The sequence below is a fragment of the Micromonospora sp. CP22 genome (genome assembly GCF_009712475.1).
Lineage (GTDB): Bacteria > Actinomycetota > Actinomycetes > Mycobacteriales > Micromonosporaceae > Micromonospora.
In genome coordinates this window covers 113418-171088 of the sequence record NZ_VCJO01000003.1, presented here as the reverse complement: position 1 = coordinate 171088, position 57671 = coordinate 113418, and the positions used below count along the sequence as shown (strand labels likewise).

The following is a 57671-nucleotide window of genomic DNA, read 5'->3' as shown; positions in this document are numbered from 1 at the left end:
AGCCATGTTGACAGTCGCCGAGGCGCGGCCCTTCCCGTACACCTTCGAACCGGCCACCACCGCGCTGCTCGTGATCGACATGCAGCGCGACTTCCTGGAGCCCGGCGGCTTCGGTGAGAGCCTGGGCAACGACGTCGGCCGACTGCGGCGGACCATCGCGCCGTTGACCACGCTGCTGGCCGCCGTCCGTGCCGCCGGAATGACCGTGGTGCACACCCGAGAGGGGCACCTGCCGGACCTCTCCGACTGTCCACCGGCCAAGCTCAGCCGGGGCCGGCCGAGCAAGCGGATCGGCGACCCCGGGCCCAAGGGCCGGATCCTCATCCGGGGCGAGTACGGCCACGACATCGTCGACGAGCTGTCGCCGCTGCCCGGCGAACCGGTAGTCGACAAGCCGGGCAAGGGCGCCTTCCACGCCACCGGGCTGGACGCCCTGCTCGCCGAGCGGAACATCCAGCGCCTCCTGGTCACCGGGGTCACCACCGAGGTGTGCGTGCACACCACGGTCCGGGAGGCCAACGACCGTGGGTACGAGTGCCTCGTGCTCGCCGACTGTGTCGGGTCCTACTTCCCCGAGTTCCACCGGGTCGGGCTCGACATGATCGCCGCCCAGGGCGGCATCTTCGGGTGGGTCGCCGACTCGACGGACGTGCTCGCCGTGCTGCCCACCACCCCCGTGTTGCAACCCTCCTCCTGACCGGGAGCAGCCATGGTCCCCACCAGACCCTCCGTCGTGCCGCTGCCGCACTGGGTACGCGGCGACACCAACGCGTTCTTCGGTTTCGGCGTCAACGTCCTGGTCAACGTGCTCACCCTGACCGGGCTCTGTCTCTTCGTGGTGAACCTGCCCGAGCGGGAGGTGTTCGGCACGATCCTGCCGGCCCTCGGCATCGCCCTGGTCGCGGGGAACATCTACTACACCCACCTGGCCCGTCGGCTGGCCCGGCGGGAGAACCGCGCCGACGTGACCGCCCTGCCGTACGGGCCGAGCGTGCCGCACATGTTCATCGTCATCTTCGTCATCATGCTGCCCATCTACCTCAGCACCGGTGACGCGGTACGCGCCTGGGAAGCGGGTCTGGCCTGGGCATTCATCATCGGTGTGATCGTGCTGATCGGCGCGTTCGTCGGCCCGTACATCCGCCGCCACACGCCGCGCGCCGCGCTGCTCGGCACCCTCGCCGGCATCTCCATCACCTTCATCTCGATGAACCCGGCCGGTCAGATGTGGCGGCTGGCCTGGATCGCCCTGCCGGTGCTGGCGTTGCTGCTGATCGGCCTGCTGACCGACGTGAAACTGCCGTTCAACTTCCCGATCGGGCTGGCCGCACTGCTGCTCGGCACGGCGATCGGTTGGCTCGGCGGCGCGATGTCGGTGCCGGACGTCACCGCGGCGGCCCGGGACATCGCGTTCGCCTTCCCCACCTTCCAACTCGACCTGCTGGCGCGCGGCCTCTCCGACATGGCCCCGCTGCTGGCGACCGCGATCCCGCTGGGCGTCTACAACTTCACCGAGGCGATGACCAACGTGGAGAGCGCGGCCACCGCCGGAGACAACTACAACCTGCGCAGCGTGCTGCTCGCCGACGGGGCCGGGGCGGTCATCGGCTCCGCCCTCGGTTCACCGTTCCCGCCTGCGGTCTACGTCGGCCACCCGGGCTGGAAGGCCGCCGGTGGGCGTACCGGGTACTCGATGGCGACCGGGATCGTCATCGCGCTGCTCTGCTTCCTCGGAATGTTCTCCCTGCTGGGTGCGATCTTCCCGACCGCCGCGATCGTGCCGATCCTGCTCTACATCGGACTGCTGATCGGCGCCCAGGCGTTCCAGGCGACGCCCCGGGCGCACGCCGCGGCGGTGGTGGCGGCCCTGATACCCAACATCGCGGCGTGGGCTACCGGGCAGATGAACAACGCCCTGGCCGCCGCCGGCACCAGCGCCGCCGAGGTGGGCGAGGAGGCTCTGGCCGGTGCCGGGGTGGTCTACGACGGCCTGCGGATTCTCGGTGAGGGGGCGATCCTCGCCGGTCTGGTGCTCGGCGCGATCGTCGCGTTCATCATCGACAAACGCTTCGTCCACGCCGCCGTCTTCGCCGCCTCGGGCGCGGTGCTCGCCTTCATCGGCCTGATCCACGGCGAGGAGGTGCGGTGGAACGCCAACGGTCAGGTGGCGCTCGGTTACCTCTTCGTGGCGGTGATCTGCGCGATCTTCGTGTTCGGTGGGCACCCACCCCGGGTGCCCGACCCGGAGGAGGCCGAACTGGACCGCCTGCACGGTGGCGACGCCCCGACCCCTCCGGCCGCCACGCCCCCGGCCTCGGCCACCACGCACTTCCCGGCCTCGGCCGACGGTGAGTCGGCCGCCGACGACAAGCGCGAGCCAGTGGTGAACAGCTGAGCCGGATTCGTCCGGCCGGGCGGCGGTGTGCGGTAGGCACCACCGACGCCGCCGCCCGGCCGGGTGCCACCCGCCGTCCCGCCCGTCGAGAGAGGACCCGCCGCATGGAGATCGACCGGACGGACGTGGTCGCCGAGGTCACGGCGGCCTTCGTCGGCTACGAGCAGGCGCTCGTCGCCGGTGATGTCGACCGGATCTGCGGATACTTCTGGGACTCCAAGGCCACCGTGCGCTTCGGCCTCGCCGACCACCAGTACGGGCTCGACGAGCAGCGCGCGTGGCGGGCCGCCCAGCCGCCCCTGCCGTCCGGTCGCCGGCTGGTCGACACGGTGGTCACCGCCTTCGGCACGGACCTCGCGGTCGTCACGACCCGGTTCGGGTACGCCGACGGCGTGGCCACCGGTCGGCAGACCCAGACCTGGGTACGCCTACCGGAAGGCTGGCGCATCGTCACCGCCCACGTCTCCGAACCGCTTTCTTCCGACGCCGGATGACGATGCGTCCGACCCGTCGACGACGGTGTGTCCGCCCCGGCCGGTGACCATCGTCCGACCGGGTCGACGACCGTCGTCAGACGCGGTCGCGCACGTCCCAGAGCCACACGTCGTCGACGCGTTGCGGTGCCCCGAGCAGCGCGGTCAGCAGTTCCCGCAGCACCTGCTCGCGGGGATGCGCGCCGAGCACCACCACCGACGCCCGCCAGAAGCGCAGGTCCTCGACAGCCTGCCGGCGGTTCTCGTCGCTCAGCTCGGGCAGCTCGCCCGCGTCCATCGTCCGGTAGATGAGGGTGCTGGTGGGGCGGTTCGGAGCGCCGAACACGCCTTCGCCGTCCGCGTTGGGGCCGATGAAGTAGCCGGCCGGGATCGGGAACTCGTGCCCGGTCAGCGCGCTCCACCGCAGCGTGGACAGGCCGTGCACGTTGCTGGGGATGGGCACCGGTACCAGCGTGCGGCCGTGGGGCACGTACGGTCGCCAGCCACCGGAGGTGATGAAGGTCGGCGGCGGGTCGACCGGCTCGGCCGGCAGCGGGCGGGGCAGCAGCGGCAGCACCGCGAGGGTGATCGCGGCGTACCCGACGAGGTGCTGCCAGCGGGGGCGGCGGGCGGCGGGGGCCGTGCCCTCCGGGGCGCGGGGAGCCGGCACCGGCGCGCGGCGGCCACCGCCCACCGCGTCCCAGGCCAACGCCAGCAGCACACCGATCGCGGCGGTGGTCACCAGGGTCAGCCGGGTCGGCATCATCATCTCGACCAGCGGCAGGTCCTCCGGGATGTACGACCACGGACCGGCGATGCCGGTCAGTTCGCCGTTGAACCGGATCTCCGGACCGAGCGCGGCGACCGAGAAGAGCACCACCAGCACGGCCAGGATCCGGGCCACCAGCGAGCGGCGTACCAGCAGGACCAGGGCCACCACCGACAGCAGCACCAGCGGCCAGCCGAACCAGGTGTTCTGCTCGGTCATGCCGATGGTCGCCTCCACCGCCTCGTCACCGGCGATGGTGTCGCGGGGGAAGGTGACGAAGGCGGCGATGTCCTCGCCCCAACTGTGGAACACGCCGCCCTGGAGCCCCCGGTAGGACTGCGGGCCGTTGAACTGGAACCAGATCGGGTACGCGGTCAGCAGCAGCGCCAGCGCTCCGCCGACGCCGAGGCCCGCCGCGAACGTCCCGGCCCGCGCTCGGGCGAGGCGGGGACGCATCGCCGCGTACGCGATCACGACGACCAGGCAGGCCATCGCGGTGAGCAGCAGCATCTCCTCGTTGATGAAGATCTGGTACGCCACCAGCAGCCCGAGTATCAGCCCGTTGCGCCGCCACCGACCCGGCTCGGCCAGCCGGAACACCCGCACCACGATCAGTGGCAGCAGGAAGTTGGAGACGAAGTTGGGCTGGCCGTTGGCATGGTGCACGATGCCGGGGGCGAAACCGAGGAACCCGCCGCCGACGAAGGCCGCCGCCCGGGAGCGCACCAGGTGCCGCGACAGCATCCAGTAGGAGGTGCCGGCGGTGGCGGCCAACGCCCCACCCAGATAGAGCGCGTAGACCACCTGAGGGCCGAGCAGCATGGTCAGCGGCGCCAGCGGCAGGGTCACCCCGAGTAGCGAGGTGTTGGCCATCATGTTCACCCCGTCAGGGGCGTTCTGCCGGGTGGTGAAAAGCGGGTTATCCAGGTGCTGCACCGAGTACGCGCCGTGCGCGAAGAGCCACTCGAACCAGCTGTGGTCGGTGGGCAGGTGGGAGGAGACCCGGTTGTTCACGTCCGCCCAGTAGTTGAGGCAGACGATGACGCCGAGCAACACGTAGGCTCCGATGGCCAGCGCGTCGGCGCGCGTCGGCCGTCGCCGAGGTCGTGTTGTCGTTGATCGCGTCTCGACGGTCTCGGAGACGGAGTTCAGCGAGGGGTTCACCACCGGCACAGCCACGACGGGCCATCGTACAGGCGGAACCTCGCCCGCCCGCCGCGCGTCTGGTGTGTGTCAGGGGAGGATGACGGTGACCGTGATCGACCTCGGTGAGCTGACCGAGCTGACCGATCCGCCAGCACGACAGCGACGTTCCCGGCCGGGTGGCCGCCGGATGGCGGCCGTGGTGGTGGCACTGATCACGCTGATCGCGGTGGCGGGGGCCGCGCCGTCCGGGCGGATCCACGCGATCGTGCCGGTCGGCCTGGGCAGTGACCTGTTCATCGTCGGTGATCAGATTCTGACTCTCTCGCCGCGTCCGGGGTTCACCGACGGCAGCCAGGATCTGCTCGCCTATCCGCGTCCCGTCCGGGCCACCGCCGTGCCGCAGCGCCTGACGCCGCTGTGGCGGATGCCGATACCACCGCAGCACCGGGTCTACTGGGCGGATGCCGTCCCCGGCGACGGAATCGTGATCGCCATGGCGCAGCAGGAATCCCGCGTCAGCGCGACCCTGCGCCTCGACGCGCGTACCGGTCAGGAGCGCTGGCGGGTGCCCGGTATGGCGATGCTGGACCTGACCGACCGGGCGCTGCTGCGCACGTTCAGCGACAGCACTCCGAACGTCCTCCGGATGATCGACCTGGACACCGCCCGTGAACTGTGGTCGATGCCGTTGTCCGCGGCCAGCGTCGACTACCGGCAGCGGGACGACGGAGGGCTCGACGTCATCGTGGTGGCCACCATCGACGGTGAGGTCCAGGTGATCGACCCGGACACCGGGGCGGTACGGCACCGGCTCCCCGCACCGGACGACCAGCGCAGCGGCTACCAGCAGGCGTGGTTGAGCGGCGACCTGGTGACCCTGGTACGAAACTCCCGCACCCTCGTGGCGCTCACCGTCGACGGTCTGGTCGAGCGCTGGCGGGCGACCGTGCCGACGGCGGCCTACGTCACCGGCTGCGGGCCGATGCTTTGCGCCGGACTGGCCGGCGGTGGGCTGCAGGTCGTCGATCCCGCCACCGGGGCGATGCGGTGGCGCAACGAGGAACTCCTCGACCTCGTGCTGGTCGACGACCGGAATGCTCTCGCGATGTTCCGCGACACCAACGAGATGGCCACCGTCACCCTGTCCTCCGGCGCGGTGCTGATCCGGCACGGCCCGTGGCGGATGGTCGCCCGCTACGAGTACGCCCCGGATGTGCTCGCGGTGCGGACGGTGCCCGAGGTGGGCGCGGTGCTGGCCCAGATCGACCCGACCGGCGCACCGGCGCGGCGGATCGATGTCCTGCCGGGGGCCAGCGGTGACTGCCAGAGCCGGTCCGGCCTCGTCGCCTGCCGCCTGTTCGACGGCAACTTCGGCATCTGGCGACTGCCCCACTGACCCGGCCCGTCACGGTCGGCTTGGCCGGCGACGTTACGTTGTCGGTGGTCGGTGCGTGGAAAGGGGCGGGCATGCGGGTACTGGTGGTCGAGGACGAGCGCAACCTCGCCGACGCGATAGCGCGTGGCCTGCGCAAACGCGGCATGGCGGTGGATGTCGCGTACGACGGCGACAGCGGTCACGAGATGGCTTTCGTGACCCGTTACGACGTGGTGGTGCTCGACCGTGACCTGCCCGGCATGCACGGCGACCAGATCTGCGCGGAACTGGCCGCCTCCGGCGAGCTGACCCGGGTGCTGATGCTGACCGCCAGCGGCACCGTCGCCGACCGGGTCGAGGGTTTGCAGCTCGGTGCCGACGACTACCTGCCCAAGCCGTTCGCCTTCGACGAACTGGTCGCCCGGGTGCAGGCGCTGGGTCGACGCGCCACCCCGGCGGCCCCACCGGTGCTGGAGGTCGCCGACCTGGTGGTCGACCCGGCACGCCGTACGGCCACCCGGGGCGGAGTGCCGGTGGAGCTGACCAACAAGGAGTTCGGGGTGCTCTGCGAGCTGCTCAAGGCGCGGGGCGCGGTGGTCTCCAGCGAGGAACTCCTGGAACGGGTCTGGGACGCCAACACCGACCCCTTCACCACCATCGTCCGGGTCACGGTGATGACGCTGCGACGTAAGCTCGGCGACCCGCCGTTGATCGAGACCGTGGTCGGTGCCGGCTACCGGACGGCCGAGGTGGGGGCGTGAGCGTCCCGCCGCGTCGACGGCTGCCCAGGCTACGGTTGCGCCCCACGCTGCGGCTGCGGCTGACCCTGCTCAACGGCGTGTTGCTGGTCGGTGCCGGTGCGATCCTGGTCCTGCTGGCCTGGCTGCTGGTGCGTGACGCGCTGCGCCCCGTCGACGAGCTGCTGCCCGGCACCACCGTGGTACTCGCCGACGGCAGCACAATGGAAGCCGTCGCCTGGCAACAGCGGCTCGTCGACACGGCCTCCACGGAACTGCTGGCCAAGGGGCTGGCCGCGCTGCTGGCCATCGGTGTGGTCGGGGTGGTCGGGGCGTACGCGGTCGCCGGGCGCGCGCTGCGCCCGCTGCACCAGGTCACCGCCACCGCGCGTCGCCTCGGCGAGACCACGCTGGACCAGCGGATCGGCTACTCCGGGGCGGACGACGAGGTGGCCGAGTTGGCCGACACGTTCGACGCGATGCTGGACCGGATCGCCGCCGCGTTCGAGGCGCAGAAGCGGTTCGTGGCCAACGCCTCGCACGAACTGCGTACGCCGCTGGCGGTGATGCGTACCGAGATCGACGTGACGCTCAGCGACGACGAGGCCGACACGGCCGAGTACCGCCGGATGGCGACCGTGGTCCGCGACGCCTCCGAGCGTGCCAACGGGCTGGTCGACGCGTTGCTGGTGCTGGCGCGCAGTGAGGCGCAGACCGGTCGGCGGCTCGGCCGGCGCAGCGAGTGTGACCTGGCCGCGGGCACCGTCAACGCGCTCTCCGCCGTACGCCGGGAGGTGGAGCGGATCAAACTGACGGTCCAGACATCCTTGGAACCGGCACCGGTGGTCGGTGATCCCGGGCTGCTGGACCGGCTCGCCGGCAACCTCATCGAGAACGCGGTCCGCTACAACCACCTGCACGGGCGGCTCTGGGTGCGGACCGGGTCGGACGGGCAGCGGTCCTGGCTGGTGGTCGGCAACACCGGCTTCGACGTGGACCCGGCTGACGTGCCGGGGCTGTTCGAGCCCTTCCGGCGGGGCGGCCGGGAGCGTACCGGCGCACGAGGCTCGGGCCTCGGCCTGTCGATCGTCCGCGCGGTCTGCGACGCCCACGGCGGCACAGTGACCGCCGTCGCGCAGACCGGCGGCGGCCTGGAGGTGACGGTCAGCCTGCCGGCTGCGGACGTCGCGCCGACGGTGGAGCTCGCCCGCTGACGTGGAAACGACATCGCGGTGGTCACCCTCGCCGGATGACCACCGCGATCCTGTTCGTCGACCTGCTCAGCCGGGCAGGCTGGCCGCGCCGCGCGGCAGGAACCGCTGGCCGGTGACCCGCTCGCTGGTGCCGGTCCGGTCCAGGTACGGCGTGACGCCACCCAGGTGGAACGGCCAACCCGCGCCGAGGATCATGCACAGGTCGATGTCCTGCGCCTCGGCGACGACGCCCTCGTCCAGCATCAGCCGGATCTCCTGCGCCAGCGCGTCCAGCGCGTTCTGCCGTACCTGCTCCTCGGTGAGCGGCTGGTCGCCGACCACCAGCAGCTTCGCCACCTCGGCGTTGATCTCGTCGTCGACGACGATCGGCTGGCCGGAGTCGGCGATCCGCTTCAGGTTCTCGCTGACGCCGAACCGGTCCGGGAACGCGGCGTGCAGGGTGCCGCCCACGTGGTACGCCACGGCCGGCCCGACCAACTGGAGCAGGGCGAGGGGGCGCATCGGCAGACCCAGCGGATCCAGCGCGCGGTTCGCCACCTCCAGTTCGGTGCCGGCGTCGACGGCCGCGAAGACCGCGCCCAGGAAGCGGGTGAGTAGCCGGTTCACCACGAACGCCGGGGCGTCCTTCACCAGCACACTCGACTTCTTGAGCTGCTTGCCGACCGCGAACGCGGTGGCCAGGGTGGCGTCGTCGGTCCGCTCGCCCCGGACGATCTCCAGTAGCGGCAGCACCGCGACCGGGTTGAAGAAGTGGAAGCCGACCACCCGCTCCGGGTGCTCCAGCTCCGCCGCCATCGCCGTGATCGACAGCGAGGACGTGTTGGTGGCGAGGATCGCCTCCGGCTTGACGATCTTCTCCAGCTCGGCCCAGACCTGCTTCTTGACGTTCAGGTCCTCGAAGACCGCCTCGATGACGAAGTCGGCGTCGGCGAAGGCGGACTTGTCGACCGAGCCGGACACCAGGCCGTACAGCTTCGCGGCGGTGCCCTTGTCCATCCGGCCCTTGCTGACCGACTTCTCGATCTGGGCGTGCACGTAGCCCACGCCCTTGTCGACCCGCGCCTGGTCCAGGTCGGTCAGGACGACCGGCACCTGAAGGCGGCGGGCGAACAGCAGCGCCAACTGGCTGGCCATCAGACCGGCGCCCACGATGCCGACCTTGGTCACCGGCCGGGCCAGGCCCTTGTCCGGCGCGCCGGCCGGCCGCTTGGCCCGCCGCTGCACCAGGTCGAAGGCGTACAGGCCGCTACGCAGCTCCTCGGAGAAGACCAGGTCGGCCAGGGCCTCGTCCTCCGCGGCGGTGCCGGTGGCGAAGTCGGCGTCCTTCGCCGTCTCCAGCAGGTCCAGCGCCTTGTACGCGGCCGGCACCGCACCGTGCAGCCGCTGGTCGAGCGTCTGCCGGGCGAAGTAGAGCACGCCCGCCCACATGTCCTTGTCGACCTCGGGCCGGGTCACCGTGACCTCGCCCCGGACCACACCGGCGGCCCACTCCAGGGAGCGTTCCAGGAAGTCGGCCGGTTCCAGCAGCACATCCGCGATGCCCAGCTCGGCGGCCTGCTTCGGCTTGAGCATCTTGTTCTGCATCAGCGGGTTCTGGATGATCACCTGGGTGGCGGCCGGGATGCCGATCAGGTTCGGCAGCAGCTGGGTGCCGCCCCAGCCCGGGATCAGACCGAGGGAGACCTCCGGCAGTGCCAGGGCTGCCGCGCCGCCGGAGAGCGTCCGGTAGTGGCAGTGCAGGGCCAGCTCCAGGCCGCCGCCCATCGCCGCGCCGTTGACGAAGGCGAAGGTCGGAATCTCGCTGTCCTTGAGCCGGGCGAAGACCCGGTGGCCCAGCCGGCCGATCTCCAGGGCCTGCTCCCGGTCGGCCAGCAGCGGCAGGCCGGTGATGTCCGCGCCGACACAGAAGATGTACGGCTTTCCGGTGACCGCGATGAACGCCGGGTTGGCCGCGAGCGCTGCGCTGATCGCCTCGTCCAGGCTGGTCAGGCCCGCCGGGCCGAAGGTGTTCGGCTTGGTGTGGTCGAAGCCGTTGTCCAGGGTGATCAACGCGGCCGGGCGGTCCAGCCCCGGCACGTTCACCTGCCGCAGCAGTGCCTTGGTGACGACCTCGTTCGGTGCGGCGAGCGCGCTCACTTGTCTCCCTCCCAGTGGGGGTTCTCCCAGATGACCGTGCCGCCCATACCGATGCCGATGCACATGGCGGTGATGCCGTAGCGGACCTCCGGCCGCTCGGCGAACTGCCGGGCGAGCTGGGTCATCAGCCGTACGCCGGAGGAGGCGAGCGGGTGACCGATGGCGATCGCGCCGCCCCACGGGTTGACCCGAGGGTCGTCGTCGGCGATGCCGAAGTGGTCGAGGAAGGCCAGCACCTGCACGGCGAACGCCTCGTTCAGCTCGAACAGGCCGATGTCGTCGATGGTCAGGCCGGCGATGCGCAGCGCCTTCTCCGTCGACGGGATCGGGCCGACGCCCATCACCTCGGGCTCGACCCCGACGAAGCCGTACGACACCAGCCGCATCGCGACCGGCAGGCCCAGCTCGCGGGCGGTGGCCTCGTCGGCGAGCAGGCTGGCGGTGGCGCCATCGTTGAGACCGGCCGCGTTGCCCGCGGTGACCTTGCCGTGCGGGCGGAACGGGGTCTTCAGGGTGGCGAGCTTCTCCATCGAGGTGTCCCGAGGGGCCTCGTCCACCGTGGCCAGGCCCCAGCCGTTCTCCTCGTCGCGGATGGCGACCGGGACCAGGTCCTCCTGGAACTTGCCGTTGGCGTACGCCTTCGCGGTCTTCTGCTGGGAGGCGAGGGCGAACGCGTCGGTGCGCTGCTTGGTGATGTGCGGGACCCGGTCGTGCAGGTTCTCCGCAGTGGCTCCCATGACCAGCGCGGACGGGTCGACCAGCTTCTCCGCGACGATGCGCGGGTTCGGGTCGACGCCCTCGCCCATCGGGTGTCGGCCCATGTGCTCGACGCCACCGGCGATCGCGATGTCGTACGCGCCCATGGCGATGCCGCCGGCCACGGTGGTCACGGCGGTCATGGCTCCGGCGCACATCCGGTCGATGGCGAAACCGGGCACCGTCTTGGGCAGCCCGGCCAGCAGCGCGGCGGTGCGACCGATCGTCAGACCCTGGTCGCCGATCTGGGTGGTGGCCGCGATGGCGACCTCCTCGACCCGCTCCGGCGGCAGTTGAGGGTTACGGCGCAGTAGTTCGCGGATGCAGCGGATCACCAGGTCGTCGGCGCGGGTGTTGGCGTACATGCCACCCGCCTTGCCGAAGGGGGTGCGGACACCGTCGACGAAGACGACATCCCGGACTTCACGGGGCACGATTGAGCCTCCTATTCGACCGCGATCCGGTCGTCGCGCCGCCCAGGCGGCAGGCGGGACCGGACGAAGGTCGCCAGCACTGGCGTTTACCCGATGCTACTCGTCAGTAATAACCCGTGCCGCACCTCCCCCTGTAACCCACCCCACACCCCGCCCGGCGCACCGCCGTGTTGATCAAGAAGTTTTGGTCGCCGACACGCCGTGTCGGCGACCAAAACTTCTTGATCAACGGGTCAAGCCGGGTCAGGTGGTGGGGGAGAGGGCGGTGGGGAGGTGGGGGAGGAGGAGGGCGATCTGCCATTCGCGGGCGTGGTGGTCGCGCAGGGCGTCGGCGACGGTGGCTTCGGTGATCTCCTCGGGGGGCTGCCAGGCGATCCGGCGGATGATGTCGGGGGAGATGAGATTTTCCGGCGGCAGGTTGTGCTCGCTGGCCACCCGCAACACCACCTCGCGGCAGCGGGCCAGGCGGGCGGCGGCGGCCGGATCCCGCTCCGCCCAGCGGTGCGGCGGAGGCGGGCCGTCCACGGTCGGGGCCGCCGGCAGCGCGTCGTCCGGCAACTGCCGGGCTTCGTCGAGCGCCGCCAACCAGGTACGGGCCAACCGCCGCACCGAACGACCGCCGAAGCCGGGCAACGTGAGCAGTGTCTTCTCGTCCTTCGGGTCCAGCTCGGCCGCCGCGACGATGGCCGAGTCGGGCAGCACCCGCCCCGGCGCGGTGTCCCGCCGGGCGGCGATCTGGTCCCGCGCGTACCACAGGGCACGGACCCGGGCCTGCGCCCGCGCGCCACGGACGCGGTGGATTCCGGACGTCCGCCGCCACGGTTCGGCGCGTACCCGGGGCGGTCGGGCCCCGTTCAGCACGAGCGCGGCGAACTCCTGCGCCGCCCACTCGGACTTGCCCTGCCGGGCCAGCTCAGCGTCGAGGGCGTCGCGCAGGTCCGTCAGCAACTCGACGTCCAGCGCGGCGTAGGTCAGCCAGGACTCGGGCAGCGGCCGGCTCGACCAGTCCGCCGCGGAGTGGTGCTTCTCCAGGCTGAACCCGAGCAGCTGCTCGGTGAGCGCCGCGAGCCCCACCCGCTCGAAACCGGCCAGCCGCGCCGCCAGCTCGGTGTCGAACAACCGGCGTGGACGCAGCCCCAGCTCCGCAAGGCAGGGCAGATCCTGGTTCGCCGCGTGCAGCACCCACTCCGCGTCGGCGATCACGGCGTCCAGGGCGCTCAGGTCAGGTAGCGGCAGGGGGTCGATCAACGCTGTGCCGGCACCGGCACGGCGCAACTGTACGAGGTAGGCCCGCTGGCTGTAGCGGTAGCCGGAGGCACGTTCGGCGTCCAGGGCCACCGGGCCGGTTCCGCCCGCGAACCGTGCCACGACCTCGGCGAACTGCTCCGGGTCGGCGACTGGCTCGGGGGTGCCCTCACGGGGCTCGGTCAGCGGCACGGACTGGCTGCCAACAGGCTCGGTCCCCGCGTCCGAGGGCTCCGACCGCGCCGATGGCGGGTGCTGCGTGTCGTTTCCCGTACGGCTTGCGGCGGCCCGACGGCGCAGGGGTGGTTCGTCGGTCACCTGACAACCCTAGTGCGCGAGTGGATCGAGTGCCGCGCACCCGCCCCGCCGCGTGTCGGCATACGTCGGACGGGCTCAGCCGGTGGCGGCGGAGCGGCGCTCCGGCAGCGCGGTGACCCCCGGCGGCGGCAGGCCGGCGGTGGAGGCGAGCAGGGTGCACCAGGCGTTCAGATGTGGGGCCAGGTCGACACAGGTCGGCGTCCACGAGGCGCGGATCTCCACGTCGCCGGCCGCGGGTGGCCCGGCCAGCTCACCGAATCGGGTCGACATCGTCTGTGTGATCGTCCCGCCGATGGCCCGGTATCCCGCGTCCTGGGCGTCGAGGGCGTCGGTGAGCCAGGTCCACCCCACCCCGGGCAGCAGTGGGTCGGCGGCGAGGTCGACCTCCAACTCGGCGGTCACGTAGGTGACCAGCCGCAGGGTGCCCTGCCACGCCTCGTGTCCGGCCGGATCGTGCAGCAGGATCAGCCGCCCGGTGGCCACCTCGTCGCCGTCGCGCAGCACCGTCGCCGAGAGCGCGAACGCGTAGGGGGCGAGCCGCTGCGGGGCCCCAACCTCCTCCAGAACGATCTCCGGCCGAGGCGTCGCCGACCGGAGACCCGCGACCGCGCGAGCGAACGTGTCAGGCAGCGCGATCGGGGGGGCCATGTCCGCAGCCTATGCCGCCGCCCGGGTCGCGACCGCGAGGCGCGCCGACGATCGACTCGCCGATGATCGCCACGGGTCGTCCACCCGACCGTACGGGTTCGACCGGGCCTCGGCGTTATCTTGCCATGGTGTTAATAAGGGGCCCCTGCTCTACCGGAGGCGTTAACAAGGGGCCCTTCCTTTCCAGAGGTCGGGCGCGTGGCACGATTGCCGCGATGACCACCGACACCACGGGCACCGCCGCCCGAGACGACGAACCCCGCCCTGGCGGGCCCGCCGATTCGCCCTTCGTGCGGGCGTGTCGCCGTCGGCCCGTACCGCACACGCCGGTCTGGTTCATGCGCCAGGCGGGCCGGTCGCTGCCGGAGTACCGGGAGATCCGGGCCAACGTGGCGATGCTGGAGTCGTGCCGCCGACCCGACCTGGTCACCGAGATCACCCTTCAGCCGGTACGCCGGCACGGGGTGGACGCCGCGATCCTCTTCAGCGACATCGTGGTGCCGGTGGCCGCCGCCGGGATCGACCTGGACATCGTGCCCGGCACCGGCCCGGTGGTGGCCGAGCCGGTGCGTACCGCCGCCGACATCGACCGGATCCGGCCGATCGGCCGCGACGACGTCGACTATGTCGACGAGGCGGTTCGGATGCTGGTCAAGGAGCTGGGCGACACCCCGCTGATCGGTTTCGCCGGAGCCCCGTTCACGCTTGCCAGCTACCTGGTGGAGGGCGGCCCGTCGCGCACCCACGCCAAGACCAAGGCGTTGATGTACGGCGAGCCCGAGCTGTGGCACGCGCTCGCCGGCCGACTGGCCGAGATGACCCTGGCGTTCCTGCGGGTGCAGATCGAGGCCGGTGTCTCGGCGGTGCAGTTGTTCGACTCGTGGGCCGGTGCGCTGTCCGAGGCCGACTACCGCCGGTTCGTGCTGCCCCACTCGACAGTGGTGCTCGCCGGGCTCGCCGACGCCGGTGTGCCGCGCATCCACTTCGGGGTGGGCACCGCCGAACTGCTCGGCGCGATGGGCGAGGCCGGCGCCGACGTGGTCGGCGTCGACTGGCGTACGCCGCTGGACGTCGCGACCCGCCGGATCGGGCCGGACCGGGCCGTGCAGGGCAACCTCGACCCGGCTCTGCTGCTGGCCCCCTGGCACGTGGTGGAGGCGGAGGTGCACCGGATCCTGGAGCAGGGCCGCGCCGCGCCGGGGCACGTGTTCAACCTCGGCCACGGTGTGCTGCCGGAGACCGACCCGGAGGTGCTGACCCGGGTCGTCGCCCTGGTGCACGAGCTGTCCGCCGGGCCGGTCGGGCGGGACTGACCACGATGGCGACGCGGCGGCGGGTGGCGGTGGTCGGCGGCGGCATCGCCGGGCTGGCCGCTGCGGTCCGACTACGCGACCACGGCCCCGACCTCGACATCACCGTCTACGAGCAGTCCGGGACGCTCGGCGGCAAGCTGCGTACCGGCGAGCTGGCCGGGGGACCGGTCGAGTTCGGGGCCGAGGCGTTCCTGATGCGTGACCCGGCCGGTGGGGAGTCCGCCGCGCTGGCCCTGGTCCGTCGGCTCGGCCTGGCGGGGCGGATCGTGCACCCGAGCGTCGGGCAGGCGGCGCTGGCCCTGGCCGGTGGGCTGCGCCCGATCCCCGGCGGCACGCTGGTCGGCGTACCCGGTGATCTGGAGAAGGTGGCGGCGGTGGCCCGGCCGACCCCGGACGCCGACCGCGACGGCGGCGGGCCCCTGCTCGGTCCCGACCAGGACGTCTCGGTGGGCGCACTGGTCCGCGCGAGGTTCGGCGACGACGTGGTCGAACGGCTGGTCGACCCGATGCTCGGCGGGGTGTACGCGGGCCGCGCCGACGACCTGTCGCTGGTGGCCACCATGCCCGCGCTGGCCCGCGCCGCCCGGGTGGAGCACACGCTGCTCGCCGCCGTGCGCCGGGCGCTGGCCGCCACGCCGCGCGCCCCCGGCGAGCCGGTCTTCGGCACCCTCGACGGCGGACTGAGCACCCTGGTCGACGCGGCGGTGGCCGCCAGCGGCGCGACGATCCGCCGCCACGCGGCGGTACGCGAACTCACCCCGACCGGCCCCGGATGGCGGTTGACCGTCGGTCCGACCCGCGACCCCGAACACGTCGACGTGGACGCGGTGGTGTTGGCGGTACCGGCCCGACCGGCCGCGCGTCTGCTCGCCGACGTGGCCGCCGACGCGGCGACGCTGATCGGCGAGCTGGACTACGCCAGCGTCGCCCTGGTCACCCTCGCGCTGCCCGAACCGGCCCTGCCGGAACTCTCCGGTCTCCTGGTGCCCTCCACCGAGGGCCTGCTGGTCAAGGCGTCCACCTTCTTCACCACCAAGTGGGGGCACCTGCGCCGGCCGGACGGGCTGGCGCTGGTGCGCGCCTCGGTGGGTCGCTACGGCGACGAGGAGCAACTCCAGCGCTCCGACGAGGATCTCGCCGCCATCGTGCACCGGGAACTGTCGGCGGTGCTGGGCACACCGTTGCCGACACCGGTCGCCGGGCACGTGCAGCGCTGGGGCGGGGCGTTGCCGCAGTACGCCCCCGGTCACCTCGACCGGGTCGCCGCCGCCCGGTCGGCGCTGCGGGCGGCACATCCGACGCTGCGGCTGGCCGGTGCCGGCTACGACGGGATCGGCATCCCGATCTGCGTCCGCTCCGGCGAGACGGCGGCCGAGGAGATCATCACCGCATTGGAAGGATCCGCGACATGACCGACCAGAGCAACGCGGCCCGGCTGCGCGAGCTGAACTCCACCATCCGCTACACCATGTGGTCGGTGTTCCGGGCCAGCGCGCCGCTGCCGTCGCTGCGCGACAACGTCAGCGGCGAGGTGGAGTCGCTGATCGAGGAACTGGCCGGCAAGGACGTGGTGGTGCGCGGCACCTACGACGTGTCCGGACTACGCGCTGACGCGGACCTGATGATCTGGTGGCACTCCTCGTCCAGCGACGCCCTTCAGGACGCGTACCTGCGGTTGCGGCGAACCGCCCTGGGTCGGGCGATGTCCCCGGTCTGGTCGCAGATGGCACTGCACCGACCGGCCGAGTTCAACAAGAGCCACATCCCGGCGTTCCTGGCCGGTGAGGAGGCCCGCGCCTACCTCTGCGTCTACCCGTTCGTCCGCTCCTACGACTGGTACCTGCTGCCCGACGCCGAGCGGCGGGAACTGCTGGCCGAGCACGGCCAGATGGCGCGCAGCTACCCGGACGTGCGGGCCAACACGGTCGCCTCCTTCGCACTCGGCGACTACGAGTGGATGCTCGCCTTCGAGGCCGACGAGCTGCACCGCATCGTCGACCTGATGCGTGACCTGCGTGCCTCCCGGGCCCGGCTGCACGTACGCGAAGAGGTCCCCTTCTACACCGGCCGTCGGCGCGCGATCGCCGACATCGTCTCCGCCCTCCCCTGAGCTGTGTGCAAGGAAGGGCACCTTGTTAACGCCTGGCGTGGTAAAGGGGGCCCTTCCTAACACGCGGGGCGCCTGTGGCTGGACCGGGCGGGGCCGCGCCTGAGGGAGAAGAGCGCGGCCCCGGCCGGGGTCAGGTGGTCGCGGTGCAGGTCACCGTCGGCGTGCTGGTGCTGTTGCCGGAGGCGAGGAAGCCGAAGCTGGTGCTGCCGCCGGCACCGAGGTTGCCGTTGTAGCTGACGTTGGTCGCGGTCACCGTGGAGCCGCTGGAGCTGACTGTGGCGTTCCAGGCTTGGCTGACCTGTTGGCCGTCGGCGTACGTCAAGGTCACCCGCCAACCGCTGATGGCCGCGTTGCCGGCGGTCACCTGGACCTCACCCTGGAATCCGCCGGACCAGCTGTTGGTGACCTGGTACGTCGCCGAGCAGGCACCCGTCACCGGCGGGTTGGAGGGCGGCGGCGTGCTGGGCGGGGGAGTGCTCGGCGGGGGAGTGCTCGGCGGCGGCGTCGTGGGCGGCGGCGTGGTGGGCGGCGGGTTGGATCCGCCGAACTGCACGTCGCTGCAGATGTAGTACGACTGGTCGAAGTGGCTGGCCTGCCAGACCGTGAAGATGACGTGCCGACCGGTGCGGCCGGGCGCGTTCACCGGAATCTGGATCGACACCCCGTCGACCTCACGTTGCCACTGCGACGCCGGGGTGTTGCCGATCTGGCCGACAAGTTCCAGGTCGGACCAGGCCAGTGGCTTGGTGAGCGTGTCCACGCCCTGCCGGGTGGCGTACACCCGGATGTAGTCGGCACCGTGGCTGGCCTGGTCGAAGAACTTCAACTGGAAGCTGTTGGCGACCGGGGTGGTCCGCCAGGCACCTACCGCGTCGAGGGCGTTGTAGCGACCGCCCTCGGCCCGCCCGCCCGAGCAGAGCTGGCCGTCCGGCACGGCGGCCTGGTGATTGCCGCCCACACCCTCGCGGAGTTGGCCGTTCCAGTTCCACATGGCGCTCGGGTCGGCCTGCCAGGCCTGCCAACACATCGGGTCCTCGGTGGCCATCCGCGGGTTCATGTGGTCGCCACCCCAGCGCTCCCAGCAGCCGTAGGCGCGCGACGCGGGGTTGACCACGGAGCCGTGCGCGGAGGCGGGGTTGGCCAGCGCGGTGGTGAGCAGCAAGAGGGCGACGGCCACGATGGCCAGCGGCCAGGCAGCACGTGGTGATCTGAGTACGTTCGGCATGGAGCTCCCCAAGGGAATTGTCAGTTCGCGACTGCGCCCGGACGCTCGGGAGTTGCCTCTCCCGTGGCCGATCTGCGTTGCCCTTGTGGTGTGGCTCCGAGGGGAGCGTGCCACGAAGTATCGGCGTACGTCAACGCGGGAAGCGTTCTCCGCAGCGGGGTTCGGCACCGCCAGACCGGTGCTGGCCACCCCGCCGGGCTGCCGGGTGCCGATGCCCGGCCTTTCGGCTGCCGCTCACCGTGCCGGGCGGGGCCGCGCCCGAGGAAGTGTGGCGCGGCCCCGGCCGGGGTCAGGTGGTCGCCGTGCAGGTCAGCGTCGGTGTGCTGTTGGTGCCGCTGGTCGAGGCCAGGAAACCGAAGGTGGTGCTGGCGGCGGCACCGAGACTGCCGTTGTGCCCGACGTTCTGAGCGGTCACCGTCGAGCCGCTGGTGGTGACGGTGGCGTTCCAGGACTGGTTGATCTGCTGCCCGTTGGCGTACGTCCACCGCACCGTCCAGCCTCGGATGGGGGCGCTGCCGGCCGTCACCTGGACCTCACCCTGGAATCCGCCGGACCAGCTGTTGGTGACCCGGTACGTCGCCGAGCAGGCGCCCGTCACCGGCGGGTCGGAGGGCGGCGGCGTGCTGGGCGGCGGCGTGGTGGGCGAGGGCGTGCTCGGCGGCGGCGTGGTGGTGGGGGGCGGGTTGGATCCGCCGAACTGCACGTCGCTACAGATGTAGTACGACTGGTCGGAGTGGCTGGCCTGCCAGATCGTGTAGATGACGTGCCGTCCGGTGCGCCCGGGAGCGTTGACCGGGATCTCGATGGACACTCCGCCGGGCTCCTGCTGCCACTGGGAGGCCGGCGTGTTGCCGATCTGCCCGACCAGTTCCAGGTGCGACCAGGCCAGGGGCGTGGTCAGCGCGTCGTAGCCCTGCCGGGTGGCGTACACCCGGATGTAGTCGGCACCGTGACTGGCCTGGTCGTAGAACTTCAGCCGGAAGCTGTTGGCGACCGAGGTGGTCCGCCACGCGCCCGGGGTGTCCATCGCCCGGTAGCGCCCGTTCTCGGTGCGCCCGCCGGAGCAGAGCTGACCGTCGGGGATGGCGGCCTGGTGGTTGCCGGCCACCCCCTCGCGGTAGAGGCCGTTCCAGTTCCACATGGCGTTGGTGTCGGTCTGCCACGCCTGCCAGCACATCGGGTCCTCGGTGGCCATCCGAGGGTTCTGGAAGTCGTTTCCCCAGCGTTGCCAGCAGCCGTAGTTGCGGGAGATGGGGTTGGCCACCGAGCCGTGCGCGGAGGCGGGTCGTACCAGTGCCGTGCTGAGTAGTAGTGCGGCGACGGCCGCGACGGCCAGCAGCCACAGTGCCCGCGATGATCTGAGCGAGTTGGACATGGGGACTCCAGGGGAAGTCGTCGGTTCTCGACATCGCCCGGACGCTTGGGGAGTTGCCCTCTCCCGTGCCGTCAGCGTGCCCGTGCTGACCAGACCGGAAGGATGGCACGTCAGATCGGCGTACGTCAATGAGGAAAGCGATTTCCAGCGCGGATGCGAGGAGTCGTCGAAACGCTTCCACCATTGGTTTCAGGCCGCTCGGACGGTCCGGCGCATCGGGGTGTGCGGGATGCCGTCTTCGACGTACTCCGGCCCGCTGACCGTGAAGCCGTGCCGGGCGTAGAACTCCACCAGGTGCGACTGCGCGTCCAGTACGCACGGCTGGTCGCCGATCTCCGCCAGGGCCGCCGTCATCAGCCGTCCCGCATGCCCGGCCCCCCGGGCGTCCGGTGCCACCACCACCCGCCCGATCCTGGCGACCCCGCCGGGGTCGGCCAGAATTCGCAGGTACGCCACCGGGGCGCCGTGCTGCGCCAGCCACAGATGCCGGGTGCCGGGTTCGACGTCGCGCCCGTCGATCTCCGGGTACGCACACTCCTGCTCGACCACGAAGACGTCGACCCGCAGGCGTACCAGGTCGTGGAAGGTTCGGGTGTCCAACTCGTCGAAGCTGGCGATCCGGAGCAGGGGCGTGGCGGGCATGCCGACAGGCTAGTGCGGTGGCTCGGGGATCTTGCCGCTGCCTACCGGTGCTGCGCGGGTGTGCGGGTGGTGCGTGGTAGTGGTGGCGGGGCGGTCAGGCGGGGCGTGCGCCGACGGCGTCGCGGATCTCGGCACCGTGCTCGGCTTCCACCGAGCGGGCGCAGTGGCCGCAGCAGAAGAACCGACCGGAGACCTCGACCCCGTGGCCCGAGATCTTGATGCCGCAGTGCTCGCAGATCGGTGCCAGCTTGTGGATCGCGCACTCGAAGCTGTCGAAGGTGTGCACGTCGCCGCTGACCGTCCGTACCTCGAACGCCAGCCAGTAGTCGTTGCCGCAGACCTCGCAGGTAGCCACGCCCCGTACCTCCATCGGTAGACCTTTTGTCCCATCTTGCGGCACTGCGCCGGGCGGTCCTTGTTTTATTGATAGTGGTCTTTACTGTTAACAAGGTTTAAATTATGTTGGTGGCACCTCACCAGGCATCACGCCGACAAGGAGTTGCCGCCATGCGCCGAAGACTCACCCTTCCGCTCGTCGCGACGGGCGCCATGGTCTCCACCCTGGCCGTCGCCACCCCCGCCCAGGCCCACGGCTACGTCTCAGCACCCCCGAGCCGCCAGGCGCTCTGCGCCCAGAACCGGGTGCCCGACTGCGGGCAGATCAGGTGGGAACCGCAGAGCGTCGAAGGCCCCAAGGGGTTGCGCAACTGCCACGCCAACATCTCGCACTTCGCCGTCCTCAACGACGACAACCGGGGCTGGCCGGCCACCTCGGTCGGCACCACCGTGACGTTCACCTGGGTCAACACGGCCATGCACGCCACCCGCGACTGGGAGTACTTCATCGGCAACACCCGCGTCGCGGTCTTCTCCGGCGGCGGACGCCAGCCCGGCCCGACCGTCTCGCACACCGTCAACCTCTCCGGCTACCCAGGTCGGCAGAAGCTGCTGGCGGTGTGGAACATCGCCGACACCGCCAACGCCTTCTACTCCTGCGTCGACCTCCAGGTCGGTGGTGGCGGCGGCAACCCGACGCCGAGTCCGAGCCCGAGCCCGACCACCAACCCGCCGTCGCCGACCCCGACGGTCGCGCCGACGACCAACCCGCCCACCGGCGGCACCTGGACAGCCGGTCGCGCGTACGCCGTCGGCGACCAGGTCACCTACGGCGGTCGCACCTACGTCTGCCGGCAGGCGCACACCGCCCTCGCCGGATGGGAACCGCCGAACGTACCGGCACTGTGGAGCCAGATCTGACCGACGGGAGATGCGGCCGACTCCGGTCGCATCTCCCGCCCGCCGTACCGCCCGCCGGGCCCGCCGTGCGACGTGCTCGACGTGCCGCGCTGCGGGTGTTGCCACCCCACCTGCTCGCGGTGCTGCTCGCCGTCACCGGGTGCGGCGCGCCCGCACCCACCGAGGCGCCCGGCTCGGCGGCCGTGACCCGAGCCGCGACGCCGGGCGAGCTGACCGGCATCGACCTGCTGTTTCTGTCGATGATGGCCGGGCACACCGAGCAGACCCTCCAGATCGTCCGGCTCGTGCGGGACCGGCTGACCGACCCCGAGCTGCGGACCCTGGTCGCCGCCGTCGAGGTGACCGAGGCCGACGAACTGGCCACCGTACGCGGCTGGCTGGCTCAGGCCGGGCGCAGTGCCCGCGCCGACGACCACGCCGGGCACGGCACCGACCCTGAACAGGTGGCGCGACTGCGCGACGCCCCGACCGCCGAGGTCGACCGAGTGTTGATCGACGTGCTCAGCAGCCACCAGCAGGCAGCGGCCGACCTGGCCCGCGCACACCTGGCGGCGGGTAGCGACGCACGGGTGCTCGACCTGGCCCGGCGCGTCGAGCAGTCGCGTACCGCCCAGGTCGCGCTGATGGGCGAGCGGCCCGCAGCCGGTTGACCAGCCGACGCCGCGACCGCCCGACGTCGATAGTCGGGCGGACGCGCGGTCGGTGTCGGTAGTCGGGTGACGCGCGGTCGGCAACGGGCGGGTCAGGCCTCGCTCAGGTTAAGCCTCGCTCGGTTCAGGCCCCGCTCGGGTCCAGGCGGATGGAGAGCGAGTTCACGCAGTGCCGGGTGTTCTTCGGGGTGAAGCCCTCACCACGGAAGACGTGCCCGAGGTGGCTGTCGCAGCGAGCGCAACGGATCTCGGTGCGACGCATGCCGAGCGAGTTGTCCTCGATCTCCTTGATCGCGCCGGGGATCGCGTCGTCGAAGCTGGGCCAGCCACAGTGCGAGTCGAACTTGGTGTCACTCGGGTACAACTCGACACCGCAGGCCCGACACCGGTACATACCCGGCGTCTTGGTGTCGACGTACTCACCGGTCCACGCGGGTTCGGTGCCGTGCTCGCGCAGCACCCGGAACTCGTCGGGGCTGAGCCGGACCCGCCACTCGTCCTCGGTGCGGGGCAGTTCGCTGTCGGGAAGAGTCACCGCTCAACGGTACGCCGAAGGTCGTACCCGTCGCATATGGTCGCGCAATGGGTGGCACGAAGGCTGCGGCCGAGCAGATCGAGGTGGCCGGGCGCACCGTACGACTGTCCAGCCCCGATCGGGTGATCTTCCCGGAGCGTGGCTTCACCAAGGCCGACGTCTTCCACTACTACCTCAGCGTGGGCGACGGCATCATGCGGGCGCTGGGTGACCGGCCGACGACCCTGCAACGCTTCCCCGACGGCATCGAGGGGGAGATGTTCTTCCAGAAGCGGGTGCCGACCCGGGGCGTGCCGCCCTGGGTGCGTACCGTCGAGATCAGTTTCCCCAGCGGGCGCAAGGCCGCGGAGCTCTGCCCGGCGGACCTGGCCCACGTGGCCTGGGCAGCACAGATGGGCACGGTGGTGTTCCACCCGTGGCCCGTGCGCGCCACCGACGTCGACCAGCCCGACGAGCTGCGGGTCGACCTCGACCCGCAGCCCGGCACCGACTTCGCCCACGCCGCGACGGCCGCCGCCGAGCTGCGCGCGATCCTCGACGAGCTGGGCGTGCCGGGCTGGCCGAAGACCTCCGGCGGTCGAGGTGTGCACGTCTACCTGCGCATCCAACCGCGCTGGACGTTCGTCGAGGTACGCCGGGCCACCATCGCGCTGGCCCGTGAACTGGCCCGCCGCCGACCCGACCTGGTTACCACCGCCTGGTGGAAGGAGGAACGCGGCGAACGGGTCTTCGTGGACTACAACCAGATGGCCCGCGACCGCACCATCGCCTGCGCGTACTCGCTGCGCGCCAACGCCCGGGCGACCGTCTCCACCCCGGTCACCTGGGACGAGCTTCCCGACGTCGACCCGGACGACTTCGACCTGTGTACCGTGCCGGAACGGCTGGCCCAGCGCGGCGATCCGCACGCCGGCATCGACGACGCCGCGTGGGACATCACACCGCTGCTGGAGTGGGCCGAGCGGGACGCCGCAGCCGGCGAGGGCGACCTGCCCTACCCACCCGACCATCCGAAGATGCCGGGCGAACCGAAGCGGGTCCAACCCTCCAAGGACCGCGACCGCCCCCGCTGACCATCACCGGCGCGTCTCGCCCGCCTCCACCACGGTCTTGGCAGTCAGCAGGTCCGCGCCGGTGATCTTCCGGTACTCCGCGATCGCCTTGATCTTGTTACCGCGGGCAAGCTCCTCCCGGACGGCCGGGGGTAGCGGGTCGGTGTCGGCGACGCCGAGGTGATCCATCACCAGGGTCAGCCGCCGCTCCAGCTCGGTCAGCCGGTACGCGGTGCGGGCCACCTCGCGGCGGCTCGGCGCCTGCGCGAGCAGCAGGCCGATGACCAGGGCGAGGAGTGTGGCCAGAAGGATGTCCATGCCGATGATCGAACCAGCCCCGCGCTACGGCGGGCAACGCGCCGATCGAGCGTCAGCTCGGGGTGCCACCCTTCACACCGTTCACGAAGCAGCGCCACTGGGAGGTGTCGAACCGCAGCACCGGCCCGTCGGCGTCCTTGCTGTCCCGCACCCCCACGACCCGGGCAAGGTTGTCCGCCACCTCCACGCAGTTGCCTTGGTCGCTGCTGCGGCTGGCCTTCCGCCAGATCGCACCGGTCAGATCAGTCATGCTGCCTCTCCTTGACTTGCCGCATCAGCGTCTGGGACGCCTCGACGCTCAACGCCTCGGCACTGATGTGCTTCCAGAGTTCGGCATACGCGCGGACCTCTTCCAGCCGGTCAAGGTATAGCGCGCCGGTGAGTCCCTCGCAGTACACGGTGGTCGGCTCGGCTGACCGAGCACCCTGGGTGGGAAAGTCCAGGATGACGAAGCTTCCGGCCACGGCAGCACGAGTCAGCTTGCTTTCAAGCGGGGAGATCCTGATCGACACGTTGGGTCTCTCGCTGGCCGCAAGCAGTCGGTCAATCTGCTCAGCCATGCCGGGCACGCTCCTGTGCAGAACGCCCTCGTCCAGGATTGCATCAAGGGTGGGCGCGGCCGGACGTTGCCTGGCGAGAACGCGTTGGCGTTCCAACCGCAGCTCAACGATCTTCGCGACCTCCTCGTCCGTGATGCCCGGCCGAGATCGCGCGACTGCCGCCGTGTACTCGGGAGTCTGTAGGAGTCCAGGAACCAGGCCGTGCTCGTAGGTGCGGATGTGGCTCGCGGCCGATTCGAGCCCGACGTACAGCTGAAACCACCGAGGGATCACCTCGCCGTAGGCGTGGTACCAGCCCTTGCCCTTGGACTCCTTCGCGAGGCTGATCAGGACCTCCGACGTCTCCGGCGAGGCACCGTACAGCCGGCACATCTGTTCGACGTCCAGTGCGCGGATCGGGGTCTGGCCGGACTCGATCCGGTACATCTTCGCCCGTGACCATTCAAGATCTGAGGCGGCGGCTTCCAAGCCGATGCCGGCCTGTTCGCGGGCTTGGCGGAGCAGACGTCCCAGTTCTCGACGAGGCACCGTAGAGCCGACTAGCCCGGTACCTACCGCGCCGGTCGACCTGCGTGCGAACGCCCCGACGGGGGTCCAGCCACGACAGCGGCCGTTGACGAGGGTCGGGCAGCAGCTCTTTAGCCACGCGGTGCGGCGGTGTAACCAGCGGAGCTACCAGTGAGCGGGGGGCAGGGGATCGGGTCCGTCGAGGTGGCGGACCTGCCCGAGATCGAGGTCGACAGCAAGCCGGAACTGCTGGTGCTCGTGGCGGAGAACGACATCCCGATCGGCTGGGCGATCGTCCTGCCCGAGGGTGACTTCTGGCTGATCCGGGTCCGCCCGGTCCTTGACCCACGGGTCGAGTCTGGCGACGCTGACGACCTTCTGGGCCTGCGTCATCAACTGCGACGTGGGGCGACCCAGGCTGGCAGGGCGTCCGTCCGCCGGTGTCAGAGACTGAGCTTCATGCCCTCGTGGCTGGCGACGAAGCCGAGCCCGAGATAGAAGCGGTGCGCGTCGTGGCGGGCCTTGTCGGTGGTGAGCTGCACCAGACCGCAGCCGTGCTGCCGCGCCTGGTCGATCGCCCACGTCATCATCTGCCGGCCCAGACCCCGTCCGCGCTGGTCCGAGCGGACCCGGACCGATTCGATCAACTGCCGCTCGGTGCCGTGCCGGCCGAGCCCCGGAATGTAGGTGAGCTGCATGCAGCCGAGCAGCTCACCCCCCGCCTCGGCGACCACGAGCTGGTTACGCGGGTCGGCGGTGATCTCCGCGAACGCCTTCTCGTACCTGGCGTCGACCTCGCCGACGTCACGGGTACGCCCCAGCATGTCGTCGGCGAGCAGGTCGAGGATGGCCGGCAGGTCGGCCCGAACCGCGTCACGGAAGATCACGTCGCCCATCCCGCGAGCGTCCCACAACGGCGTGCCCCGATGCGCGGCAGAGCACCGTCAACTGTCGCTGTGACGGGTGACGCTTTCGATCACGGATACGGAGGTGCCAGCGGGTCCGCACTCGGCGGGGATGGGTGGCAGGTGCCTGGGCGGGTCGTCCTCGGTGAGTGGAGTCTCGAACAATCCGCCGCCGCCGTTGACCCGGTCGCCCACGACGATCTCCCCGACCCCAGGCACGCGTACGCCCACCCGGCCGCTCGGTAGCACCGTGGTGCCCGGCGGCCAGACCACCACTGTGGCGGTCCCTGCGTCGCTCCGCAGCACGAGACAGCCGCCGTCACCCAAGGCCACCTGACCGTGCACCATCGCGAGGAAGGCGTACGTGGCACCGGCGACCAGGGTCCGGTAACCGTCACCTGTCAGCACCCGGCCCCTCTCGACCGTCGGGGCGGGCGTCTGCGGTTCCGACGTCTGCGGTTCAAACGTCTGCGGAGCCGGCGTCTGCGGAGAACGCCCTGACGAGGTCCCGGTGGCCTGTTCGACGCTGGTAGGCGTGCGAGGGGCACCGGCGCAGCCAGTCAGCACCAGCAGCAGCCCGGTAGCGAGGACAACGATCCGCAGCATGAGTCCATTAGATCTGCTATGCCCTCATTCGTCCCCGACGACATGCTGATCAGCAAGGACATCGACCGCGATCCTCGGGCCTGGGAAGAACGTGCGCGGAGAGTATCGATCCGGATTCTCTCTGGTGTCGGGCTTCATCTATCTGTACGGTGTGGCGCAAGCTTGATCACTGTTGCTTCACGGGGGTGTGTGGGCTTGTCGCCTCGTCCTGCCTGGATTCGCTCCACTGTGGCCTTCGTGGTGCTGGCCGGCGCCTTCGTCATCACATCTCCGGCTACTCGCGCCAACGCCGAGTTCACCGACCCTTGTCGGGACGGTGTGCGATCCGGGGCGGCTTCGGAACACGCCGCACGGGCGCTCGCCGAAAAGTGTGACGCCACTGTGGAAGTGCTCGACGCGGCCTCGGAGACTACGAAGGTTTTCGCGCAGCCGTCCGGTGACTTCAGCTTCGAGTCGTGGGCCGAGCCTCAGTGGGCCAGGCGGAACGGCAACTGGACGAAGATCGACACCACCCTGACGGTGGGGCAGGACGGTCTGGTGCGACCGGTCGCCTCGACCGCCGACGTGGTCTTCTCCCCCGGTGGTAAGGGGGCCTTCGCCACTATGACCGGCAGCGGTGCCAGCTTCTCGCTCGGCTGGGCGGACCCGCTCCCGCAGGGTGTGATCGCCGGAGACACCATCACGTACCCGAACGTGTACCCGGACGTCGACCTGGTGGTGCGCGCCGAGCGCAGCGGCTTCTCCCACCTGCTCGTGGTCAAGACCGCGGCGGCGGCGGCCAATCCGTTGGTCCGCGAGACCCGTTACGTCGTGGGTGGCTCAGCGAAGGTGTCCGCGGTGGGCGGGGGAGTCACCGTGTCTGGCCCGGAAGGCTTGCTGGCTGCGGCCCCGCCGGCCGAGGCATGGGACTCCACGCTTGAACACACCGAGATCGGTGGCAGGCGGGCCGGCTTCCTGGCCGAGGGCACGTCGGCTCATCGGAGCCCGAATCGGTCGACCGTTCGCGGCCCGGGGGACTCGGCGAAGACCGCGCCGGTCGACGTACGGATCAGCGATGGACTGCTGAGCGTCTCCGTCGCCCCCGAGTTGTTGGACACCGGCAACTTCCCGATCTTCATCGACCCGACCTACGACAAGAAGTGGGCCAGCTGGGCTCCGGTGAACGACTCCAGGCCGAGCACCCAGTGGACCTCCGGCACCTCATGGCCACGAGAGGTCGCCCGGGTGGGCTCGAACTACGAGGACCACGGCGACATCTGGCGATCGCACTTCTACTTCGACACGTCAGCACTGGCCGGCAAGCGGTTGACCGGCACCGTCAGCTTGGATGCCTATGTCGTGCACACCGGCGACTGTAACGGCGAGTCGATCTCCGTCTGGCAGACGAACTCACTAGCCGCCAACACGCCTACCTGGAACGGCATGAAGGACAAATGGCTGCACGGTGCGGCATTGCAAACCAAGGTGGGCAAGGCGAACGGTGGGTGCAGCCCGTCACAGTCCCCGAACTGGATGAACTTCAACGGAGCGCAGGTCGGCCACCACGTCCAACGCCACGCCGACGAGGGTCATACCTCGATCACGTTCGGGCTACGGATGGAGACCGAGAGCGGAGGGCGGTGGGCCAAGTTCGACCCGGCCAACGTCAAGCTGAAGACCGACTACCAGCACAAGCCGCACTCGCCGGTGGCGATGCGCAGCACGCCCGGCGGCAACTGCGTCACCTCGTCGCCCGGGCCTTGGATCACCAACCGCACGCCCACGCTGTTCGGCAAGGCCAGTGACGGCGACGGCACCGTAAAGATTCGGTTTGACCTTAACGGCCCAACCACTCCCGCCGATCACACGTCGGGCTGGACCAACTCCGGCAAGGAGCGCTCCTGGCCTGCGCCCACGTTGGCCGAGGGCAACTACAACTGGCGGGTCCGGGGCACCGACGGCGTGGACGACACGGACTGGACCGGCAGGTGCTACTTCCGGTTGGACCACACCCCGCCCACCTCGCCGGCGGTCACCCGCACCTCCGGCACCCCGGTCGAAGGTCAGCCGGTCACACTCTCCTTCACGTCGTCGGACGCACGATCGGGCATGAAACAGTTCGCGTACGGCATCGGGGTCGACGCCCAGCAGAACTTCAAGGCATCGTCGGGTACGACGACGATCACCTTCACGCCGGAAACCGGACGCACGGTCGTGTACGTGTGGGCCCAGGACAACGCCGGCAACTACTCGGCACGCACGGCGTACAACTTCTTCACCGGTCGCATCACCGAAGCGCAACCGCACGGCGCATGGCGGTTCGACGGTGACGCCCGCGACGACTCCGGCGAGGGTCACGACCTGACGGCCGCAGGTGGAGTGGGCTATGGCCCGGACCGAAAGGGGAATTCCAGCGCCGCCATGACTTTCGATGGCGCGGGCTGCGCGGAGACGACACCGGTGATCCGCACCGACGCCGAGTACACCGTGGCTGGCTGGGTGAATCTAAACGACAAGTCGACCAACCGTGCCCTGGTCACCCAGGCTGGCTCTGTCCGGCCCTCCTTCTACCTGCAGTACCACGCCGCCAGCGATCGTTGGGAACTGGCGATGACCAGTGGAGATGTCGATGCACCGAGCTGGGCCTACATCCAGGCCGGGGCTTCTCCGCCGCAGAACGCCTGGCAGCACATCGCCGCTACGGTGGACCCCGTTGCGCGGGTGATGCGGTTGTACGTCGGAGGCCAACTCGCCGCTGAAGGACATATTCCGTTCGTTCCCTGGAACGCGCAGAGCAAGTTCACGGTTGGTTGTGCGGCGGGCACCACTGATCAGTGGCATCAGATGCGTGGTTCGATCGACCATCTCGGGGTCTGGCAAGGTCTACTTTCCGAGGCCGAAATTGCTCTCGCCGCTACTGAATTGCCCGCTGGCGAGGTCGGCACCTGGCAACTCCGCGGTAGCGGAATCGAGGCCACAGGCCGATCCTCGGCCCTACTGCTGCCCGAGATCGAATCCTGGGTGGATGACCAGTTCGGGCGGATCGAGTCGGCGGTCGAGCTGGGTGACACCCAGTGCGCTAAGACCGAGCAATCGGTGCTGCGCACTGACGAATCGTTCACGGTCGCGGCATGGGCCAAGTTGGCCACTGTCGGCACTGCCAGCCAAACCGTGATAGGGCAGGACGGCAACCGCGTCAGTGGCTGGTATTTGGGTACCCGACATGTCAACGGTGTCCCGTACTGGACGCTGATGATGAAAGATTCCGATGACGAACACTCGACGTCGCGGTGGACGGCCTCGCCGACCCCTATGACTGCGGACGTCGGTAAGTGGACGCACTTGGCGGGCAGCTATGACGCATCCGCACAACGGATGAGCTTGTACATCAACGGATCGCTGGTGCACTCGATCACCCGTCCTGTCACGCCCTGGAAGGCTGATGGGGCGATGACGGTCGGCTGTGCGTTGCACACTGGCGTTCATACCGACTACACCGCAGGCGCAGCGATCTCGGAAGTTCGGGCTTGGCGGGGGGTGCTGGGCGCAGCCGAGGTCGCCGGGGTGCATGGGGGCAACCCTGAGGTGAAGCTGGAGGGGATGTGGCCGCTGGACGGTCCGGCCAGTGACACTCCCACCTACCTGACCGACCTGTCAGGCAACGGTCGTGACCTGACCATCACCGGCCCGTACGCGTGGGTGCGTGACCGAGGGTTTGGCCGGGACGGCGCACTGGGCCTCGAACTCGCGGAAGGGTCCTGCGCCGAAACCACCGGCCCGGTGGTCCGCACGGATGCCTCATTCACCGTGGCCGCCTGGGTCCTGCTGGAGCAGACCACCGGACACCATACAGTGGTGTCTCAGGCGGCCAGCGGCAGTCCCGGGTTCAACCTCGGCTATCACCCCGGCAGGAACCGGTGGCAGTTCGGGATGCCGGCAACTACCGGCGGAACGCCTACCTGGCACACCGCAGAGTCGCTGCAAGCCCCCGAGCTTGGCCGATGGACTCACCTGGCCGGTGTGTACGACCTCGCCGCAGGCAAGGTGCGCCTCTACGTCGACGGCGTCCTGCACGGCGAGGTGGCCGGTCCGGCAAACCCCTGGATGGCCAGCGGACCGACGCTGATCGGCTGCAACGGCACCACCAGCGGGACTCGTGACTCCCAGCTGGGTGGCGTCGTGGACGACGTACGCATCTGGACCTCCACCGTCGATCCGGACCGGATCGCCGACCTCGCTGCTTCCTGATCCGGTCGAGGGCGGTCCGCGACCGCCCTCCACCGTCCACCTGACTTACCCCACCCCTCTGCGTCAGGAAGGTGCCATGCCGCAGTCCCGCACCGCTCCCTCCCGTTCTCGACGACTCGTCACGCTCGGCACCGTCGCGGTGCTGGTGGCATCGACCCTGGCCGCGACTCAACCGGCACAGGCGGCCGAGGTGCCCTCGGGTGACCGTAAGGTCAAGACGATCCCGGCCGAATCGCTCCGGCGAGCACCGGTCGACCGGACGCCGCTGCCCGACGACGGCGGTCGATGGACGGGACCGTCGCGGGCGACGTGGCCGGCGGCGGGTGAGACCAGCTTCGTGGTCGCGGGTGCCCGGCCGGACCGACGCTTGGACGGCGACCGGCAGTCCGGACGGACGGTACGGGGAGCCGCAGGCGGGCTACCTGTCACGGTTTCAGCCGTCGCTGGTAAACGGGCTCCCGACCAGGCACGGGTGCAGGTCCTGGCGGAGCATCACTCGCGTCGGCTCGGTGTCAGTGGGCCCGTTGTCGTCGTCGACGGCAGTGCCGGCGCGATCGGGGCGTCCTTCGACTACGCCGGAATTCGCGAACTCTACGGCGCGGGGTGGGGCGAGCGACTGACCCTCAAACGGCTGCCGGCCTGCGCGGCGACAAATCCGCAGCGGTCGGAGTGCCAGGAGATCGAGGCAGTCGAGTCGACGAACAACCCGGTCACCAACACGGTGTCGGCTGAGGTCACGCTCTCCGGAGCGACGCCGATGGTGTTCGCCATCACGGCCGACGAGTCCTCGGACGAGGGTGACTACAAGGCCACCGACCTGAAGGCGTCGGGCTCGTGGACGGCGGGAGACAGCTCCGGCGCTTTCTCGTACTCGAACCCGCTGCGGCTGCCGCCAGCGGAAGGTCCGCTGCCAGAGGTGTCGTTGGACTACTCGTCGCAGGTGGTGGACGGCCGGATGGCCGGTGCCAACAACCAGGCGTCGTGGGTCGGGGACGGCTGGGAGTACGCGCCGGGCTTCATCGAGCGTTCCTACACCACCTGCACCGACGACCGCGACGCGGTGGACGGGAACGACCCGAACAACAAGGACAAGAAGACCTACGACCAGTGCTGGAAGGGTGACTCCCACAATGTCACCGTCTCGCTCAACGGCACCAATGCCTCGCTGGTCAGGGACGACACCACCGGCACCTGGCGGGTCCAGAACGACAGCAACTGGCGGATCCGGCTTGAGGGTGCTGCGGCGACGTCGGGCAACGCCACGACCGAGCGGTGGACGATCACCACTCCGGATGGCACCCGCTACTTCTTCGCCAGCGAGGTCGCCTCGGCGAACTCCCGATGGACGATTCCTGTCTTCGGCAACCACGCGGGCGAGAAGTGCCATGCCACGGCCTTCAAGGACTCGTCGTGCAAGCAGGCGTGGCGGTGGCTGCTGGACAAAGCCGTGGACGTGCACGGAAACACGGTCCGCTACTACTACGAGACCGAGACCGGCTACTACGGTGCGGCCGACGACAAGGACAACCGGCAGTCGTTCCACCGCGGCGGCCATCTGAAGCGGATCGAGTACGGCCTGCACGCCGATCACCCGACCGTCGCCGCCACCGGCCGAGTGGTGTTCGACGTCGCCGACCGGTGCCTGGCCACCGAGTGTCACAAGGACGGCAAGCCGGTCAAGGCGAACTGGCCGGACGTGCCGTGGGACAAGTACTGCGACGCGGCACCCTGCACGGACAAGCTGGCTCCGGTCTTCTTCACCACCAAACGGCTCACGAAGATCACCACTCAGGTGCGCAGCGGCAGCGGCTTCTCGGACGTCGAGTCGTGGGCGCTGACCCACGAGTTCAAGGCGCCGAAGGTTGCCGGCTCGGCGTCGTTGTGGCTGAAGGAGATCGTGCACGCCGGGCACGTCGGCGGCACCGTCACCGAGCCGGCGGTGCGGTTCACCGGAGTGGAGTTGTCCAACCGGGCCAACGTGCTCGCCGGCGCACCGCTGTTCTCCAGGTGGCGGATCCAGACCATCCGCACCGAGTCTGGTGCCGACATCCACGTCACCTACTCCGAGGCGGACTGCGACTACAACGATCTACCGGCCTCGCCGGAGAACAACTCTCGGCTCTGCTACCCGGTGTACTGGACGCCGGACGGTTACACCTCGCCGAAGCTGGACTGGTTCCGCAAGTACGTGGTCACCGAGATCTCCGAGATCGATCGCACCGCCGACCAGCCCGCTATCACCACCCGCTACGAGTACTCCACCAGCGGCGGTGGCACGTCGACCCTGTGGGGTTACGACGACAGCGAGTTCACCAAGAAGAAGCACCGCACGTACGGACAGTGGCGCGGCTACTCCCAGGTGGTCACCAAGGTTGGTGAGCCTGGTCAAGGCATTCCATTGACCACCCGTAAGCGCTTCTACCGCGGGCTGCACGACCAGCCATTGCCCGGCGGAGGGCGACGGGACGTGCAGGTTTCCGATTCCGAAGGCAACACCTTCGCCGACCACCCGGCGCTGGCCGGTATGCCGCTGGAGGAGGCGACCCTCGACAACTCGACAGTGGTCGAGGCGTCCACCACGCAGTACTGGACCCGGCAGACAGCCGCACGGACCCACGACGGAGGCACCTCCCGCGCGTACCTGAGTGGTCCCTCCGTTCAGCGCAGCCGGAAGCTTCTCGCGCCGAGTAAGTGGGCACGCACCGAGTCCCGGACGACTTACACCTCGGAGGGGCTGCCGGAGACGGTGTCCGATCTGGGGGATACCGCGAGCACCGGCGACGAGACCTGCACCCGCACCACGTACGTCAGCAACGACACCGCATGGATCCGGGCGGCCGTCTCCCGGGTGGAGACCGTCGCCAAGGCATGTGGTGCGACGATCTCCCGCCCGGACGACGTCGTCTCCGACGTCCGGACCTACCACGACGGCTCGGACACCCACGGTGCGACCCCGACGAAGGGGCTGGTCACCCGCGAGGAAACCCTCGACACCTGGAACGGTGGGCCGGTCTACGCCACCACCTCCCGCACCAGCTACGACGACCTGGGTCGGGTCAAGAGCCTGACGGACGCCCGTGGCGGCGTCACCACCACCGAATACACCCCGGCGGGACCGGGGCCGGTGACCCAGACGGTCACCCTCAACCCCCTTCAGCACAAGGTCACCACCCATCAGCAGCCGGCCTGGGCCGAGCCCACCGCGGTGGTCGACGCGAACAACAAGCGCACCGACCTGGCGCACGATCCGCTCGGCCGGCTCACCAAGGTATGGCTGCCTGGCCGGGCGAAGGCGACCCAGACGCCGAACCTGGATTTCAGTTACCTGGTCCGCGCCGACGGGCCGTTGGCCGTCACCACGAAGCGGCTTGGCCCCAACGGCAACTACATCACCGAGATCGGGCTCTTCGACTCGCTCTACCGGCCCGTACAGACCCAGGAGGACGCCGTCGACGGCCGGCGTCTGGTGTCGTCGACCGGCTACAACGACCGGGGTCTGGAGGCATATCAGGCAGGGCCGGCGTACGTCACCGGTCAGCCCAGCACGGGGCTATTGGCGCTGAACCCGGGCGCGGACCGGGTTCGGACGGTGTTCAGCCACGACGCCGTCGGTCGGGTGATCAACGAAGGGCTGTGGTCGGGGAACAGCCAACTCTGGGCCACGGTCACCAGTTACGGCGGTAACCCGGACGGTTGGCAGGTGGCAGTCACCCCGCCGCTCGGGGGCACCGCGACTGCCACCATCAGCGATGTCCACGGCCGGACGATCGAGTTGCGCCAGTTCCACGGACGCACCCCGACCGGCGGGTTCGACGCCACGACGTACACCTACACCCCGCGCGACGACCTGAAGACCGTGACCGGCCCGACCGGCAAGGTGTGGCAGTACGAGTACGACCTGCGGGGGCGGGAGAAACGAACCACCGACCCGGACAAGGGTGTCACCACCCTGACGTACAACAACAGCGACGACGTGACCTCCTCGACCGACGCGCGGGGCGAGACGGTCTCCACGGAGTACGACCTGCTCGGGCGGCAGCACAAGCGCCTGGTCAACGGCCAACTCGCTGCCCAGTGGACCTACGACACCGTCGCCAAGGGCCACCTGACCAAGCAGTTGTCGATCGTCGACGGTTACCACTTCACGCGCGAGATCTTCGCGTACAGCAACGCCTACCAGGTCATGGACGAGGAGTCGGTCGTGCCGGCCATGCCTGGCCTGGCCGGTGCCGCCGGCACCTACGTCTCCACCTTCACGTTCAAAGTCGACGGCTCGCCCGAACGGGTCACCATGCCCAGGGTCGGTGCTCTTGAGCGGGAAACGCTCAACCAAACCTACGACGACCTGGGCAACGTCAAAGGGCTCGTCGGCACGGCTTCGCCTTCCGGAACGGTCAACGTCTACGTCGACGACGCCACCTACTCGCCCTACGGAGAGCTGCTGCAACGCAAGCTCGGGGTGAACAACAAGCCGCAGGCGTACCAAACCTACGTCTACGACGATGTGACCCGGCGGCTGACCGAGTTCTACTTCGACCGCGACGCCAGCATCACCAACGTCGCCGCACTGAACTACCAGTACGACCCGGCGGGCAACGTGCTGTCGATGGCCAACCGGCCGCAGGACAACGACGGCAACGCCAGGCCCGGTGACAGCGACGTCCAGTGCTTCCAGTACGACCAGCTGCGTCGGCTGACCCAGGCGTGGACGCAGAGCACGAGCACGTGCGCCAGCAACCCGCAGTCGAGCACCGTGGGTGGCATCTCGCCGTACTGGAAGTCGTACGCCTATGACAAGGCTGGCTCCCGCGAGTCGGTGACCGACAAGCGCACCGGTGTGACCTCCACCTACGGGTACGCCACGACCGGCGGCCAGCCGCACGCGGTGCGGACGGTCACCACCGGCGAACAGGTCGACCACTACGACTGGGACGCCGTCGGCAACCTGACCTACCGGCGGGTCGGCGGGGTCACCGAGACCCTCGACTGGAACGCCCAGGGCAAGCTCAGCGAGATCACCGGTCCCGACGGCACCACCCGGATGCACTACGACGTAGACGGCAACCGGATCGCCCGGATAGACCCCAACGGCGACGCAACAGTCTTCGTTGCCGGGCACGAGCTGACCGTCTCCGGCCAGAACAAGACGGCGACCCGCTACTACGAGCACGCCGGCGATGTCATCGCCTCCCGCACGGCGTCCACCGCCGGCGGCGCGAAGGACCTGGTCTGGCTCGCCTCGGACCAGCACGACTCGGCCCACTGGGCGGTCAACTCGGTGACCCGGGTCGACACCGTCCGCTACTCCGATCCGTACGGCAACAAGCGCTCCGGCGGCAACGGTGGCACCTGGCCCTCCGGACAGCGCGGCTTCGTCGGCGGCATCGAGGACCCGACCGGCCTGTCGCTGCTGGGTGCCCGGTTCTACGACGCGGCGCTGGGTGCGTTCATCTCCGTCGACCCTCAGACCGACGAATACGACCCACAGCGCATGCACCCGTTCGCGTACGCGAACAACAACCCGATCACCTTCGCCGACCCGGACGGCCTCTTCTGGGGTGCGGCCAAGAAACTCGGTGGCGGGATCGCCAATGCCGCTACGTCGGTCGCCAAGGCTGTGGTCAACAACGCCGGCACCATCTCGGCCGTCGCCGGCACCGTAGCGATGGTGTCCGCCGTACTACCGCCCCCGGCGCAGGTGGTAGCAGCGGCTGCCGGTGCTGTCGCCGCCGTGGCCGGTGCCATCGACACGATCAAGACCTGTGCGGGCGGTAGCGGGGTTGACTGCGCTATGGGCGTGGCCGGGATGGTGCCCGGCGTCCGACAGGCCAAGACCGCCGCCCGCGGTGCGGGGGCAGTCAAGAGTGCGGTGAAGGGTAAACCGCGAGGATGTAACAGCTTCCTCCCCGGTACTCCGGTACTGATGGCGGACGGTAGTTACAAGGCCATCGAGGAGATTCAACTCGACGATGTGGTCTGGGCCGCCGACCCAGAGACAGGCAAGGAAGGCTCCCGCCCGGTCACGGCGGTGATCACCGGTGACGGTGACAAGGCACTCGTCGACATCGAAGTCGACTCCGACTCCGACGGCGTAAGCGATGGCAAGGTCACCGCTACCGATGGTCACCCCTTCTGGGTTGATAGCAGGCGAGCATGGCTACGCGCCGAGCACCTGAACCCCGGCGACCAACTGCTGACGCCCGACGGTGCCCGCGTCAATGTCATCGGCGTCATCGCCTACGGCGCGACTGCCACCGTCCACAACCTGACCGTCGACGACATACACACCTACTACGTCCGTGTCAGCAGCACGGATATCCTCGTTCACAACATCGGTGGATCAAGTGACTGCAGCGAGACGTTCTACCGAGCAATGTCCGATGAGGAGTATGAGTTCCTGAAGACAAATAGGGGTTTGTATCCAAAGTATGGCGAGACCTTCGTAACGCAGGACGAGTGGTACGTCAGGCAACTCGCGAAGCGTCATCCTGATAAGTACACCAAAATTGTTAAGTTTGAGATGGAGGTCGGCACCCGGAATGCGCTCCTTAGGGCGGGGGCGCGGGATGAGCCTGTTTCGCGGACGCTGCGTAAACTGGGTCTAGGGCGACTGCCGATCCTCAAGAAGGGCGATAAGGGTAAAGTGCATGTTAAGGGAGAGCTTGGTTCTCTCAATTATGGGCTGAGGAAAGGTTCGGTTCGGATCTTCAATACCCGCATTAAAAGCTATGGCGCTTTGGAAATGTAGGTGTAGTCCAATGTTGGACCCATGTGACGCACTGCGAGACGTCGTCCTCAGCGACGCAATTGACCGGGAAACGTTGATGGCCAGGCTGGCAGAGATCAATAATATTGAGAATTGTGTACACAGTGGCCTTCGTGTGGCGCTTGAGTCCGAAGACTGGGATGCGTTTGAAGCCTACCTCGGGGCTGCGTATCTGTATCCGTCTCGCGTAATGACGCCTCTGTTGTGTACTGTTCTTGACCGCCATGATCGGCGAGTTCCCAATGAGGATTTGCTTGAGGTATTGACGGCGATCGCAGACGAGCGCTCCGTGGGCAGCCTTGTGAGGGCGCTAAGATGGGAGCCAGAGTGGGATGAATTTAAAGCTATAGCGGTCAAGTGTATATGGGCACTTGCCGCAGTCGGTACTCCTGAGGCAATGGCTGCTTTGGTCGATGCCTCAGTAGAGGGACCGGAGGTTGTACGGGACTGGGCCCGGAGTAAGCTGGCAATGTAGTCGCGTTCGCGACCTTCTATATGCCGAAATATTGCCAGGTAGTCGGTTGATGAATCGACGGAGGTCTGATTGTTGAGGCTCTACTGTCGGTGGTTTCTGCTCGCGGCGGTGTCGCTGCTGGTGTCTGGTTGTCAGTTCGTTCTGCCGAGTCACGATTACTACGCGTTCGGTGTGGCTCGGGTCGGCGACCAGATACACACTTTCGCGCCACTGTGTGAGGGCGAACGGATCGTCGGCGTCGAGGTGTACGACAACGATGCCATGGGGAAGGAGACGAACTTCGACCGGACCTCGACGAGGTACACCTACTGGAAGGTCGAGGATCCGGTCGAGGAGTTGGCTGCGGAGGGTTGGATCGTGTTGGGTGACAGCGGTGCGTACCGGGTCACGAGTGTGGCGGCTGACTCGAACATTGAGCCATTTTCATCCTGCGTAGCGGTTCGCTTCGACGTGGTTTAGGACGAGGATGGCTTGGACGATCGCGGTGGCTTGGCGTGGGCAGCAGCGCAGTTTGATCAGGATCTTCCAGGTTTTGAGTGTGGCGATCGCTCGTTCTCCGCGGGCGCGGATCTTCGCGTGGGCCCGGTTCACGGTCTTCTGCCTGCGTGACAGCTTCGGCCGGAAGCGGCGCCGCTTGAATGGGGTACGCACGCTGCCGTGGGCGCCCTGGTAGCCCTTGTCGGCGAAGGTCATCACGTCCGCGCTGGTCAGGGCGTCGATGATGCCGTGACTGCGGGCGGCGGTCAGGTCGTGTGCCGAACCGGGCAGTGCCGGTGATGCCCACACGAGCCGGCCGGCGGCGTCCGCGATGACCTGCACGTTCACGCCGTGGCGTTTGTGCTTGCCGCTGTAGTAGGGCCTCTGGTTGGCGACCCGGTCGATCGGGATCAGCGTGCCGTCCAGGATCGCGTATGCCAGCAGCCGGATGCGTCGCATCGCGGTGTCCAGGTCGTCGGCTGTCGCGCTGAGCAGGGATATCGCCTCTTGGACGTAGCGCCAGGCGGTGGCGACGCCGATGTTGAAGCCGGCCGCGAGTCGGGTGTAGGTGTCGCCGTTGCGCAGGTGGGCCAGGGCGAGCAGCGCCTGCCGGCCGGGGTCGAGGCGTCGCCACCGGGATCGGCGCTGCATGCGGTGGTGGCGGATGCGGTCGGCGAGGTGGTTCAGGGTGCGGCTGGACAACGGAATCGTGGCGGGGTAGGACAGCATGGCGAGGCTCCCGGTCGGGGCTTCGAGTCTTGGTCGACAGCTGTCCTACCTGGAGCCTCGCACCCATCGATCACCGGGTCTGCCACACCCGCCCTGAGCTGCAAGATCAGCCTGGAAAAGGCTCATTCAGCTGCCGGAGGTCGCTGGCGTCACTCTCCATGTCGACGTGGGCAGGGACAGGGATCACCGGGTGGCGGATGTCTTCTTTCTGTCGGAGGTTCCGGGCTACCCGGCCGGTTCGGATCCGCAGAACATCGAGTACGCGTACCAACAACCGGGGAGCGACGAGCGCCTGCTCAATCCGCAGGAGATCCGCCGTGCATCGGAGTGCGCTGCGGACTACCCGGCCTGACGCGAACCACGGCTCCAGCAGTTTGCTGGGGACGCCGATAGTGGCCCTACCGGGCCGGGCAGCGTTTCCCCTCGGGCGGCATGGTCAGCTCGATCAGGTAGGCGTTGACGGCCTCGGTGATGCAGGGGGTGTTCGGGTAGGCGGTGTGACCCTCGCCCTCCCAGGTCAGCACCTGACCGACGCCAAGCATCTCGGCCAGGGCCGGGGTCTGCTCGTACGGGGTGGCGGGGTCGCCGGTGGTGCCGACGACCAGGATCGGTGGGGCGCCGTCGGCGTTGCCGGTGGGGTAGGGGTCGCTGCCGCCGGGCCATTCGGTGCAGGAGACCAGCCCGACCGCCAACGCCGGCCCGAAGAGCGGGTATTTCTGGCGCCACTGCGACTGCAACTGGCGGATCCGGTCGAGGCTCGGCCGCTCCTCCTCGTCGGCGCAGTTGATGGCCATGTTGGCGTCGAAGAGGTTGCTGTAGTGGCCGTCCTCGTCGCGGCCGGTGTAGGCGTCGGCGAGGCGAAACACCTCGCCCGGGTCGCCGTCCTCCAGGCGGTCGATGGCGCGGGCGAGTTGTTGCCAGCCGGACTCCGTGTACAGCGAGGAGACGACGGCGTAGAAGATCCAGCCGGGGGTGACCTCCCGCCCGTCTTCGGAGCCGAGCGGAGAAGGTGATCGCGCCTTGTCGATGGCCTTGGTGACCGCCGCACGGGCGTCGGGGGCTATCGGGCAGCGGGCTGGGTTGCCGGCGCACCACCGGGTGAAGTTGTCGAAGGCCCGTTCGAAGCCCTTGGCCTGGCTCTCCGAGCCTTCGATCAGGCCCTGCCGGGGGTCGACCGCGCCGTCGAGCACCAGCGCCCGCACCCGCTGCGGGAACAACTGGGCGTAGGTGGCACCGAGCAGGGTGCCGTAGGAGTAGCCCAGGTAGGTCAACTTGTCGTCGCCGACCGCCGCGCGGATGGCGTCCATGTCCCGGGCGGCCTGCTCGGTGGCGTAGAGCGGCAACTGGTTGCCGTACTTGTCGCCGCAGCCCTGGCCGATCCGCTTGCTGAGCATGACGAATACGTCGAACTTCTCCTGGCTCTGCGGGTCGGGGTCGTAGCCGAAGGCGGCGTCGAGGTCGGCATTTGGGATGCACTTCACCGGGCTGGACCGGGCCACGCCACGCGGGTCGAAGCCGACGATGTCGAAGCGTTCCATGATGCTGTCGGGCAGGCCGCCGTACTGCTCGCCGAAGGAGAGGTAGACGGCGGTGTCGACGCCCGAGCCGCCGGGACCACCCGGGTTGATCAGCAGGGAGCCGATCCGGTCGCGTTGGTTGTCGGAGCGGGCCCGGATGAGCGAGATCTCGAAGGTCTTGCCGGCAGCGGGACCGGTCGTGGCGGCGCTGCCACCAGCCCAGTCCCGGGGCACCTGGATGCGGGCGCATTCGTACCGGATGCCCGGGGCGCGTCGCCCCACCACCTCGTCGGCCACCTCGGGGCAGGAGCGCCAGTTGGCAATTCCCGTCGCCGCGGCCTCGCCGTCGGTGTCGGCACGCGGCGCGAACGCCGGCAGCGTGCAGCCGGCGGTGACCACAGCAGCAGCGGTCAGACCGGCCACGGTGAGCCGGAAGCGGCGGATCCGGTCGGGCGTACGGGTCACGAACGAGCCTCCGTGATCGGGTCTACGGCCAAGCTATGCGGACCCGGCCGACACCGTCGGGTCGCCCCGCAACACCTGGTCCACGTCGAACCGGACCGGCCGGTCGAGTTGATCGTATCGGCAGGAGAGCGGGTCGCGGTCGGGTCGCCAGCGGACGAAGCGCGCGGTGTGCCGGAACCGGTCACCCTCCATCGCGTCGTACGCCACCTCGACCACCAGCTGCGGGCGCAGCGGCTCCCACTCCAGGTTCTTCGTGCCGGTCCACCGGCTGACTCCGCCCGGGATGCGTTGCCCGCGTTCGTGGTCGCCGTGCACCCACGGGTGCTCGGGCCCGGCGTCGCGGTAGGGAGCCAGCTCTTGCAGCAGCTCGGCGCGGCGGGCCATGGTGAACGAGGCGCTGACCCCGACGTGGTGTAGCACTCCGGAGTCGTCGTAGAGGCCGAGCAGCAGCGAACCCACCACCGGACCGGACTTGTGCCAGCGGAACCCGGCGACCACCGCGTCGGCGGTGCGGGCGTGCTTGACCTTCGACATGAGCCGCTTGCCCGGCTCGTACGGCAGGTCGGCGGGTTTGGCGATCAGCCCGTCCAGACCGGCACCCTCGAAGACGTCGAACCAGCGCCGCGCGACCTCGACGTCGGTGGTGATCTGGGTGACGTGCACCGGGGGCTGTACCCCGGCCAGCGCCTGCTCCAGCCGGGCCCGGCGGATCGGGTAGGGGGCGTCGAGCAGGCTCTCGTCGTCGAGCGCGAGCAGGTCGAAGGCGACGAAGTCGGCGGGCGTCGTCTCGGCGAGCAGCTTCACCCGGGAGGCCGCCGGGTGGATGCGCTGGGCCAGCAGCTCGAAGTCGAGCCGAGGCTGCCCGTCCGGGCCGTCGCGGCGGATCACGATCAGCTCGCCGTCGACCGCGCAGCGCGGCGGCAGTTGCCGGCGGGCCTGCTCGACCACCTCGGGGAAGTAGCGGGTCATCATCTTGCCGCCCCGACTGGCCAGCTCCACCTCGTCACCGTCGCGGAAGACGATGCAGCGGAAGCCGTCCCACTTGGGCTCGTAGGTCATGCCCGGGCCGGTGGGGATCGAGCTGACGCTGCGGGCGAGCATCGGCTCCACCGGTGGGTTGATCGGCAGGTCCACGGCGATCAGTCAACCAGACGGCACCGACAGTGGTGAGCCGGATCACCGTCGTCCGCTGGGCGGCGTGTCCGTCTCACGCCCGTCCCGTCCCGCTCGGGCGAATCGGTAAACCGCAGGTCAGAGCTACTTTCGCGAGGTGGCGGAGTGGGCGTGCGGGTGCTGCGGGCGGTGGCGGGTCAGCGTCGAACTGATCCACGGCCGGTACGTGTACCGGGTGGTGCACCGCTATCCCCGCCGCTTCGGCGGCGGCAAGAACGTGCTCGGCGAGGTCGGCTCGGTCGACGAGGTGGCGGAACTGCTGCACCGGCGTACCCCGGTCAGCCTGGCCGATCTGCGCGAGGCCGCCTGAGACCGGCGTTCAGAAATGGGCGAAGGAGCGGATCGGCGCGCGGGGGCCGAACTTCGGGGCCTGCACGGCGGCGGCCTCCAGCAGCCGGCACACCCGGCCCCGGTGGCCCCGGAACGGCTCCAGCAGCTCCAGCATCCGGGCGTCGTCGCCGCGCGGTTCCCCGGCCAGGGCCCAGGCGACCGTGTTGGGTACGTGGTAGTCGCCGACGCTCACCGCGTCCGCGTCGCCGTACGCGACCCGGACCACCTCGGCGGCGGTCCACGGCCCGACGCCCGGGATCGACCGCAACAACCGGGTGGCCTGGGCCGAGTCGGCGCACCGTTGCAGCCGGTCGGCGACCCGGGCGGCCCGCGTCAACGTCTCGGCCCGGCGTTGTTCCACCCCGAACGGATGGAAGACCCAGTACGGCGTGGCCGCGACGGCCGCCGGGTCGGGTGGCAGCAGCAGCCGCACCGGTCCGGGTGCCGGTTCGGCGAAGTGGCGCACCGTCGCCGCGTACCCCCGGTAGGCCTCCTTGCCGGTGACCTTCTGCTCCAGCACGGCCCGCAGCACCCGGGGGAAGATCAGCCCGGTGGCCGGCATTCGCAGCCCCGCCTGCTGACTGGCCAGCCGAGCCACCACCGGGTGGCTCGCGGCGAGTTCCGGGAAGCCGGTCAGGTCGTCGCGGAGCCCGGCCACCGAGTCGGCGTGCTCGACCATCCAGGCGGCACCCGGGCCGTGCCCCTCGGCGACCAGGCCGTCGCCCTCGGGTCGCAGGGCGAGGGTGGCCGGTCCGTCGGGCGTGCGCGCCGCCCACCAGAGGACGCCCGCGACGATCCGGGCGCACGGGTCGTACGGGCTGAAGGTGAGCGGGCGCACCGAGGCGACGAAGCGGTAGCCGGGTGGCGTACGCAGCACCCGACGCAGGTTCGGCTCCATCCCGGTCACCACGTCACTGTGCCACCTCGACCGCAGCCCGCACGATCCCGGTCACGGGGCGACCGGAGCGGTGCTGTGTGCGGACTCCTCGTCGCGCAGTGGCCCGGGATCCGAGGGATAGATGGTGCTCGGCCGATTCTGGTAACCATCCGTTCAGTTTCCGGACCACCTGATCGGTCAGGATTCTTCGGGCAAAAACCACAGGAGCGGACCTATCCGACCTGTTGTCCGTCGACCCGGCAGCGGCCCATAGAAACGCAACTGTCCCACAGATGAACGCACTGCTATGGTCCGACCTGCGCGGGGTCAGATCCGTCCGGAACGGCGAGGTTTGCCACGTCGGTCGGAGACCGTCCGCGTGTCACGGGGAGCTGTGGGGAAGGGTAACGGGGATGGCTGCCGGAGCGGTTGTTCACACGAGGTGCCTGGCGGATGACCGCCTCGGCGCCCGTATCCGCTGAGCGTGCCGTGATCGTCCATAGTGAACGGTCTGTCTGATGATCGCGCTGCGCGCCTACCGTCTCCTGCCGCCCGGTCTCCGGCAGCGACTGCTCAACCTGCTTCCCGAACACCGCCGGCTCGCTCTGGTGCGTACCTTCACCCGGCCGCGCGGTGGTGACGTCCTGCACCCGGTCGGCAGCCGGGTGACGGTGACCGACGACGGCTCCCGCACCGAGGCAGAAGTGGTGGCCGCGGCGACGCCGCTGGAGATGTGGCACCGTAATCTGACGGCGGTCACCGGGGCGCTGGAGGCCGCCGGCATCGAGTACCACTGCCTGCGTAACGACGACTACCTGCGTAGCTCTGTGGCGGTGCTGGTGGACCAGCGGGACGCGGTCCGTCGGCTGGTCGAGTCCGCGCGGACGCTGTCGGGTGCCCACGTACGCACCGTCGAGGTGCGCCCCGGGCGCAACCAGCCGGACCTGGCACCGACCGAGGTGATCCAGGTGTGGTTCCCGGTGACCGACGTGCGAGCCGGAGTGGTGCTCGGTGCCCAGTTCGCGTGCGAGATCGAATTCTGGAGCCGGGTGGGCGACGTCGTCCGGGCACCCCGACACAACGCGGTGATCGACGAGGCGCCGGCCCGAGCCGAGCCGGTGCGGGTCGCCGCAGCGTTGCTCAGCCACTTCGTGCCGGAGGCGGACGACCACACCTACGGCACTCGGCGCGACCTCACGGTCCGGGCCCCGGACCGGGTCGGGTTCCCGATCGACGCGGTCTACACCTGGGTGGACGGTTCGGACCCGGAGTGGCTGGAACGCAAGCGCGCCGCGATGGGCGCGCCGGGCGGCGAGCTGCACGCTATCGCGGCCAACTCGTCGCGCTACCAGAATCGGGACGAGCTGCGTTACTCGATGCGTTCGCTGCACAGCTTCGCCCCCTGGCTGCGCAAGATCTTCCTGGTCACCGACGGTCAGTTGCCCAGCTGGCTCGATCCCAGCCATCCGATGATCACCGTCGTGTCGCACGCCGAACTCTTCGCCGACCTCGGCGGCCTGTCGTCGTTCAACTCGCACGCCATCGAGTCCCGGCTGCACCGCATCGAAGGGCTGGCGGAGCACTTCCTCTACTTGAACGACGATGTCTTCCTCGGCCGCCCGCTGCTGCCGACCCACTTCTTCCACGCCAACGGCATCGCGAAGTTCTTCCCCTCACCCGCCCAGTTCGGGCTCGGCGAGGCGAAGCCCACCGACCCGCCGGTGAACGCCGCTGGTAAGAACAACCGTCGGCACATCCAGCGGCAGTTCGGCGTAACCATCACACAGAAGATGAAGCACACGCCGTTCGCCCTGCGCCGCAGCATCATGCGTCAGATCGAGGCGGTGTTGCAGGCCGACGTGACGGCCACCGCGCAGCACCGGTTCCGCCACCACGAGGACCTGTCGATCCCCTCGTCGTTGCACCAGTACTGGGCGTACCTGACCGCGCAGGCGGTTCCGGCCGACATCGAATACGAGTACGCGGACCTCGGTCACCCCTCGACACCGGCCCGCCTCGCCGAGTTGCTCGCGAAGCGGCACCGTGACGTGTTCTGCCTCAACGACACCGACTCCGATCCTCGCGCGCTGGAGGAGCAGGAGCGGATGCTCGCCGACTTCCTGCCCCGCTACCTGCCCTTCCCGGCACCGTTCGAGTTGCCCGAGGAGACGGTGGCCGAGCGGCGCAAGCAGGGGGCCAGCGCCCTGTGGCGTCAAGCCGGGCAGAGCGTTCCGGTCAGGCGACACCCCAACCAGGTCGACGCACCGACCCTGCCCAACTCCCGGTTCAGGTCAGCCGGCGGCCACAACATCCTCACCAGGCCGGACGGCTGACCCCGGCGCACGTAGATGCAGCTGTCAACGCGTACTCCCCGCACACCATCCTCACTGGAGCTCCGAGTGGTAGGCTCTGTCCCCCAGGTCACGATCATCGTCCCGGTCTACAACGTGGAGGACTACCTCCCCGAGACCCTTGACTCGATCGCGGCGCAGACCGTATTCGCACAGTGCCGCGTGATTCTGGTCGATGACGGCAGCACCGACGGGTCCGATCTGTTGGCCAAGCAGTTTGCTGCGGAACATCCCAACGTCACAGCGGTGCGGCAGAACAATAGCGGGCCGGGCGCCGCGCGGAACCTGGCCCTGGACATGGCGGACACGCCGTACGTCGCGTTCGTCGACTCGGACGATATCCTGCCGCCACGCGCCATCGAGGTCCTACTCAAGGCGATCGTGACGCATCAGGCGAGCATCGCGATCGGTGACATGGACACCTTCCCGAAGCCCACGGCCTTCCTGTGGAAGAAGCCGTTCGGAAAGGGAGACCGCCTGCTGCAATCCGTCGTCGACGCACCGGAGCTGATCTTCGACGCCGGACCGTGTCACAAGCTCTACGACCTGAACCAACTGCGGCAGCAAGGCTTCCGCTTCCGGGAAGGGGTGCACTTCGAGGACGCCTTCCTCGCCATACCGATGCTGCTGAAGGCGGAGCGGATCGCCCTCGTCGACGAGGTGGTCTACCAGTACCGTCGTCGGGTCAGCGGTAACTCCATCATGGACAATCTGTTTACGCGGGAGCAGAACTACTGGGATCACCTCGAACTTTGTGAGACCCTCGCGGAGTTGCGACCCGAACTCGACGTTTTTCGTCGGGAGGTGCTTGAGCGCTTCCTCGTCCGCAGTTACCAGGGTTTCGCCATGCGGGCACACCTGCTGTTCGAGGATAAGGACCTGTGGCGGATCTTCGAGAAGTGCAGCAAGATCTACCAGGACATCGAGCCGTCCTTCATTGCCCGATGGACCGCCGACACCCGGCACCGAGTCCCATACCTGGCCTTCAAGTCGTACGATTTCGACTTGTTCGCCCGCCCCTGGGAACGGGTGCAGGGAGTGGTGGCGTGCGGGGGAGAGCTGTTCCTGGACTATCCGATTCCACCGGCGTTCCTGCCGCTCACTAAGGTGAGCAGCGTATCCGCGCGGCTTGAGCAGGTGCGCCTGAGCGACTCGGGCGAAAAGCTCAAGGTGTCGGGGCACGTGCAGATCAGCGGGCTCCCGATGAACCGTCCGATCAAGACCCCGCTCGGGTTGCGGGTGCGGGGTAGCAGCCTGACGACCCCGGCGACACTGGAGCGTCGTGCCGATCTGAAGTCGCCGGACAACAACCGTGAGTGGGCCGGCTTCACGGCCGAGATTCCAGTCGCCGAGCTGCGCGGCGGCCACCACAGCTTGCGGCTGGTTTTCATGACGGAAACCGGCCAGGCATCCCGGCAGTGTCTGATCTCCGCCGCCTTCATGCGTGACGCGCTGTTGAAGGTCGCTGGCGACACCCGTATTCTTCCCGGCTTCAGCGGGCGGGAGGACGCTACGCTGCAGGTCCTCAAGGCAGGCGGCGCTGCAGGCCGGCGTCGATGGCAGCGCATGCTGCTCCGCAAGGATCTGCGACACGCTGTCTCGCGACAACCGTTCTGGAAGCAACGCCTGCTGCGGGCACTCACCGAACCGTTCATGCGGCGACGGGACATCTGGCTGATCGGGGAGCGCAAGGACACCGCACAGGACAACTCCTGGCACCTGTTCCGCTATCTGCGGAAGAACGAGCGCAGGCGGAACGCCTATTACGTCATCGAGAAGAACAGCCCCGACCGGGAGCGGCTGCGCGGGCTCGGCAATGTCGTCACGTACGACTCGTTCCGACACAAGTTCTTGTTGCTGCACGCCACGAAGCTGATCAACTCTTATGACATCGACTCGTACATGCTTCCGTCCAGATGGGATCGCACCGCCTTCCTGAAGCACCTGAACTGGCGCATCGGTCCGGCTCGCGTCTTCCTTCAGCACGGGGTCACGGACAAGGACGTCAGCGGTGGGCTGCACCGCGCCAAGACCGGGGTCGACCTGTTCGTGGCTGCCGCCGGGAAGGAGGCCGAGTATGTGGCGAACCAGTTCGACTACGGCAGCGCCGCGCAACGGCTCGGTTTCCCACGCTTCGACGCGTTGCTTCCGGATCGCGGGCACCGACGGATCCTGCTGATGCCCACCTGGCGTAGTTACCTGGTGAGCCCGTCCTACAACCCGTCGCTGCGGCCCCGGTTTCCGTTTGAGTCATCCCGATATGCGAAGTTCCTCGAGGAGCTCTTCGGCAGCGACGAGTTGAAGCAGAGCCTTCAACGCCATGGGTACGTGCTCGAGTTCCTCCCGCACTACGAGATGCGAACCATGTCGACGAGCATGGTCCCTGCGGAGTCCTGCTTCGCTGTCGTGGACCAAACGCAACGCAGTGTGCAGGATGCCCTTCGGCAGTGCGACCTGTTCATCACCGACTACTCCTCCACCGCCTTCGACGTGGCCTATCTGGGCACCCCGCTGATCTACGCCCACTTCGACAGCGACGAGTACTTCGCCATCGGCGGCTACCGTCGCGGCTACTTCGAGCACCGGGACCATGGGTTCGGCCCGGTCTGCGAGTCGGCTGCTGAAACGGTCAAGGCCATCGTTGCCTACCTGGAGAACGGTTGCGTCCGCGAGGAGATGTATTCGAGGCGTGCGGCTGAGTTCTTCGAGGTGCAGGATCAGCAGAACTGCCAGCGGGTAACCGCCGCCATCGCCGCGCTGCCGGGGCCCCAGCGGTGAACAGCGGCGGGCACCACCTCATTGTGCGGCCGGCAGCCGGGGTGGGACGGTGACACAGATGGCGGACGGGAGTGGCAGCGACTCGGATACGCCGCGAGCCTTGGCGGAACCGGCCGGGTTGGTCGATGTCTACCGGCGGGTGCTGAGCCCGCAGACCCGTCGGGCGATCGCGCGGAAGGTGAGCCCGCGGGCCCGGCACCAGTTGAAGCAGTGGGTGGCGCGGGCGTCCCGGAGCACCCCACTCGCTGACCGCCGGGGTGAGTGGCTGGCTCGTCGTCAACCGGAACTGTTCGCTGGCGGTGACCGGGCGGTCGTCGTCGCGGACCAGGCGCTTCGGGTGGCCCAGGTCGTGGCCGACAGCACGCCGGTGCGCGCCCGGACGGAGAACCTGGCGGCGGTGACCGCCGCGTTCGACGAGGCCGGCGTGGAGTACTTCCGCGTTTGTGGTCGATCGCATCTGTCGTCGGTGGTCGCGGTGGATGCCGCTGACCGGGAGCGGGCGTACGCTGCCCTCAGCGTTGCCTGCACCCGGGTACCGGGCTACGTGGCAGCGGTGCGCCAGGGCAGTGAACAGACGCCGCTGCCGGGCTTCGAGTCGAAGTCGTGGAAGCGGATCACCGAGGCATCGGTGATCCGGGTGACCTGGTACTGGACAGACCTTCGGCAGCGGCTGGTCCTCGGCCAGGCGTACGGCTGTGAGATCGAGTTCTGGAATCGGCAGGGAACGGCGTTGGTTGCTCCCCGTCGTAACCCGGTGGCCGAGGAGGTCGTGGCGGACACGTCGCCGGTCGCCGTGTCCGAATCGCTGTTCACCGCGTTGCTGCCCGCGTCGGCTCCCGCGACGGCTCGGACAAGGCCGGAGTTCGCCGGCCGACGTCCGGAAGACGTCGCGTTCCCGATCGATGTCGTGTACACCTGGGTCGACGGTACGGATCCCGAGTGGCTGCGGCGTCGTGCCGCGGCGACCGGTAGCCCGTACCACAGCGAGGCAGCCAGTGCGGCCAGGTTCCTCAGCCGGGACGAGTTGCGCTACTCGCTGCGGTCCTTACACCTGTTCGCACCCTGGGTGCGCAATGTGTACCTGGTCACCGACGACCAGATACCGAGCTGGCTGGATCAATCGGCACCCGGAATCCAGGTGGTCAGCCATCGGGAGATCTTCACCGACCGGTCGGTGTTGCCCACCTACAACTCACACGCCATTGAGAGCCAACTGCACCACATCGACGGGCTCTCCGAGCACTTCCTCTACTTCAACGACGATGTCTTTCTCGGCTGCGAGGTGCTGCCCAGCGACTTCTTCTTCGCCAACGGGATCTCCCGGTTCTTCCCGTCGCCCGCCCTGGTACCGCCCGGTGCACCGTCCACGGAGGACATTCCCTCCTCTGCGGCGGGGAAGAACAACCGAGGGTTGATCGCCGAGCGGTTCGGCACGGTGCTCGCGCAGAAGATGAAGCACATGCCCCACGCCCTGCGGCGCAGCGTGCTCTACGAAATCGAGGAAACCTTCGCCGCCCAGCACAAGCAGACCGCCGCGAGTCGGTTCCGGAGCCTGACCGATATCTCGATCGCCTCGTCACTGCACCACTACTACGCGTTCCACACCGGGAGGGCGGTACCAGGGGAGCTGACGTACACCATCGCGGAACTGTCCCACCCCGACACACCGGCCCGTCTCGCGCACCTGCTGGCCAAGCGCGACCGGCACGTGTTCTGCCTGAACGACGCGTTCTCCACCGAGGAGGACCTGGCCGCGCAACTCAAGGTGGTCACGCCGTTCCTCGACACCTACTTCCCGGTGCCCAGCCCCTGGGAGCGCGCCTGACAGACGACGGTGGCCGGCCGCGCCATCGCTGGCTGCGGCCGGCCACTCGCCGTGCTGACGGGTCAGTAGTCGTAGTCGGAGCCGGAGTCCTCCGACTTGCTCTTCGACGGCGGGGCGACCGCCTTCGGGGTGCCCTTCGGCAGGCACTCCAGGTTCTTGCTGCCGTCCGGGTTGACCACGAACCAGGTGCCGCCGACGCCCTGGCCCTTCCACTGGCCGGCCTTCTTGTCACCGATGTAGGTGTAGAGCGGCCAGCCGTCGAGGGTGATCTGCCGGGTGCCGTCCTCGCGGGTGATGGTGCCGACGGCGTCGTCGGAGACACCCTTGAGCTTCGGGGTGCCGTCGGTCAGAGCCGGCGGCCACACCTCGGCGCACTGGCCGTCGCAGTTGGACGACGGCGGGTCGTTGCTGTCGCGGTCGAAGCGGTACAGGATGAATCCGTCCTGGTTGACCACCGCGCTGCCCATCCGGGGGAACTTCTTGGCGGTCAGGCTCTCGGTGGCTTCGACCCCGTCGGGCAGGGGAGCGTCGCTCTCGGTTTCCGCGCCCGGTGACGCCGAGGCGCCCGGCTCCGCGCTGCTCTCGGGGTCGGCGCTCGTGCTGGGCTCGGCCGCGGCGACGGCGACCGGCTCGGCCGCGCCTGCGTCCGCCCCGCTGTAACCTGCGGGAGCGCAGGCCGTAAGCGCGAACATGGCGCCCACGGCGATGACGGTCCGCTTCATCTGTGCCACGTGCCCTCCTCATACTTGACAAGTTCACCGGGAAATACGGGGCGAGCGCTGTCAAGGTTGAATCGGAAACGGTGGGCAAGTTCACAGGAATCTATTGAACCGCCTGGCCCCTCTGTCCGTATGAGTCCGTATCCCCAGGTCCGGGCGGTGACAGCCAAGCTATCCCGGGTCGGGGCGGTCACCGTCGAGACGACGATGGCCCGCCTCGGTACCGAGGCGGGCCATCGTGGACGCGGATCAGGCCGTGGGGATGGTCACCAGAGTGTCCGTGGCTCCCCGCGAGTCGACCTCCTGCACCTCGAAGTGCTTGATCTTGTCCAGCTTCGTCGACGTGGCGGCCGACAGGGCGAGCAACTGCCCGTTGCTGTTGGTGCCGTACCCGCCGTCCGGCACCAACCAGGTGGAGACGACCTCGGTGGAACCGTCGTCACGCACCACCACCAGTCGGCAGGTGCGCGGCCCGGGCAACCTGCTCAGGCTGAAGTCCATCTTGGTGCCGAAGTCCTTCGAGATGAGGAAGAAGGTCGCCCGTACGCCGGTCGTCGCGTCGGTGACGTCGATCTGGGCGCCTTCCTGCTCGTTGCCACCGAGGTTGGGACCGCTGGGGTTTCCGGGGCGGTCGGTCGGTGGGTCCACCGGAGCCGTGGTCGGCCCGGCGATCGGCGGTGCCGAGCTGCTGTCGGTGAGGTTGCTGAACACGACACCGGTCAACCCACCGAACACCACGACGGCCGCCGCGGTCGCGAGGACCTGCCGGAACCGGGCCCGTCGACGGTGCGTACGCAACGCCACAAGCGTTCGATCCAGCAGGACCGGATCCGTGTGGGTCTGCTCCAGCGCCGTGATCGACCCCTCGTCGATGTCGGAGAGCAGCCCGACCACCGGCACCATCGTCTCCAGCTCGGCGGCACAGGCCCAGCAGGTCGCGAGGTGTTCCTCGAACCGCTCCATGTCCTGTTCGTCAAGCACGCCGAGCGCGTACGCGGCGACGTCCATGTGGTCAACCCGGCTCATTCCGTCACCCCCCTCTCCTGCAGAGCTGTGCGCAGCGCGCGCAGCGCGTAGTAGACCCGCGACTTCGCGGTGCCCAGTGGCAGACCGAGTTCCTCGGCCGCCTCCGGCACCGTCCGGCCCCGGAAGTACGTCGCCACCAGGATCTCCCGGTGCGACTGACTCAACGTTCGCAGCGCGTCCGCCACCGTCATCGACCGCAGCACCCGGTCGGTGCTGTCGGCCTCGGCGAACGCGGTCAGGTCCCGGTCGTACGTCTCGGCCGGACGGGCCTGCTCGCTGCGGTGCTCGTCGATGGCGATGCGTCGCGCCACCGTCACCAGCCAGGGCCGTAGCGACCCCTGTCCCTGCGTGCCCAGCCGATGCGCGTTGCGCCAAGCCCGCAGCAGCGTCTCCTGGACGATGTCCTCGGCCCGTTGCCGATCACCGCCGGTCAGCCGCATCACGAACATCAGCAGCGGTCCGGCGTGTTCGGCGTAGAGCGTGCGGATCAACTGGTCCGAGTGTGCGGCTTCGGTAGTGGAAGCCTGGTGGCGGCCAGGGGTGGGTCGCGGCGTCACCGGGCTATTCTGGCGAGCCGCCGCCCGGGAGTCGACCCCACGAGGGGACGTGGTCGACCGCGACTGGGATCGGGCGGACATCCAGTCCACCCGCACCCGGTCGTCCTGCCAACCGACCGCCAGTGCGTGCATGCAGACCTCCGACGTCCATGGACAGAAAGCCGTCCCCCCACGGGCATGGCTGCTCACTGGTACGGAGGGCGGCACCGAACGGATCAACGTCGGACGGAGAAAATCCCCGGCGGCGGTGGCGTCGAGTCGACCGCGTCGTCGTCGTGTACCACGGAGGCACCCCCGGTGAAGCGGTCGAGTTCCGCGTCGGACAGCACCCGACCAGGGAACCAGTCACCGGCGGCCCGGCGAGCCAGCGCGGCGACCGGCGGGTCCTGGCGACCGGCGACGAGCACCAGATTGCCGTAGCGCCGGCCCCGCAGCACCCCGGCATCGGCGACCAGACACGCCTTGGGCAGCACCGTCCGCACGGTGGCCACCTGGCTCCGGGCGTGGCGCAGCGGTGGACCGTCGGCGACGTTGGCCAGGTACCAGCCCGCCGGACGCAGCACCCGTGCCACCTCGGCGGCGTACTCCACCGAGGTCAGCCGGGCCGGGGTCCGGGCACCGGCGAAGACGTCGGCGACCACCACGTCGTAGCTGGCCTCCCGGCACGAGGCGAGCACCGCTCGGGCGTCGCCCACGCGGACCTTCAGGCGCGGGTCGGCCCGCCACGGCAACGCCCGTCGCACCAGGTCGACCAGGGCCTTGTCCACCTCGACCACCCGCTGCGTCGAGCCCGGGCGGGTGGCGGCGACATAGCGGGGCAGGGTCAGCGCGCCGCCGCCCAGATGCAACACCCGCAGGGGCGCCCCCGGAGCGGCCACCAGGTCGATCACGGCGGCCAACCGGCGGACGTACTCGAACTCCAGGTGCGTCGGGTCGGTCAGGTCCACATGCGACTGAGGTGCGCCGTCGAGCAGCAGCGTCCACGAACCGGACCGGTCCGGATCCGGTAGCAACTCGGCGAGCCCCGTGTCGACCTGCTCGGTGATCCGGTCGGCGTCGCGTCGGCGGCCCATTCAGCGGCCCGCCCGAGCGGCGGCGGCGCGGGCGGCGGCGGTCAGCGCTCGATGCAGCAGTCGCGCGTCGCCCAACCGGGAACGCAGCAACCGTTCCAGCCCGGCGATCGGGATCAGGTTCTGCGGGGCCCGGGGGTCCTTGTACGGGCTGGAGGCGAACCGGGGCAGGGTGACCAGCGACAGGTCCGCCAACCGCACCGCCTCGGCGATCTCCAGGTCGGCGGAGCACTCCAGCCGTACGATGCCCGCCCACGGCGCACCCGCCGCCACCGGCAGCCGCAGATACCACGACCAGCCACCCCAGGCGGTACCGAGCCGGAACACCGGCGAACGGTGCCCCGGCGGAAGACCGGTGACCACGGCGGTGAGTCGGGCGTCGAGGTACTGGCTGTGCTGGGTCTTGATGTAACCGAGCGTGCGGGGCAACTGCCGCCGGTTCCGCAACGGCCCGTCCACCACCAGCAGGTCGTCGTCGGTACGCGCGGCGGCCGACACCTGCACCTCCAGGGCGGTCAACGGCCCCTGCACCGCCGCCGGGAGTTTGGCCAGCTCGCCGCTGCCACTGACCCGGTGCACCGGGTAGCGGACGTTGCCGGCGACCACGTCGGTCGCCGACGGGCTGGCGGTGAACAGACCGCGTGCCACCGTGGCACCGGCCAGTTGGGCGGCACCCCGGTCCAGGTCGCACCGCACCACCCCGGCGGCGTAGGAGGCGGCCAGCCCGGGAAACGAGCCGCCGTCCTCCTCGGCCGTCCAGATGCTGGCGTCGATCCGGCGTACCCCGTCGACCAGCAGCACCACGTCCGGCGCCCGAACCCCCGCCCGGGGGCCGATCGCCCGCCAGTCCACCACCGGAAACTCGTGCTCCGCCTCGACCTGCGCGCTGCTCGGAGCGGCCGGTCCGGCCGGTGACGCCTCGAACGAGGTACCGAAGCCCGGATCCCAGGCGTCGACGAAGAACCGGCTCACGACCGCATCACCGGCCGACCCGTTCCACCCGGGCCGAGCGGGCGTCCTTGTGCACCTCGAAGCGGACCGGGATGCGTTCGGCCAACGCCGGCACGTGGGTGACCACGCCGACCATGCGGTCACCCCGGGCGGCGAGGTTCTCCAGGGTGGCGGCGACGGTGTCGAGGGTGGCCGCGTCGAGAGTGCCGAAACCCTCGTCCAACACGATCGACTCCAGGCTGGCGGCGGTGGTGGACATCCCCGCCAACTGTTCCGACAGCGCCAACGCCAACGCCAGCGACGCCTGGAAGGTCTCCCCGCCGGAGAGCGTCCGCACCCCGCGACGCAGCCCGGCGTCGTGGTGGTCGACCACGAAGAACTCGCCCTTGTCGTGGACCAGGTCGTACTGGCCGCCGGAGAGTTCCCGCAGAATCCCCGACGCCCCGTCGACCAGCAGATCCAGCGCCTCGGCCAGCAGCCACCGCTCGAAGTTGTTGGCGCGCAGGTGCCCCGCCAACGCCCGCGCCACCCGCGCCTCGCGTTCGTGCTCGGCCCGCTGCTCCCGCAACGCCCCGGCCTGCTCGCGCCGCTCGGTCAGCCGACGCAGCTCCGCCTCGGCCCGCTCCACGGCGACGGTGGCGGCGCGGACCGGATCGTCGGGGGCGGGCAACCCGGCGTCGGCGAAGATGCCGGCGATCCGGTCCGCCACCGCGTCGGCCGCCGACTCGGCCTCGGTCACGGCGGTGGCCAACCCGGCCCGCTCCGACCGGCGGCGGTGCGCCTGATCCTGCGCCCATTCGGCCAACGTGGTCCAGGCGGCGGCGACGTCCTCGCGGTCGGTGGCGGGCGGCCCGAACCGGGCCACCGCGTCGCGGGTGTCGTCGAACCGTCGCCACGCCGCCCGAAGCCGTTCCTGCGCCGCCTCCACCGCCCCCCGGGCCCGCCGGGCCGCGTCCCGCCCGGCCCGGACCGCGGTGGTCGCCTCGTCCAGTTCCTGCCGCAGCCGGGCCAACTCCGCCAGCCGCGACCGCAGCGCCTCGACGGTGGCCGCGCCCGCGAGCTGCTCGTCCAGCGTCGCCAGGCGGGCCCGGAGCCCGTCGTGTTCGGTACGGGCCCGCAGCAGCACCCGCTCCAGGTCCCGCGCGGCGGCGTCCCGCTCGGCGACGACCTTCCGGGCCGCCTCGCTCGCCGCGCGGGCCGCCTTGCCGGCCGCCACCGCCCGGGTCACCGCCGAACCGGCCGGAATCGGCGGCACCTCGGCCACCGTCTGCTCACAGACCGGGCAGACCTCCCCGGCGGTGAGATGGGCCCGCAACGCCGTCGCCTGGTCGGCGGTCTTCGCCTCCTCGTGTGCCTGGAACGCCGCCGCCAGCTCCGCCTCGGCGCGTTCGGCCGCCGCCTGCGCCTCGGCCAACGCCCGCACCGCCGTGTCGTGCTCGACCTCGGCCGCGTCCACCCCGGCGCGGACCCGCTCCGCGTGGTCACCGAGCTGCTCCCGGTCGGCGTACGCCCGCAGCAGCATCCGCAGGGCGCTCTCGTCACCGGCGGCGGTCAGCTCGCCGCGTAGCTTCTCCTCACGTTCCTCGGCCAGCGACACCGCGGCCGCCGCCGCGTCGGCCGCGGCGCGCGCCTCAACCACCGCCAAGGCCACCTCGGCGACCCCGTCCGGTGCGCGCACCTCGTCCAACCGGGCCAGTTCGGCGTCGAGCGTGGCCAGCGCCGCGGTGGCCTCCGTGACCGTCGCACGCGCCGCCGCCAGCTCCGGTACGGCGGCGGTCACCGCCTCGGCCAGCTTCCGCATCCGGTCCACCTGACCGGCGGCCTGTTCCAGCGCGGCGTCGTCGATGTCGGTCAACCCGGCGAGCAACTGGTCGACCGTCTCCAGCTTCGCCTCCGCCTGCCCGGCCCGGGTCGTGGCCCGCTGCTGCACCTGCTCGTACACGCCGAGCCCGAGCAGGTTGACCAGGATCTGTTGCCGGGTGGCCGGGCGGGCGTGCAGGAAGTCGGCGAACTGGCCCTGCGGCAGCACCACACAGCTGGTGAACTGCTCGTACGGCAGACCGACCGCCGCCAGCACGGCGGCGTCCATCTCCGCCGGTGTGCCGGCGACCACCTCGCCGAGATCCTCCGGACTGAGCCCGGTGTCCAACTTGGTGACGTCGAACCCCTCCGGCATCAGCTGCAACCCGGCACCGGCGGTCTTGACATTGCCCCGGCCGTCCCGACGCACCACCCTGGTGGCGACGTACCGGGCCCCGGCGGACTCGAAGACCAGCCGAACCCGTGCCTCGGTGGCCGACGGGGCGAGCGCGTTGCCCAGCCCGCGCGTGCCGCCCCAGCGGGGCACCGTGCCGTAGAGCGCGAAGCAGATCGCGTCGAGCACAGTCGACTTGCCGGAACCGGTCGGCCCGACCAGGGCGAAGAAATCCGCGTCGGTGAAGTCGATCGTGGCGGCGTCGCGGAAGACGGTGAAACCGGCCAGGTCCAGCCGCATCGGTCGCATCAGTGATCGACCTCCTCGAGCAGCTCGTCGAAGAGTTGCCGGACGTCCTCGTCGGCGTGCCCCCGGCTGTCCAGGTAGTCGGCGAACAACTGGCGGGGTGAGCGGCCGGAGCGTTGGGCCACCCGGGTGCCGGTGCCGGGAGCCGGCACCAGCT

Annotated in this window: 47 protein-coding genes (1 of these 47 only partly in view); 21 read left to right on the top strand and 26 right to left on the bottom strand. The window is 69.6% G+C overall.

All coding sequences use genetic code 11. The features are described 5' to 3' along the window. The first annotated feature begins 4 nt into the window (after positions 1 to 4). From FF096_RS06705 to hpxZ, 3 genes are all read left to right on the top strand, one after another. Positions 5 to 697: a cysteine hydrolase family protein gene (locus FF096_RS06705; protein ID WP_155215540.1), complete on the top strand. Its 693-nt coding sequence runs from the start codon at positions 5 to 7 to the stop codon at positions 695 to 697. 12 nt (positions 698 to 709) lie between these two features. Beyond that, positions 710 to 2395: a solute carrier family 23 protein gene (locus FF096_RS06700; RefSeq protein ID WP_230462345.1), complete on the top strand. Its 1686-nt coding sequence runs from the start codon at positions 710 to 712 to the stop codon at positions 2393 to 2395. Between the two features lie 104 nt (positions 2396 to 2499). Then, positions 2500 to 2889, top strand: a complete 390-nt coding sequence (gene hpxZ, locus FF096_RS06695; RefSeq protein WP_155215539.1) for an oxalurate catabolism protein HpxZ — start codon at positions 2500 to 2502, stop codon at positions 2887 to 2889. A gap of 76 nt (positions 2890 to 2965) precedes the next feature. Here hpxZ and FF096_RS06690 read toward each other — a convergent pair whose 3' ends face one another. Beyond that, positions 2966 to 4816 (bottom strand): hypothetical protein, encoded by a 1851-nt coding sequence (locus FF096_RS06690; RefSeq protein WP_375335302.1) that lies wholly within the window; start codon positions 4814 to 4816, stop codon positions 2966 to 2968. A 70-nt stretch (positions 4817 to 4886) separates the two neighbouring features. Between FF096_RS06690 and FF096_RS26560 the strand changes: the two genes are divergently transcribed. The 3 genes from FF096_RS26560 to FF096_RS06675 all read left to right on the top strand — a co-directional run bounded on the left by FF096_RS26560 (position 4887) and on the right by FF096_RS06675 (position 8109). Then, positions 4887 to 6179 carry a PQQ-binding-like beta-propeller repeat protein gene (locus FF096_RS26560; protein WP_196222478.1) on the top strand — a complete coding sequence of 431 codons (1293 nt, stop codon included), beginning with the start codon at positions 4887 to 4889 and terminating at the stop codon, positions 6177 to 6179. Positions 6180 to 6250: 71 nt separating this feature from the next. Next, positions 6251 to 6919 (top strand): response regulator transcription factor, encoded by a 669-nt coding sequence (locus tag FF096_RS06680; protein WP_155215537.1) that lies wholly within the window; start codon positions 6251 to 6253, stop codon positions 6917 to 6919. Continuing rightward, complete coding sequence (locus tag FF096_RS06675; RefSeq protein ID WP_309222804.1) at positions 6916 to 8109, top strand: HAMP domain-containing sensor histidine kinase; 1194 nt, start codon at positions 6916 to 6918, stop codon at positions 8107 to 8109. Before FF096_RS06680 ends, FF096_RS06675 begins: the two co-directional genes overlap by 4 nt. Positions 8110 to 8175: 66 nt before the next feature. Here the strand turns inward: FF096_RS06675 and FF096_RS06670 are convergent, their stop codons facing one another. From FF096_RS06670 to FF096_RS06655, 4 genes are all read right to left on the bottom strand, one after another. Continuing rightward, positions 8176 to 10245, bottom strand: coding sequence for a 3-hydroxyacyl-CoA dehydrogenase NAD-binding domain-containing protein (locus FF096_RS06670; protein WP_309222803.1), 2070 nt, complete (start codon positions 10243 to 10245; stop codon positions 8176 to 8178). Then, the gene (locus tag FF096_RS06665; protein WP_309222802.1) at positions 10242 to 11435 is read right to left on the bottom strand and encodes a thiolase family protein; all 1194 of its coding nucleotides are present in this window, start codon (positions 11433 to 11435) and stop codon (positions 10242 to 10244) included. Before FF096_RS06665 ends, FF096_RS06670 begins: the two co-directional genes overlap by 4 nt. 243 nt (positions 11436 to 11678) lie before the next feature. Beyond that, positions 11679 to 12998: a ribonuclease D gene (locus tag FF096_RS06660; RefSeq protein ID WP_309222801.1), complete on the bottom strand. Its 1320-nt coding sequence runs from the start codon at positions 12996 to 12998 to the stop codon at positions 11679 to 11681. A 75-nt stretch (positions 12999 to 13073) separates the two neighbouring features. Continuing rightward, positions 13074 to 13646 (bottom strand): DUF3000 domain-containing protein, encoded by a 573-nt coding sequence (locus FF096_RS06655; RefSeq protein WP_155215536.1) that lies wholly within the window; start codon positions 13644 to 13646, stop codon positions 13074 to 13076. A gap of 215 nt (positions 13647 to 13861) precedes the next feature. On the opposite strand from FF096_RS06655, the gene hemE reads away from it, so the two are divergent. From hemE to hemQ, 3 genes are read left to right on the top strand one after another with little or no spacing between them, the layout of a single operon-like run. Further along, complete coding sequence (gene hemE, locus FF096_RS06650) at positions 13862 to 14959, top strand: uroporphyrinogen decarboxylase (protein WP_155215535.1); 1098 nt, start codon at positions 13862 to 13864, stop codon at positions 14957 to 14959. Positions 14960 to 14964: 5 nt separating this feature from the next. Next, positions 14965 to 16371, top strand: coding sequence for a protoporphyrinogen oxidase (hemG, locus tag FF096_RS06645; RefSeq protein WP_155215534.1), 1407 nt, complete (start codon positions 14965 to 14967; stop codon positions 16369 to 16371). Further along, positions 16368 to 17069 (top strand): hydrogen peroxide-dependent heme synthase, encoded by a 702-nt coding sequence (hemQ, locus tag FF096_RS06640; protein ID WP_155215533.1) that lies wholly within the window; start codon positions 16368 to 16370, stop codon positions 17067 to 17069. Before hemG ends, hemQ begins: the two co-directional genes overlap by 4 nt. 130 nt (positions 17070 to 17199) lie before the next feature. On the opposite strand, the gene FF096_RS06635 is transcribed toward hemQ, so the two are convergent. The 4 genes from FF096_RS06635 to FF096_RS06620 form a co-directional block, all read right to left on the bottom strand. Beyond that, on the bottom strand, positions 17200 to 18294 hold the full coding sequence (locus FF096_RS06635) for a lytic polysaccharide monooxygenase (protein WP_155215532.1): 1095 nt from the start codon (positions 18292 to 18294) through the stop codon (positions 17200 to 17202). Positions 18295 to 18583: 289 nt separating this feature from the next. After that, positions 18584 to 19669 carry a lytic polysaccharide monooxygenase gene (locus FF096_RS06630; RefSeq protein WP_155215531.1) on the bottom strand — a complete coding sequence of 362 codons (1086 nt, stop codon included), beginning with the start codon at positions 19667 to 19669 and terminating at the stop codon, positions 18584 to 18586. A gap of 189 nt (positions 19670 to 19858) precedes the next feature. Further along, positions 19859 to 20311 (bottom strand): GNAT family N-acetyltransferase, encoded by a 453-nt coding sequence (locus FF096_RS06625; RefSeq protein ID WP_155215530.1) that lies wholly within the window; start codon positions 20309 to 20311, stop codon positions 19859 to 19861. Between the two features lie 94 nt (positions 20312 to 20405). Then, entirely contained in the window at positions 20406 to 20666 is a 261-nt protein-coding gene (locus tag FF096_RS06620) for a Prokaryotic metallothionein (protein ID WP_309222917.1), read from the bottom strand. A gap of 152 nt (positions 20667 to 20818) precedes the next feature. Between FF096_RS06620 and FF096_RS06615 the strand changes: the two genes are divergently transcribed. Then, a complete protein-coding gene (locus FF096_RS06615; RefSeq protein ID WP_155215528.1) occupies positions 20819 to 21568 on the top strand; it encodes a lytic polysaccharide monooxygenase in 750 nt (249 codons plus the stop codon). Further along, positions 21553 to 22218 (top strand): DUF305 domain-containing protein, encoded by a 666-nt coding sequence (locus FF096_RS06610; RefSeq protein WP_375335309.1) that lies wholly within the window; start codon positions 21553 to 21555, stop codon positions 22216 to 22218. Before FF096_RS06615 ends, FF096_RS06610 begins: the two co-directional genes overlap by 16 nt. Positions 22219 to 22342: 124 nt before the next feature. Here FF096_RS06610 and msrB read toward each other — a convergent pair whose 3' ends face one another. Further along, on the bottom strand, positions 22343 to 22753 hold the full coding sequence (gene msrB / locus FF096_RS06605) for a peptide-methionine (R)-S-oxide reductase MsrB (RefSeq protein ID WP_309222799.1): 411 nt from the start codon (positions 22751 to 22753) through the stop codon (positions 22343 to 22345). A 47-nt stretch (positions 22754 to 22800) separates the two neighbouring features. Here msrB and ligD point away from each other — a divergent pair, with 47 nt between their 5' ends. Continuing rightward, on the top strand, positions 22801 to 23826 hold the full coding sequence (gene ligD, locus FF096_RS06600) for a non-homologous end-joining DNA ligase (protein ID WP_155215527.1): 1026 nt from the start codon (positions 22801 to 22803) through the stop codon (positions 23824 to 23826). A gap of 3 nt (positions 23827 to 23829) precedes the next feature. On the opposite strand, the gene FF096_RS06595 is transcribed toward ligD, so the two are convergent. The 3 genes from FF096_RS06595 to FF096_RS06585 are packed head-to-tail and all read right to left on the bottom strand — an operon-like array spanning position 23830 to position 25211. After that, positions 23830 to 24123, bottom strand: a complete 294-nt coding sequence (locus FF096_RS06595; RefSeq protein ID WP_155215526.1) for a hypothetical protein — start codon at positions 24121 to 24123, stop codon at positions 23830 to 23832. Positions 24124 to 24175: 52 nt separating this feature from the next. Then, the gene (locus tag FF096_RS06590; protein WP_155215525.1) at positions 24176 to 24373 is read right to left on the bottom strand and encodes a DUF397 domain-containing protein; all 198 of its coding nucleotides are present in this window, start codon (positions 24371 to 24373) and stop codon (positions 24176 to 24178) included. Beyond that, a complete protein-coding gene (locus FF096_RS06585; protein ID WP_309222798.1) occupies positions 24366 to 25211 on the bottom strand; it encodes a helix-turn-helix transcriptional regulator in 846 nt (281 codons plus the stop codon). Before FF096_RS06585 ends, FF096_RS06590 begins: the two co-directional genes overlap by 8 nt. A gap of 150 nt (positions 25212 to 25361) precedes the next feature. On the opposite strand from FF096_RS06585, the gene FF096_RS06580 reads away from it, so the two are divergent. Beyond that, the gene (locus tag FF096_RS06580; RefSeq protein ID WP_155215524.1) at positions 25362 to 25688 is read left to right on the top strand and encodes a hypothetical protein; all 327 of its coding nucleotides are present in this window, start codon (positions 25362 to 25364) and stop codon (positions 25686 to 25688) included. On the opposite strand, the gene FF096_RS06575 is transcribed toward FF096_RS06580, so the two are convergent. Both FF096_RS06575 and FF096_RS06570 read right to left on the bottom strand, forming a co-directional pair. After that, positions 25634 to 26086: a GNAT family N-acetyltransferase gene (locus FF096_RS06575; protein WP_155215523.1), complete on the bottom strand. Its 453-nt coding sequence runs from the start codon at positions 26084 to 26086 to the stop codon at positions 25634 to 25636. The genes FF096_RS06580 and FF096_RS06575 overlap by 55 nt on opposite strands. A gap of 48 nt (positions 26087 to 26134) precedes the next feature. Continuing rightward, positions 26135 to 26503, bottom strand: coding sequence for a hypothetical protein (locus tag FF096_RS06570; RefSeq protein ID WP_155215522.1), 369 nt, complete (start codon positions 26501 to 26503; stop codon positions 26135 to 26137). Between the two features lie 426 nt (positions 26504 to 26929). Between FF096_RS06570 and FF096_RS27235 the strand changes: the two genes are divergently transcribed. From FF096_RS27235 to FF096_RS06555, 3 genes are all read left to right on the top strand, one after another. Next, the gene (locus tag FF096_RS27235; protein ID WP_155215521.1) at positions 26930 to 30928 is read left to right on the top strand and encodes a LamG domain-containing protein; all 3999 of its coding nucleotides are present in this window, start codon (positions 26930 to 26932) and stop codon (positions 30926 to 30928) included. 76 nt (positions 30929 to 31004) lie between these two features. Next, entirely contained in the window at positions 31005 to 37676 is a 6672-nt protein-coding gene (locus FF096_RS06560; RefSeq protein WP_155215520.1) for a polymorphic toxin-type HINT domain-containing protein, read from the top strand. 562 nt (positions 37677 to 38238) lie between these two features. Beyond that, a complete protein-coding gene (locus tag FF096_RS06555) occupies positions 38239 to 38628 on the top strand; it encodes a hypothetical protein (RefSeq protein ID WP_155215519.1) in 390 nt (129 codons plus the stop codon). On the opposite strand, the gene FF096_RS06550 is transcribed toward FF096_RS06555, so the two are convergent. Continuing rightward, positions 38593 to 39375, bottom strand: coding sequence for a transposase family protein (locus FF096_RS06550; protein WP_155215518.1), 783 nt, complete (start codon positions 39373 to 39375; stop codon positions 38593 to 38595). The two genes, FF096_RS06555 and FF096_RS06550, sit on opposite strands and share 36 nt — an antisense overlap. A gap of 190 nt (positions 39376 to 39565) precedes the next feature. On the opposite strand from FF096_RS06550, the gene FF096_RS06545 reads away from it, so the two are divergent. After that, a complete protein-coding gene (locus tag FF096_RS06545) occupies positions 39566 to 39727 on the top strand; it encodes a hypothetical protein (protein WP_155215517.1) in 162 nt (53 codons plus the stop codon). Positions 39728 to 39773: 46 nt separating this feature from the next. On the opposite strand, the gene FF096_RS06540 is transcribed toward FF096_RS06545, so the two are convergent. After that, the gene (locus FF096_RS06540; protein ID WP_375335301.1) at positions 39774 to 41357 is read right to left on the bottom strand and encodes an alpha/beta hydrolase; all 1584 of its coding nucleotides are present in this window, start codon (positions 41355 to 41357) and stop codon (positions 39774 to 39776) included. Positions 41358 to 41390: 33 nt separating this feature from the next. After that, positions 41391 to 42491 carry an ATP-dependent DNA ligase gene (locus tag FF096_RS06535; protein ID WP_309222797.1) on the bottom strand — a complete coding sequence of 367 codons (1101 nt, stop codon included), beginning with the start codon at positions 42489 to 42491 and terminating at the stop codon, positions 41391 to 41393. 136 nt (positions 42492 to 42627) lie between these two features. On the opposite strand from FF096_RS06535, the gene FF096_RS06530 reads away from it, so the two are divergent. Continuing rightward, complete coding sequence (locus FF096_RS06530; RefSeq protein WP_155215516.1) at positions 42628 to 42840, top strand: hypothetical protein; 213 nt, start codon at positions 42628 to 42630, stop codon at positions 42838 to 42840. A 9-nt stretch (positions 42841 to 42849) separates the two neighbouring features. On the opposite strand, the gene FF096_RS06525 is transcribed toward FF096_RS06530, so the two are convergent. After that, positions 42850 to 43767, bottom strand: coding sequence for a DNA-3-methyladenine glycosylase 2 family protein (locus FF096_RS06525; RefSeq protein ID WP_309222796.1), 918 nt, complete (start codon positions 43765 to 43767; stop codon positions 42850 to 42852). A gap of 488 nt (positions 43768 to 44255) precedes the next feature. On the opposite strand from FF096_RS06525, the gene FF096_RS06520 reads away from it, so the two are divergent. From FF096_RS06520 to FF096_RS06510, 3 genes are read left to right on the top strand one after another with little or no spacing between them, the layout of a single operon-like run. After that, the gene (locus FF096_RS06520) at positions 44256 to 46070 is read left to right on the top strand and encodes a stealth family protein (protein ID WP_155215515.1); all 1815 of its coding nucleotides are present in this window, start codon (positions 44256 to 44258) and stop codon (positions 46068 to 46070) included. A 15-nt stretch (positions 46071 to 46085) separates the two neighbouring features. Further along, on the top strand, positions 46086 to 48866 hold the full coding sequence (locus FF096_RS06515; RefSeq protein ID WP_155215514.1) for a CDP-glycerol glycerophosphotransferase family protein: 2781 nt from the start codon (positions 46086 to 46088) through the stop codon (positions 48864 to 48866). A gap of 58 nt (positions 48867 to 48924) precedes the next feature. Beyond that, positions 48925 to 50691: a stealth family protein gene (locus FF096_RS06510; RefSeq protein ID WP_155215513.1), complete on the top strand. Its 1767-nt coding sequence runs from the start codon at positions 48925 to 48927 to the stop codon at positions 50689 to 50691. Positions 50692 to 50753: 62 nt separating this feature from the next. Here the strand turns inward: FF096_RS06510 and FF096_RS06505 are convergent, their stop codons facing one another. The 7 genes from FF096_RS06505 to FF096_RS06475 form a co-directional block, all read right to left on the bottom strand. After that, positions 50754 to 51422, bottom strand: coding sequence for a hypothetical protein (locus FF096_RS06505; protein WP_375335300.1), 669 nt, complete (start codon positions 51420 to 51422; stop codon positions 50754 to 50756). A gap of 237 nt (positions 51423 to 51659) precedes the next feature. Next, positions 51660 to 52436, bottom strand: coding sequence for an anti-sigma factor (locus FF096_RS06500; RefSeq protein ID WP_155215512.1), 777 nt, complete (start codon positions 52434 to 52436; stop codon positions 51660 to 51662). Then, positions 52433 to 53125: a sigma-70 family RNA polymerase sigma factor gene (locus tag FF096_RS06495; RefSeq protein ID WP_155215511.1), complete on the bottom strand. Its 693-nt coding sequence runs from the start codon at positions 53123 to 53125 to the stop codon at positions 52433 to 52435. Before FF096_RS06495 ends, FF096_RS06500 begins: the two co-directional genes overlap by 4 nt. An 83-nt stretch (positions 53126 to 53208) precedes the next feature. Further along, entirely contained in the window at positions 53209 to 54066 is an 858-nt protein-coding gene (locus tag FF096_RS06490) for a spermidine synthase (RefSeq protein WP_155215510.1), read from the bottom strand. Further along, positions 54067 to 55035 carry a hypothetical protein gene (locus FF096_RS06485; protein ID WP_309222795.1) on the bottom strand — a complete coding sequence of 323 codons (969 nt, stop codon included), beginning with the start codon at positions 55033 to 55035 and terminating at the stop codon, positions 54067 to 54069. A 7-nt stretch (positions 55036 to 55042) separates the two neighbouring features. Then, on the bottom strand, positions 55043 to 57517 hold the full coding sequence (locus FF096_RS06480; protein WP_155215509.1) for an AAA family ATPase: 2475 nt from the start codon (positions 57515 to 57517) through the stop codon (positions 55043 to 55045). Beyond that, positions 57517 to 57671: the 3' end of an exonuclease SbcCD subunit D gene (locus FF096_RS06475; RefSeq protein WP_155215508.1), read on the bottom strand. 994 nt of this gene lie beyond the right edge of the window; only the last 155 of its 1149 coding nucleotides appear in the window; its start codon lies beyond the right edge, outside the window — the gene reads right to left on this strand; the stop codon is at positions 57517 to 57519. Before FF096_RS06475 ends, FF096_RS06480 begins: the two co-directional genes overlap by 1 nt.

Excerpts from the sequence above, each read along its gene's own strand:
- FF096_RS06705 (WP_155215540.1), top strand. The coding sequence starts at position 5 with ATGTTGACAGTCGCCGAGGCGCGGCCCTTCCCGTACACCTTCGAACCG.
- FF096_RS06700 (WP_230462345.1), top strand. The coding sequence starts at position 710 with ATGGTCCCCACCAGACCCTCCGTCGTGCCGCTGCCGCACTGGGTACGC.
- hpxZ (WP_155215539.1), top strand. The coding sequence starts at position 2,500 with ATGGAGATCGACCGGACGGACGTGGTCGCCGAGGTCACGGCGGCCTTC.
- FF096_RS06680 (WP_155215537.1), top strand. The coding sequence starts at position 6,251 with ATGCGGGTACTGGTGGTCGAGGACGAGCGCAACCTCGCCGACGCGATA.
- FF096_RS06655 (WP_155215536.1), bottom strand. The coding sequence starts at position 13,646 with ATGGCCCCCCCGATCGCGCTGCCTGACACGTTCGCTCGCGCGGTCGCG.
- hemE (WP_155215535.1), top strand. The coding sequence starts at position 13,862 with ATGACCACCGACACCACGGGCACCGCCGCCCGAGACGACGAACCCCGC.
- hemG (WP_155215534.1), top strand. The coding sequence starts at position 14,965 with ATGGCGACGCGGCGGCGGGTGGCGGTGGTCGGCGGCGGCATCGCCGGG.
- hemQ (WP_155215533.1), top strand. The coding sequence starts at position 16,368 with ATGACCGACCAGAGCAACGCGGCCCGGCTGCGCGAGCTGAACTCCACC.
- FF096_RS06635 (WP_155215532.1), bottom strand. The coding sequence starts at position 18,294 with ATGCCGAACGTACTCAGATCACCACGTGCTGCCTGGCCGCTGGCCATC.
- FF096_RS06630 (WP_155215531.1), bottom strand. The coding sequence starts at position 19,669 with ATGTCCAACTCGCTCAGATCATCGCGGGCACTGTGGCTGCTGGCCGTC.
- FF096_RS06625 (WP_155215530.1), bottom strand. The coding sequence starts at position 20,311 with ATGCCCGCCACGCCCCTGCTCCGGATCGCCAGCTTCGACGAGTTGGAC.
- FF096_RS06615 (WP_155215528.1), top strand. The coding sequence starts at position 20,819 with ATGCGCCGAAGACTCACCCTTCCGCTCGTCGCGACGGGCGCCATGGTC.
- ligD (WP_155215527.1), top strand. The coding sequence starts at position 22,801 with ATGGGTGGCACGAAGGCTGCGGCCGAGCAGATCGAGGTGGCCGGGCGC.
- FF096_RS06595 (WP_155215526.1), bottom strand. The coding sequence starts at position 24,123 with ATGGACATCCTTCTGGCCACACTCCTCGCCCTGGTCATCGGCCTGCTG.
- FF096_RS06590 (WP_155215525.1), bottom strand. The coding sequence starts at position 24,373 with ATGACTGATCTGACCGGTGCGATCTGGCGGAAGGCCAGCCGCAGCAGC.
- FF096_RS06575 (WP_155215523.1), bottom strand. The coding sequence starts at position 26,086 with ATGGGCGACGTGATCTTCCGTGACGCGGTTCGGGCCGACCTGCCGGCC.
- FF096_RS06560 (WP_155215520.1), top strand. The coding sequence starts at position 31,005 with ATGCCGCAGTCCCGCACCGCTCCCTCCCGTTCTCGACGACTCGTCACG.
- FF096_RS06550 (WP_155215518.1), bottom strand. The coding sequence starts at position 39,375 with ATGCTGTCCTACCCCGCCACGATTCCGTTGTCCAGCCGCACCCTGAAC.
- FF096_RS06520 (WP_155215515.1), top strand. The coding sequence starts at position 44,256 with ATGATCGCGCTGCGCGCCTACCGTCTCCTGCCGCCCGGTCTCCGGCAG.
- FF096_RS06515 (WP_155215514.1), top strand. The coding sequence starts at position 46,086 with ATGCAGCTGTCAACGCGTACTCCCCGCACACCATCCTCACTGGAGCTC.
- FF096_RS06510 (WP_155215513.1), top strand. The coding sequence starts at position 48,925 with ATGGCGGACGGGAGTGGCAGCGACTCGGATACGCCGCGAGCCTTGGCG.
- FF096_RS06500 (WP_155215512.1), bottom strand. The coding sequence starts at position 52,436 with ATGAGCCGGGTTGACCACATGGACGTCGCCGCGTACGCGCTCGGCGTG.
- FF096_RS06495 (WP_155215511.1), bottom strand. The coding sequence starts at position 53,125 with ATGCACGCACTGGCGGTCGGTTGGCAGGACGACCGGGTGCGGGTGGAC.
- FF096_RS06490 (WP_155215510.1), bottom strand. The coding sequence starts at position 54,066 with ATGGGCCGCCGACGCGACGCCGACCGGATCACCGAGCAGGTCGACACG.
- FF096_RS06480 (WP_155215509.1), bottom strand. The coding sequence starts at position 57,517 with ATGCGACCGATGCGGCTGGACCTGGCCGGTTTCACCGTCTTCCGCGAC.